Raw genomic sequence first — 53,748 nt, 5'->3', positions numbered from 1 at the left:
TCCGCGGGGAGCAGGGCACCGGGAAGTCGAAGGGCGCGGCGATGGTGATCGGCATCGTCGACCCGTCCGGGGCGCCGAAGCGGACTGCGCCGCGCGACATCAAGTCGTGGGCGACGCAGGCGTTCAATTCCTGGGCCCTGTGCCTCGACAACGTCTCGATCATCCCCGATTGGCTGTCGGATGCCCTGTGCCGGGCGGTGACCGGCGACGGCATCGTCGACCGCGCGCTGTACACCGACGACGACGTCGTCGTGCTGGAGTTCCGGCGCGTGCTGGCCATGACGACGATCGACGCCGGCGCGCTCGCAGGTGACCTCGCCGAGCGGCTGCTGACGATCGAGCTGAACCTCATCCCGGACCACAAGCGGCGCGAGGAAGCCGAGTTGGACGCGGCCTACGCCGAAGCGCACCCGTCGATCCTGGCGTCGCTGTTCGACCTACTCGCCCAGGTGCTCAAAGTGCTGCCCGAAGTGCAGCTCGCCGAGCGGCCGCGCATGGCCGACTTCGCGCGCATCCTCGCCGCAGTCGACCAGGTGCAGGGCTGGAACACCCTTGGCAGTTACCGGGCGAGCGCTCGCGACGCGGTCGCCGACGTCCTCGACGGCGAGCCGTTCGCGCAAGCCGTCGTCGCCCTGGTCGACGCGGCCGGGCCCAACGGGGTGAAGCTGACCGCTCAGCAGCTCCTCGACAGCGTCCAGACACCCGACAAGCTGCCGAAGAAGTGGCCGAAGGACTCCACCCGCGCGGCCGGCCAGCTCAAGCGCTTGGCGCCCGCTCTGCGCACGATCGGCATCGAGGTCGACGACAGCGAGCGGCAGCCGCGCGGCAACCGGTCGCGGCTCTACCGGCTCACGGCCTCAGAGAGTAGGCGCAAGACAGCACCCGCAGCACCCACAGCACCCGCAACCGGCGATGACCAGCACGAACGCGCGGGTGCTGAGGACGGCGGCAGCACCCGCGACAGCACCCGCAGCACCCGCGGCGGGCGCTCTGCGGGTGCTGCGGGTGCTACGGCGGGTGCTGCGAAAAGCACAGCACCCGCAGACGACACCCTGCTTGACCTGCCCGAATCCCAGTCTGCGGGCGCTACGGGCGCTGCGGGTGCTGGATTGCACCCACTCTCTGTTTCCGCGCTCTGCGCGGCGTGCGGCCTTCCCATGGCGCCCCTGACACCCGACCAGACCACACACCCCGGCTGCGACGACACAGCCTGACCACAGGAAGGACCACCATGACCACCGACACCAGCACCGAGCGCGACCCGCTCGACATAGCCCTCGACGCCATCCCCGCGTTCCGCACCATCCAGGCCGCCAACGACGCCGTACAGCAGCGCATCACCGCGCTCCGCTCCGGCGGCGGCGCCCCGCCTGTCGACCTCGGCCGGGAGGTGCTCGACGCGCTCACCGCCGGCGAGCCGGTGCCCGCCGACCTCGGCCGCCGCGCGTGGGAGGCACAGCAGGCCGCGGAGTTCCAGAAGGCTGAGCTGCTGGTCCTCCAGGGCACCGAGGCACGGCTGAAGAACAAGGGCGAACTCGCCGTGCGCGCCGGCGCCGACGACGCGCTGCGCGCCCTGCGCCCGGTCCTCGACGAGCTGCTCGACACCGCCCGGCCCCTGGCGGCCGCTCTGCGCGGCGTGCACGACGCGCAGAGCGCCATCGACCGCGGACCGAAGGCGGTCGCGGCCTGGTCCGGCTTCAACAAGCTCGTCGGGCGGTACGCCAGCATCCGCAGTGCGCAGTACAAGATCACCCGGGCCTCGGTCCCCGGCCCGGCCATCACCATCGGGCGCGAGCACCTCGACTTCGCCGCGGTGTTCCCGGTGTGGTCGGAGATCGCGAACGTCACCGAGGTGTGGCCCGAGTGGCAGCCCGGCCGCAGCGACGGCAAGACCGTCCCGCCGTGGCCGGTGCTCTCCCCGCACAAGCCGTTCGAGGTGCGGCACGACCGCGAGTGGTTCCTGTGGGTGCTCACCCATCCGCGGGTGCGGCTGTGGCTGCCCACTCTTGGCGAGCTGCGGAAGGCGTACGCCGACCAGCGCGACGACGCCCGGCAGCGCGGCGGCAAGCCCGCAAAGAGGGTCACCGGCGAGCGGCTCAGGCGCCCGGTGCGCGTCAAGGGCGGCGACGGATCGGAGTGGAACGAGTACCAGGACGCGGCAACGGCCGCCAAGTAGGAAGGCAGGAAGGCATGACCGACCAGCGGAAGCGCCGGCGCCCCGTCGACGGGAAGGCGCTGTACCGGCAGCTCATCGGCCCACTGTCCACCGACACGGACGCCGACGAGTTCGCCGCCATGGAGGACACCCGCGCCAACCGCGCCCGGCTCGCGCACATCGCGCAGCGCGGCGGCGAGCGCGGCCGGGCTGCCCGCGCCCAGCTCGCGAAGTGGGAGGCCGCCGACGGCGACGGCAACCGCGACCCGCTCGACGACCGGCAGGTGACCAGCGGCCGGCGCCGGGCGGCGAACCCGTTCGACGACCCGCCCGCGGCGTAGCCGAACACCGGAGCGCCCCGCCCGCCACCACGGCGAGCGGGGCGCTTCCGCGTCTGCTGGTGTCACGGATACGGCGCGCTGACCAGGACCGACGCGGACGGCGCGACACGCCGACGCGCTCAGTGCCCGTCTGCCGAAACCGACGTCGAATCACTCTCGGCACCCGGTGAACGAGCGCCTGCGGGGCCGTCGAAGGGCGGCAAGAGGGCACGGGCGCCGAAATCCCCAGACCCGTACAGAACCTCAGCCGCAGCACCTCCCGGGGCGCAGACCGGGGGGGAGGGGGGAGTCACCCCCCACCCCGGGTCGCAGACGACGAGACGCCCCGCCCGGTCGGTCCGGGATGCGGCTTCGGTGCCTCACACGATCAGGCGCGTCCATGTCTGGGAGCGTCCGAAGCGGGTGCGCCACGTCACGATCACCGCGTAGTCCTCGGGGCTCTCCATGTCGGGCAGGGCCAGGATGCGAATCACTTCTCCAGGTGCCACTACATCGGCATGGGCCTCGGCGTCGACGTCGGCCGGATCGGAAGCCGAGCCAGCTCGTATGCGCACCTGATGGGCGTCAGCGGACCCGACGTTGATGACGTAGGGGATCTTCCCCTTCTCGCCACGCAGGTCCCAAGCAACTGACGAACGGTCACGCCACCACACTGCAACCGAGGATGCGGCGGCGATGATCGCGGCGGCCGATCCGATCCAGGTTGCCCAGTCTCCTGCCTCCATGGCCGGCACCCTAGCGTTCACAAGTCGCCACGCACCCATGGCGACAAGGAAACCCCCGCCCAGACGGTTCTGGGCGGGGGCCTTCTGCACCCCCCTACCGGTACTACCGCGCAGGTCAGGGGCCTCTACCGGCCCCACTACTCCGGTAGCGGGCCCCCGCTACATCGGGGGCCTCGGTAGCGGGGCGGTCGGAGGGGGTCAGGTAGCGGGATCGGTAGCGGGTCCCCCCTCTACCGGCCGCCGGTCGAGGAGGATCTCGGCGGGCACGGCGGCCTCGATGTCGCGGCGCTGGTAGCCGGACCGGTTCACTCCGTTGATCTTCACCTGCTTGGTGTCGCGGGTGACGCCGGCGGCCTCCAGCTCGGCGGCCAGCCGCTCGGCGTCCCAGTCGCCGTAGGTGTCCTCGTCCAGGTTGGCCAGCCGGGCGAGCAGGTCGACGGTGTGCATCCGCGGCGTGTGCTGCATGACCTCCAGCACGTCGGAGACGACCGCGGGCACGGTGAAGCCGGCCTCGTCGGCGGCGGCCTGCACGTCGCCAGCCGCGTCCCCGGTGAGCTGCTGGTGCTGCACGCGCAGCTCCCGGCCGCGCCGGCACAGCTCGGCGAACGCCGGGCCGTCGATGAAGTCGGCCAGCACCGTCACGAACGACGCCGGGCCGGTGACCAGCACCCCGGTGCCCTTGTGCTCCTCGGAGAGCACCGAGGCGTCCGCGCCCTGGGCGGCCTTGCCCTTGCCCAGCACCATGTCCGAAGAGGTCTGGTCGACCACCTGGGTGCAGTACCGCAGGGTGATGATCTCCCGCAGCTTGGTCGGCACGCTGTCCGCGTCCGGCCGCTGGGAGGCGAAGTTGCAGATGAACCCGGCGGCCGGGCCGCGCCGGGCGATGCGGCACAGGTCGTTGATGACCTGCTCCCGGTCGTCGCGGTCCATGGCGGTGAAGTACTCCTGTAGCTCGTCGATGGTGACGAAGATGACCGGCAGGTTGTACTTCTCCACCAGCGCCGGCGTCAGCTTGCCCTCGGGGCAGATGGACACCGGCAGTTCGCGCAGCAGCACGAAGCGGCGCTCCATCTCGGCGAGGAGTTCCTTCAGCATGGCCTTGAGGGCCTCAACGGCGTCGTCCTCGGCGCCCATGACCAGGCGGTGTGCCACGGCCCGCATCGGCTTCCAGTCGGCGCCGCCCTTGCCGTCGGCGACGTAGTGCCGCACGAAAGGGTCCAGCAGCCCGGCCGCGGTCATGAGCCGTTGGGTGAAGGTCTTGCCGCGCCGGGGCAGGCCGCCGAAGAACAGCGACTGCCACATCACCGGCACGTTGATGCGGGTGCCGCGGGCGTCGCGGCCGAACGGGATCGGCTCCCAGATGGAGAACCGCTCCAGCTTCAGCAGCGGCGAGTTGTTCTCCGGCGGGCCGTCCAGCAGGTACGGGTCGTCGTCGGCCACCCACATGGACACCCGGCCGGCGTGGCCGCCGCCCGAGGCGCGCACCCGGGAGAGAATCACCTGGATCTCGTCGACCCCGAGTTCGGCGGCGATGGCGGTGCGCTTGGCCAGCACGTCGGCGGCCGTCTTCCCCCCGCCGCGGGGCAGGTCGAAGATGACCGACCAGCCGCGCCCGTCGCGCACCGGGCCCATCACGCAGTGCACCGTCGGCGGCTTCTCGTCGCCCCGGGCGGTGTTCTTCAGCAGCCCGACGGCGCGCAGCGCGTCGTTGACCTGGGCGGCGGACATGTCCACCTTCAGCGGCGGGGTGGGGTGGTCGAGGAGCTGGGCGTCGTCGCCGCGCCCGAGGAGCGCGAGCGGGCCGAGCACGGCGGCGGCCATGGCGGCTTGCAGCAGCGGGTCGGCCCATGCGATGCCCGCCGCCGCGAGCGCCACGGCGGTGGCGGCGGCGCCGAACCGCCAGCGGCGGGCGAGGGTGCGTTCCCGGTGCAGCAGCGCGTACCGCACCGCCAGGTCGACGTCCTCGGGCTTGTCCTTGAGCTGGGCGCGCAGGGCCTTGACGGCGGCGGTGCGGTCGGCGGCGGACAGCACCGGCCACAGGCCGCGGGTGCCGCGCCATGCGCCCTTGGTGGCCAGGTAGGCGAGGCGGAAGGCGTACTTGGGCAGGCGCAGCGCGTGGTAGCCGGTGTGCCAGGCGCACAGCCGCCCGAGCGCGGTCGCGTTCGCGGTGAGCGACTGCCAGGACCGGGCCCACACCGGCAGCAGCGGCGCGTCGGGCACGGTCAGCCAGTCGGCGAGCGGGTTGTCGGGCCGGTCGACGGCCTCCACCGTCGGGCGTTCCTCGGCCTGGGCGGCGCGCTCGGCGTCGGTGTCGAACTTGAGCAGGGACACCTTCGGTTGGGCGTGGCCGTTGACGGCGGCCGGCGGGGTGATCGTGGCGTCGGTCATGATGGTCCTTCCTGGGGTCCTGTGGGCCGTCAGGGGCCCGGGGCGGCCGGTTGGCTGGCAGGCTCGACGGCCGCCCCGGGGCGTTGCTACGGCCGCTGCTTCGCGGCCTTCTCCTCGCGGGCGCGGGCGCCGTCGAGGATCCGGTCGACCTTGCGCTGAAGGTCGGACAGGTCGACGGCGTCGCCGGCGATGTTCCGCTTGCACATCCGCGCGACCAGCACCGTCACCCGGGCCTTCTCGGCGGCGGTCAGCCTCGGCTCATGGGCCATGAGATGGGGCTCCTTCCTGGTCAGTTGGGCGCCGTGCAGACGGCGCAGATGTGGAATGCGTCGGTCGATTCGTGGCAGCGGTCGACGCAGCTACGGCAGGCGCCGGAGTCGCCGTATTCGGCGCGGCCGTCCCATCGCTTGTCGGTGGGGTCGAACGGGCGGTGGCACTGCTTGCACGTGCTGCGTGGCTGGTCGTTGGTCTCCTCGACCATGCGGTGTCCTTCCTGGTCAGCGGGTGGTGCGGCGTACCGCGGCTTCGATCCGCTGCCGCTCCTCGGGCGAGGCGAGGGCCAGGCCGTGGGCGAACTCGCGGGCGGCTTCGGCGTGGTCGCCGTTGCGGTGGGCGGCATCCGACCGTTCGAAGGCCGCCGCGGTGCCGGGGTTGAAGTGGGAGTAGTCGCGCATGGGGGGTGGCTTCTCTCCGCTGTGGTCAGCCGCGGTTGCGGGCGGCGGTGATGTCGTCGTCGGTGGCGCCCTCGCGCTGGGCCTGGGCGACGACGGCGCGGGCGTCGAGGACGGCGCGGGTCTTCTCCTCGTCGGTGGCGTCGGGCCTGCCGAGAGTGGCGGCGGCGTGGTCGACGACGTTGGCGGCGGCGCGCGCGGCGGCGGCGGGGCTGCGGAAGATGCCCATGGTGGGGTCCTCTCGTGTCGGTGGGCCGGGGCTGTCCCGGCTCCCCGCCCGGCCCGCCCGTGGTGGCACGGGCCGGACAGGGAACCGTCAGCCGCGCCGTTCCTCGCGCTCCCGCTGGATGTCCTGCCAGACCGACCGCAGCACCAGCAGACAGACGGTCAGGGCGACGGCGGAGACGGCCACCGCCACCGCGGAGACGGCGACGGCGAGCAGGAAGACGGACCCGCCGACCCCGGCCGCGACCCACTTCCCGGCGCTACCGGACTGCCGCACCGGGGCGGGCGCCTGGTGCCGGCACGTCTGCTGTGCCTGGGCGGCCTGCATGGCGGCCAGCACCAGCGCGTACTGGTCGGACTGCCGGGCGGCCTCCACCGCGTCCTGGGCGGCCTTCTCGATCTCGCTCATGACCGGTTCTCCTTCACGATCTCCCGGCGCAGCTCGGTGGCCTCGCGGCGGGACAGTCCGAACTCCTCGCGCAGCCGGTCGATGGTCACCGGGCGGCCGGTCGACCTGACCACCTCCCGGTGCAGCTTCCGGGCCTGTTTCCGCAGTTCGGCGGGGGTGAGGGTGACCACCTCGGTGACCACCTGGCGGTGCTCCTCGGCGGCCACCGAAGCGGTCACCGGGGCGGGCACGTCGGCGGTCGTCTCGGGCGGCCACACGATGGGCCGGAACTCCAGCGCGGCGACCGGCGGCATGACCACCTCGGGCCGCTCCTCGGGCTTGCGGTCGGACGGCACCCACCGCTGGTTCCAGTCGTCGAACGTGTAGGTCTGCCGCTCCTGTGCGGGCTCCTCGTCGGCCCGGTCGACGGCCACCTCGGTGGTCACCTCGGGCTCGTCGGCGGGCGCCTGGTCGACCGGCTCGGGCGCCCGGCGCACCGCCGGATGGTGCAGCACCTTCGCCACCAGATCCGACCCGAAGAAGATCGAGCCGACCGGCAGCGACGTGGCCAGCAGCACCAGCACCCAGTGCGCCGGCGCCCAGTCCGCCATCCGCACCATGCCCTCGGCCCCGTGCAGCGAGGGCACCAGGCCGTGCACGTAGTTGAGCACCAGCGACGCCGCGGTGTACGCCCCGAGGACGCGCAGCGCGAACCGCCGGTCGGGCTCGGGCAGCACCAGGGCGGCCACCAGGGCGAGCGCCATCAGCCCGTCCACCACGAACGGGTAGAGCAGCGCGGCCGTGGCGTCGGCGCCCACCGCCGCGGCGACGTCCTTCAGCGCGTTCCAGGAGACGCGGAACGCCATCGCGACGACGGCGACCAGGCCGACGACGAGCAGCACCTTCGAGAAGCGGTTCACCGGCCCTCACCGCCCTTGGCGCCGGCGTGCCGGTAGCCGGTCGGCGGGTGCTCGGCGAGCCGCTCGCGCAGGTAGGCGGTCTCCCACTCGACTTCGCTCAGCGGCCGGTCGTCGAGGACGTTCCGCAGCGCAACCGCGGTGTGCATGACGCGTTCGGCGAGCACCTCGCCGTACTGCTCGGAGTCGCCGACGGTGGCCGGGTACGGGATGTCGATGGCTTCCAGCACGGCCGCGAGCAGGTCGCGGACCGGGCCGTCCGGGATGCGGTGGCTCATCGGGCACCCCCGCTCTGCTGGGCAGCGGCCCGGCGGGCGGCTTCGGCCGCCGCGGCGGCGGCCTTCGCGGACTCCATGTTGCGGCGGGTCTGTTCGGCCAGCGCGCGGGCGGCGGCGCCCTGGTCGGCGGGCCTGGTCTGGTCGCTCATCGGCCCGCTCCCTCGGCCTCGGCGAGGGCGGCCCGCATGGCGCGCAGGCGCGGCACGAACGCCTCGATGCTGGCGAGCAGCTCGTCGACGGCGGCGACGTCCAGCTCGGCGCCGCTCAGTCCGTCGCTGTAGACGGCGACCGTCGTCCAGGTGTCGGCGTCCTCGTCGCGGTAGAGGTACGCGGCGAGCAGCGCGGCGGCCTGCCCGGGGGCGGTGATGGCGGCGCCGCCCTGGCGGTCGAGGAAGGCGGGAACGTCGGCGGGTGTGCTGCTGGTGCGGGCGCCCGGGATGGGTACCGTGTGCTTCATGGTTCGGACTCCTTGAGTGGAAGGGGTCCGGCCGTAGGCGCCGTTTCGGTGTGCTACCACCGGGCGGCGCCGCCCCGTTCTCGTACACATGCCGTACACATGAGAGCGGGATAAGCCGGGATGACACGAGAGATGGCGGGATGCCAAACTCGCAGGTCAACCGGCATGTGAAGGGTTCAGCGCTGGTAGATCAGTCGCCCTTGATGCTCTTGTAAAGCGAAGGTCGTCGGTTCGAGCCCGACAGGCGGCTCCACGCACGAGCAGGGACGAAGCCCCGGACCATGATCGGTCCGGGGCTTCTGACATCCACGGGCGGTCCGGCCGTACTCGGCAGGGTCCGGCGGCCGGTGAGCGGGACGGCCGTTTCGGCCCGGCGGGCGGCAGCGGACGCGGCCCCGGAGCCGCCGGCCGGAGGGCGAGGCGTCCGGGCGGAGTGCGGGGCATGATGGCCTTTGGCCACGACCACCGGGGGAAACCATGCGCCCACGCGGCACCGCCGTCGCGCTCACCGTCACCGTCCTCCTCGCCACCGCCGCCTGCGGCGGTGGCGGTACGGACGACGCCGGACCGGACGGAGGGAGGCCCACCGGCTCCCCGCACGCCTCGTGGAAGCCCCCCACGATGGGCCCCGGGGACGCCGCCGCGCTGCGGGAGAGGGTAGGCGCGTACGTCGACGCCTACTTCGCGCCGGACGCCGACGCCGGGTACGCGCTGATCTCCGCCCGCTGCAAGGAGGAGATCAGCGAGGCGGTGTTCGCCGAGGGGCTGAAGCGGGCGAAGGACGCGAACGTGGACGGCATCCGGTACGAGCTGGAGCGGTACAGGGTCGGCGAGTTCTCCGGGCAGACGGCGTACGTGACCTACGGGGTGGGCGACGAGCCCCGGTTCGACCACGAGTGGCAGCAGTGGTCCCGCGAGGACGGCGAGTGGTGGTACGACGCCTGCTGATCCGGTGCTCACGATCCGCTGCAACGACGCCGCCGCGCGAGTCCTCGCCGAACGGGGTTTCGCCGAGGCGGACCCGGGAGAGCTGGGCCGCCTCATCGCCGCCCGCGGCCTCGCCCGGGACGACCGGGGAGCCCTCCACGTACCGGGCGTCTCCTTCCGTGTGCCGAGCCTTCCGCCGTGGACCTCACTGACCGACCACGAGGCGCAGCGGAACTGCTGGCACCTCGACGACCACCCGGACGTGCCCGTCGAGGTGGACGACGAGGGCGCGCCCCACGTCGGCCCGGCAGGGCGGCTCTTGATGCTGCGGCAGGGCCTCGCGCTGTCCCGTACGGTCCGCACGCTCGCCCGCGCGCTGCCGGACCGGCCGCCCACCTGCTGCGTCATCGGGGTGAACGAGACGGGCGGCACCTTCCGCTTCCACCAGGTCAGGCCGGGGGAGAGCTGGGTGGCCCGCGAGCTGGACGGGTACGGGTCGGAACCGGTGGTGGTCGTCGAGGACCGGCCCGCCCCGTGACCGCCGCCCGCCGTCGGTGGCCGGTGGCACAGTGGGGGCCGACGGCCGGACGCGGGTGAGGGGAGAGGCGATGGGCGACTTCTTCGAGCGGATCGTGGACCTGGAGGCGACGGAGGAGGAGGCCGGTCCGCTCGCGGAGCGGATGGTCGGCCGGCTGGTCGCCGAAGGGGTGCTCATCCGTGAGAGGTCCCGTGAGGGGGTGTACAGCGCGGGTGCGGACGAGGGGTACCTGCCGGGCCCCGGCTGGGGCCGGGCCGTCCACGGTGGCGCGGAGGCGGGGTGGGCGCCCGGCCCGGTGGCGGTGGTCCTCGGGCGGCGCGACCACATCGCGGGCCAGGGCGAGTACGCGGCGGAGGCGGTGACCTGTCCGCGGTGCGGCACGAGGACGGTGGTCATCGACTACCCGGAGGTTCCCGAGCCGGACGACGAGGTCTGGCGGCCTTTCGAGGAGGCCGTCGCCGTCTGGCGGAGGACGGGCGGGGGAAGCGTCCCCTGCCCCGCCTGCGGGGTGTCGGTGCCGGTCGCCGAGTGGGACTTCGGGGAGGACTTCGCCCTCGGGGCGCTCGCGTTCGAGTTCTGGAACTGGCCGCCGCTCGACGACGGCTTCCGCGCGGAGTTCGGCAGGTGGCTGGGGCATCGCACCGCCCACCACACGGGCAAGTTCTGACACGGGCAGGTTCTGACACGGGCAGGTTCCGACGCGGGCAGGTTCCGACGCGGTCCCGGGGCGGTGAGCGGGCAGTCCCCGCCCGGGCCCGTTCAGAGGACGGTTCCCGCCGTGCCGCTCCGGCCGGGCAGACGCCGCAGGGCCTCCTCGCGGACCTCGGCCAGGGCCCGGCCGCGGTCGGCCGGCGGCGGGGCGAAGAGGCCGCCGGACGCGCGGACGTGCTCCTCCCAGCGGTCCTCCCAGAACTCGACCGTCCAGCCGGGCCAGCGTTCGGCCATGGCGTACGCCCCGGCCTGGACGTCGAGGAGCCACCAGCCCACCCGGCGGCGTTCCGGGTCGATGTGGATGCCCGACTCGGCGGCCCACCGGCAGGCGCGGTGGCGGGGCGCGGACGCGAGGCGGCCGAGGAGGCCGGGGCCCTCGGCGACCGGGTGGTCGCCGAGGTCGGTGATCGCGTGGCAGCGGCCCGTGCCGACGGTGACGGCGCAGACGAGCGGGTCGTCGTCCGCCAGGTCCTCGTCGTCCGGGCCGATGGCCGGGCCGGGGTACACATCGGGGTTCCGGCCGCCGGGGACCTCCGGGGCCGGGGCCGGGCCCGGGTGGGAGCGGAGCTCGGCGGGGCCGCCGTACGCCCAGCGCAGCCGCCAGCCGGGCCAGGCGCGGCGCATCAGCTCCATGAAGGCCGCGCGGTGGCGCATCCGGACGGACGGCCCCTCCCACGCGAAGAAGAGCAGCACTTCGCGGTACGGGTCGATCAGCGCCCCGCCCTCGCAGTGGAGGTCGTCGCGCCAGTGCTCGGCGGCGGGGTGGGAGCGGGCGAACGGCAGGACGGCGCCGGGCCCGGCGAGGAGGTCCAGGTCGATGCCGACGGCCCCGGACCGGGACTCGTACAGGTCGTGGCCGCCGTCCTCGGAGACGACGGCGAACGCCGCCCAGTTGGCCATGGGTGAGGAGGATGTCATCCCGGTGCCGGGGCCGGGAGACCGGGGCTCAGAGGAGTTTCCCGGCCGCCTTGAGGTCGTCGAAGACCAGCCGGGTGGCCGGGGAGACGCGGTCGCGGTCGGTGTGGGTCAGCCAGAGGACCTCCTCGACCTCGGCGGAGGCGGTCGGTGTGCCCTCGTGGTCGCCGGTGTAGCAGGTCATGCGGACCACCGTGCCCTCCGCGCGGCCGTGGGCCTGGGCCTCGTAGACGCCCAGGAGTTCGACGGTCTCCGGGACGAGGTCCACGTCCAGCTCCTCCCGGATCTCGCGGACCAGGGTCTGCACGTCGCTCTCGCCCTCCTCCCGCTTGCCGCCGGGGAGGTAGCAGGTGTCCTTCCCGCGGGAACGGGCGCACAGCACCTTCCCGTTCTCGATCCGCACCCACGCCACCTTGTCGATCGCGACCGCCATCGCCCTGCCCTCACTCGTACGCAATCCGGACAGGAGGGACCCTATCGGTGGAGGGACGACCGGCCGGCGGCCGGCGGTCACAGGCCCGCGTGCCGCAGCAGGAGGGGCAGGTCCTCGTCCCTCACCCGGGTGACGCCCTGGGGGCGGCGGTTGGACAGCGCGTGGAGCGGGACCGGGTTCCGGCAGAGGTTGCGCGTCGCCCCGGCGTCCAGTGTGGCGGGGAACGTCCACGGCTGCCAGGGGTTGCCAGGCGCTTCGCGGGGCTCGCCGTCGATCTCGGCCATCGCGGCGACCTCGCGCACGGGGGAGGCGAAGTACACCCACAGGCGGTCCCCGGCCGCCATGCGGCGCCGGCGCGACAGGCACCAGTTCCGCCGGGGGGACGTCTCGGCGAACCCGAGGTAGCGCTCCTTGACGGAGGGGCCGCCGTCCCCCGCCGCGTCCCCGGGCCTCACGATGAACAGCCAGTCGGCCATGGGCGTCCTCTCCCTTCGCAGCTCCTCCGGGCCCTCCTGGAACCTCCGCGGTTCCCCGTCGCTCCCGCCGTCCTCCGCGCGTCTCCCGTACGTCCTTCCGCTCGTCCTTCCGCGCCTCTTTCCGGAAAGGGTGTCCGCTCCGGGCGGGGGGCACTCCCGGGGCGCGCGCGGGGAGGCCGTGGTCACGGAGGTGGTCCGTCCGTTCGACGCCGTGTGAGTGCGGGCGCGATTCCGGGAACCCGTGTTCCAAGGAGCGCGGACCGCCGTTCGCTCGGAGCACCCGGTGTCCTCCCGCATCCGGTCGCCTACGTCCAGGAGCACGCAGTGAAACGTCGCCGCAGCATGACCGTGATCGCCCTGCTGTCCGTCCTCGCCGCGGTGCCGGCCTGCGGGGGAGGGGGCGGGGGGGACGCCGGGAGCCCCGCCCCGACTGCGGGGGAGTCCCGGAGCGCCGGCCGGCCCGGTGGAACCGCCTCACCCGCCCCGGACGCGACCGGAGGGAGCACCGCCCCGGCCCCCTCCGCGTCCCGGAGTTCCGCACCGCCGTCCGAGGGCGGGGAGGGGGCGGCGGACGACGCCCCCCGGAGCGCCTCCCGGAAGTCGGGGAAGGGCCGGGGGGCGGACGAGACCGAGCTGGCGGTGCTGACGGGGGTCCGGGTGGGCGCCCACGGCGCCTACGACCGGGTCGTCTTCGACTTCCGGGGAGGCGCCCCCGCGTACGTCGCCGAGTACGTGGCCGCGCTGCACCAGGACGGTTCCGGGGAGGAGATCCCCGTCGAGGGCGAGCACCGGCTGATGCTCGTCTTCTCCCGGGCCCGGCCGGAGGATCCGCAGAAGGAGTTCGACACCGGGGACACGACCACCCCCACCGTCCGGGATCTGGCGTTCGTCAGCTACTTCGAGGGCGACGTCCGCTTCGGCATCGGCGTCGACGCCCGCCGCGGCGACGGCCGGCCGGGCTTCCGCGTGACCGCGGTGGAGAACAGGATCGTCGTGGACATCGCACACGCGGCGGCGGGCTGACCCCCCGGACGCGCGGGCGTCAGCCCGCCGCCGGGGCGAACCGGGCGAGGAGGTCGCCGGCGGTGAGGAGGCGGACGTCCGGCCCGGTGCCGGCGTCCAGCGGGCCGGGGAAGAGGCGGTACAGCTCGCCGCTGCCCCACTCGGCCGGGAGGTCGCCGTGGACGAGCGCGGCGAAGCGGCCGTCCCCGGAGAGGACCCCGGCGAGCTCCTCGGTGATCTCCTCCGCGTCCCCGGTGCGCAGGTCGTCGTGGGCGCGCCCCTCCGCGACGCGGGCGGTGAAGGCGCCGGCGTCCTCCTCCGCGCCGCGCCGGTAGCGGGCCAGGGAGAGCCCGTCGGCCGAGCGGACCCACACCTCCGGCGAACCGGCCGCGGCCAGGCGGACGGCGAGGTCCCACACGGTGGCGCGGGCGCCGGGCGCGAAGTGGACGGTCAGGTCGGAGGCGAGCCGGCCCAGCCGCTCGCGGTGGCGGTACACGTTGTGGAGGCCGCCGGAGACCGACAGGTTGGTGTCCGTCCACAGGGCTGTGCGTCCCGCCAGGTCCAGGACCATGGGCATGCACACCCGGGCGGAGCCGGCCAGGTCGAAGCGCTGCCGGACCAGCCTCGGGTCGAACTGCCTTCCCCGGTCGCCCGCCTTCCCTCCGGGGAGGGGCATGACACCGGCGAACGCGTCGGCCAGCTCGTCGAACGGCACGTTGTTGTAGCTGAACACCACCGTCACGGCGTACCGCGCCCCGGCCGCCTCCAGCGCCTCCACGTCCAGGTCGACGAACTCCGTCGCGCCGTCCGGCGGCGGGGCGGAGGTGTGGTCGCCCGAGTGGACGGCGGCGCGGCGGGCGAAGTTGAGGTGGGTGTAGTCGCACAGGCCGACGAAGTTCCACTCGGCGTCGTACAGCGCCACCGACAGGTCCAGGTCGACGCGCTGCCCCTTGTTCTGCATCCAGTGGAGGAACAGCCGCAGCCGCCCGCCGCCGGGCAGCGCCAGGCGGCTGCCGCGCGGCACGGCGACCAGCGCCCTGGCCGTCGTTCGCTCGGCGAACGGCGCCACCAGGTCGGCCAGTCCCGCGTCGAGGACGGACACCCCGCGCGGTTCGCCCGCCGACTCGCGTGCGCGGCGCAGCAGTTCGCCCTCCAGCGCCGTGCACACCGCCTCGGCCGCGGCGCGCGGCACGGGCGGGGCGTGGTCGTCGGCGCCGTGGGCCAGGGCGATCGTGCCGCGCGGGAAGAACACCCGCCGCTCGCCCGCCTCGTGCGGGACGCGCAGCCTCCCCCAGGCGCTCAGCAGCGGGCCCGGGCCGACCCGGCGCAGGGCGGCCGGGAGCCCTTCGGACAGGCCCGGCGGGAGCCCGTCGCCGCCCGTCCACACGCTGTGGACGCGCAGCAGGTGGTGCAGACGGCGCACCAGCTCGCCGGGGCGGCGCAGCAGCAGCGCGGTGGCGCCCGCGGTGTCCCCGCGGGCGAGCAGTTCCTCGGTCTCGGAGACGAACGTCCGCACCGCGAGGCGGACGGCGCCGCCGGGACGGCCCGCGACCAGCCGCGCCCGCCCGTCGAGGCCGTCCGCGGCGTCCAGCAGCCAGCCGGCCTCCTCCGGTCCCAGGTCGGTGCCGCGCACGGCGGCGAACGCCACCGCGGCGCGCGGGAAGCGGTTCCGGTGCTCGAAGGGGTGGAGCACCTCGCCCGCGCGCTTCCACGCCTGGGGCCGGCGCAGCATGTCCTCGGCCACCGTCTCCGGCGGCAGGGCGTCGAGCACGCCGAGGAGTTCGCGGCGCAGCGGGCGAGGCACCGACCGCAGGCGCGGCGGCGTCAGCAGGTCCGGCTCGGCGCCGGAGTGCGCCCACAGCAGCCGCAGGACGTCGGTGGCCGTGTCCAGGCGGGTGCGCAGCGCCTCCTGCGCGGCCGGTGCGGTGTCGGGGCGGTCCAGCAGCGCGGCCAGGACGGCGGCCTTGGTCTCGCGCACCGGGATCTCCTCCGGCAGCCAGTCCAGGCCGGGGTCGGCGTGGGGCAGGACGGCGGCCAGGTCCTCGCGGTCCTGCGGGGACAGCGGGGTGCGGCGGGCCAGCAGGCCGGCCAGCACCAGGCCCGCCCCGTGGCGCGGGCCGGCGCCCTCGCCCAGCCGCAGGGGCCGCAGCGGCGGCGTGTCGTCCGGCGCCCCCGCCTTCCGCCCGTCCTCGGCCTTCTGCTTGTTCTCGGCCTTCCGTCCGCCTTCGGCCTTCCGCTCGTCCTCCGCCTTCCGCTTGTTCTCGGCCTTCCGTCCGTCCGCCGTCCTCCGGCGGCCGAACAGGCGGCGCAGGCGGCGCGGCCCGGGCAGGCGCAGGTAGGGGTCCGCGGGGTCGGCCACCCCGGCGCCGCACACCGGGCAGGGGAAGGTGCAGGCGTCCTCCTCCCCGGCCGCCTGCTCCAGGCACTCGGAGCACACCAGGTGGGCGCACGGCGCGAGCGCGCCGATGTCGCCGGTGCGGCCGCAGGACACGCACGGCTGGTGCGGCTGGCTGAGGAGGAAGGCCAGGATGCGTTCGCTGTAGAGGCTGTGCGCGTGGTCCGGCACGGAGTCGGGGAAGCCGCGGAACAGCGGGGTGTGCTCGCGGTCGGCGCCCAGCAGGGCGTCGATCCGGCCGAGCAGGCGGATGCCGTGTCCGGCCAGGTCGGCCGGGGGCAGGGCGGCGAGCGCGGCGCGCAGCGGTGCCGTCAGGACGTGTCCGCGTGCGGCGAGGTCGGCCTCCAGGGCGGTCAGCCCGGCGGCGTTCACGCGGGGGTCGACGCGTGCGCCGTCCGCCGGCGCGGCGACGTACACCGTGGAGAAGCGCCGCAGCAGCAGCCCTTCCAGGTCGTCCGCCGCCGTGGCGGTCGTGACGCCGGTACGGTCGCCGGCACGCGTGACGGCCATGTGCACACCCCCGTGGAGAAGCGGAAAGGACGCCGCTCGGCGAAAGCGGCGCGGGGGCGGGAAGTGGGCGCGCTCGGGATCTTTTTGCAAAAGAAGAGGAGAAGGAAGCACGCCGCGGAGCCGCCCCCGCGTGAGGATCACCCTAGGCGGTGGGTCCGACAGTCGGCGAACCGTTTTCCCGCGGGTGGCGTCCCGTCAGGACGCCGGCGCCAGGGCGCGGACGCGCTCGACGGCGCGCAGCACCTCGTCGCGGTTCCTCCCGCGCTTGATCCACACGGGCAGGGAGGCCACCGGCGCCCTCCTCGTGCCGATGTCGTACCAGTGGGCCCTCTCGCGCAGCGACGCCCGCACGTACCGCTCGACCAGGTCGAGGTGTCCGGGGTTGCAGGCCCACAGCAGGCCGTGGCGGGTCCGGGTCTGCAACCGCAGCGGCGCGCCGAAGTACGGGTCCCGCGCGGTCCCGCCCGGGCCCCGGCGGAAGTCCGGGCCCCGGCCCCGCCACGTCCGGGACAGGGCGCAGGCGCGGCAGACCAGCCGCCGCGGGGCGAGCGCCGGGTAGAGGGGGTGGCCGGGCTCGTGCGGGATCCCGGTGACGCGGGCGTCCCCTGCGCAGCCCGGGCACACGGCGAGGATCGGGTCGAGGAAGTCGTACTTCGTGTGGCGCCGGTCCCGGAACCGGTGGGCACGGAGCGGGGACGGCGGGCTCATGGGGGCGAGTACGGGGCGCGCGGCCTGCCGCCGGCCACCGGGGTCAGGGGTGGGAGCGCAGCGGCGGGAGGTCCGTCCGCAGGGTGAAGCCGGAGAGGGGGTTGGTCGGAGACTCCGGGGCGTCGTCCGGGACGGTGCCGGAGCCTGCCGCGTCGAAGCCCTCGGGCCATCGCGTGCGGGCGTTCGTCCGAGCCCCCTCCAGCCGGGCCTCTCGCAGGTCCGCGCCGCGCAGATCCGCGCCGCGCAGGTCGGCCTCCCGCAGGTCCGCGCGGTGGAACGAGGCACGGGGCGCACGGGCCCGGCACAGGTCGGCCTCCCGCAGGTCGGCGCCGGTGAAGTCGGCCCCCTCCAGGTCGGCCTCGACCAGCCGCGCACCGCGCAGGTCGGCGTCGACGAGGCGGGCGGACCGGAGGACCGATGTCGCCAGTTCGGCCTGCCGCAGCACGGCCCCGGCCAGCGAGGCGCGCGTCAGGTCGACCTCGAAGACGCTCGCCGCCGCCAGGCACGCCCGGTCGAGGATGACGCCCTGGAGGTTCAGTCCGTCGCAGTCGGCGCGCCTGAGGTCGGTGGCGATGAGGTTGAGCCACTCCGGCTCGCGTCCCTCGCACAGCACGCCCATGCAGGTCAGCGCCGTCTGGGCGTCCGGGGCCCGGGTCTCCAGCGGCGGTACGGAGTTGACCGGCGCGTCCGGCGCGGGAGCGTCGGGCCCGGTGGGCGGCCACCGAAGGCGCGTGCGCAGGAAGGCGGCCATGATGGAGATGACGACCTCACGGTCCCGCTCGGAGTGGTCCGCGACCCGCCACAGGGCGTGGAGGCCCCCGATCCGCACCTCGGGCCTGTCGCTGCCGATCTGCTCCACCGCCAGCCCGAACCGGTCGGTGACCTGCCCTTCGCGGGTGGCGTTCAACCCCTCCTGACCGACCCGCATCTGGCGCCAGGTGACGTACGCGCCCAGGAAGATCGCCACACCGGCGACGGCCTGCAGCAGGGTGGTGCGGACGTCGTTCACCGCGCCGAGGCGGTCCTTCGGTGCGATGCGCGCGCCCGCCAGGTCGTGGTCGACCACGGCCCCCGGCAGGTACAGCACCACGGCCACCAGGAGGGCCGCGCCCGCCACGCCCGCACCCACCGACGACAGGGCGCGCAGCCCGCCCCTCCGCCCCCGACGCTCCCGCATGGCTCCCCTCCGGTGCTCGCAGCGGACCGATCCTACGGAGACCGGACGCGGGGAGCCGGACGTTTCGCGGCACGGCCGCGCCGGGGGAGCGGACGGGGCCGGCCCCGCCGGGGTGCGAACCCCGCCCGAGCCGGTTGGTCCGGCGGGGTCTCAGCCGTCCAGGCGGGCCTTCCAGACCTCCTCGCAGGGCCAGTCGCGCGCCCAGGCGGCGGACACCTCGGGGTAGTCGCGGTGCGCGGGGTGGGGCGCCCGGATCTCGACCAGGTCCTCGACGGTGAAGCCGGCGTCGCGCAGGACGCGGATCATCTCGCCGTGCGGCAGCACGAACTCCACGCGCTCCCCCCGCGCCAGGCGGCCCAGGCCGCCGAAGTGCGGGCGCCGCAGGGCCGCGGTCGCCTGCCCTTCCGGGGAGGCGCAGAGCGCGAACAGGGGCGAGTACCGCATGAACACCAGCCGTCCGCCGGGGGCCAGGAGCCGCGCGGCCTCCGGGATCCAGCGGCGCGGGTCGCACCACAGGGAGGCTCCGTACTCGCTGACGGCCAGGTCGAACGAGCCGTCGGCGCAGGGGACTCGTTCGGCGTCGGCGAGGAGGAGGGGGAAGTCGAGGCCGAACTCCTCCTGCATGGCGCGGGCGGTGGCGAGCTGCCGCTCGGAGAGGTCGACGCCGACGGGGCGGGCGCCGGCCCGCGCGAGCCAGGCGGAGACGTAGGCGGTGCCGCAGCCCAGTTCGATCACGCGCTTCCCGGCCAGGTCGCCGGGGAGGAGGGAGAGTTCGGACTCGGGGGTGGACCACAGGCCCCAGGCCGGTTCGGTGCGCGACCAGTGGGCCCGGGCGAGCGGACCGTGGGAGGCGGCGGCCTCCTCGTCCCAGTAGCGCCGGTTCAGGGGGGTGTGGTCGGTGCGGCCGTCGTTCCCGTCGGAAGGGGTCATGGGGGGCATTGGACCGGCCGGACGCCTTTCCCCGCAACGGATTTCGGCTTGCCGCGCATCTGGTCGGCCGCCCGCGCGGCCGCTAAGTTACCCCCGGTAACTCCACCTGTCCGTCCGATCAGGGAGCGCGCCATGACGACAACGACGTCACCCCACCGCCCCTCCCCGCGCCGCCGCCGTTCCCGGCGGCTCGCCGGCTGCGCCGCCGCCCTCGTGCTGGCCGCCTCGGCCGCGGTGCCCGCGTCGGCGGCCACCCCCGCGGAGGCGGGGGCGAGCGGGCTGAGAGAGGTGCTGTTCGTCGGCAACAACTGGGACGGCACCGCGGACGTCATCGAGTCCCGCGGCGACTACGCCAGGGTGGGCCGTGTCGACGTCGTCCCCGACAAGGCCGAGCGGCTGCGGGAGATCTACCTCAACCCCCTGAAGCTCGCCTTCTACCTGGGCATCCGCGAGACCGTCGGCGAGGGCCACGACCAGTACGTCGACGACATGTACTCCACCCCGGACGGCTCGGCCGTGGTCGTCTCCCGCCCCAGCTTCGCCGACGTGGTCTCGATCGACCTCGCCACGGGGAAGGTCAACTGGCGCTTCCCCGTGTCCGGTTTCCGCTCGGACCACATGGCCGTCTCCCCGGACGGGAAGAGGGTCGCCGTCTCGGCCTCGACGTCCAACACCGTCCACGTCCTGGACATCGTCACGGGCAGGGAGCTGGGCTCGTTCAAGACGGGCGACAAGCCGCACGAGAACGTCTTCACCGACGGCGGCCGGCGCATCTGGAACATGTCCATCGGCGAGGTCAACAACGACCTGGACGCCCCCTGGCTGGACTGGACGAAGGGCGACCGGCGCATCACGGTCGCCGACGCGGAGACCTTCGAGCAGGTGAAGGTCATCGACATGAGGCAGCGGCTGGACGCCTTCGGCCGCAAGGACCTGTCGGACTCGGTGCGGCCCGTCGCCTTCACGCCCGACGAGTCCACGCTCTACTTCCAGGTGTCGTTCTTCAACGGCTTCCTGGAGTACGACGTGGCCGCCGACAGGATCACGCGGCTGAAGGAGCTGCCGAAGAACCCGGAGACGAGCGAGGACCGCACCGACTGGGTCAACGACTCGCGCCACCACGGGATGTCGATGAACCCGCAGGGCACCAAGCTGTGCGTCGCCGGGACGATGGACGACTACGCCACCGTCGTGGACCGCGGGACGCTCCAGGAGGGCCCGCTGGTGACGGTCTCCAAGCCGTACTGGGCGACCGTCAGCGGCGACGGCCGGCACTGCGTGGTCTCCGAGAGCGGCTCCGACCGGGTCACCGCGATCGACTTCGCCACCGGCCGGAAGGTGGCGTCCGTGCCCGTCGGCGACCACCCGCAGCGGGTGCGGCTGGGGCACGTGCCGAGCGGCTGGACGGGCCCCTCGGCGGGCTGATCCGGTGTCCGGCTCCCCGTTCCCCGGGGCCGGGGAGCCGAACTGCCGTTCCGTGTACGGCCCTTGCCGTGCGCCCTTGGCTGCCCCTATGGTCCCGGAAGCGCTCCCACGCCCCCGTGCCGCCACAGGGCACGCCTCGGCACGATTATGAATCGTTTCACTCAGGCTCTTCCCCCACCCCGGGAGCGCGGACCACCCCCCTACAAGGAGCCGCCATGCCCGCTCACAGCACGAAGAGAGCCCGCAGACCGCGCCGCGGGGCGCCCGGTCCGCGCGGGCTCTGCGCGGCCGCGCTGACCGTCCTGCTGGCCGCCGTCTCCCTGGTCGTCCTGCCGCGGCAGGAGGCCGACGCCGCCGTGATCGACACCTCCGCCCACTACCAGCTGGTGTCCCGGCACAGCGGCAAGGCCCTGGAGATCGACGGAGGGTCCACCGCCAACGGCGCCGCCCTCGTCCAGCGCACCCCGCGCGACGTCCCCCACCAGCAGTTCCGCTTCGCCGACGCCGGCGGCGGCCACTACAAGATCGTGGCCCGGCACAGCGGCAAGGTGCTGGACGTGGAGGCCCGGTCCACCGCCGACGGCGCCGACGTCGTGCAGTACACCGACAACGGCGGCGCCAACCAGCAGTTCCGCGTGGCCGACTCCGACGGCGGCCACATCCGGCTGATCAACCGCCACAGCGGCAAGGCCCTGGACGTGTGGGAGCGGTCCACCGCCGACGGCGCCCGGATCTCCCAGTACACCGACAACGGCGGCGCCAACCAGCAGTGGAGCCTGGTGAAGGTGGCCGGCGACGGAGGCTCCGGGGAGCCGCCCGCCGGGAACGCCGTGCAGATGGAGAAGGTCGACCGCGGCCTGATCTCGGTCCGCTCGGGCTCCGGGAACCTGGTGTCCTGGCGGCTGCTGGGCACCGAGAGCCGCGATGTCGCGTTCAACCTCTACCGGGGCGGAACGAAGGTCAACTCCTCGCCGATCACCGGGTCCACCAACTACCTGGACGCCGGCGCCCCCGCCGACGCCTCCTACACCGTCCGCGCCGTGGTCGACGGCGCCGAGCAGGCCGCCTCCGGGGCCTCCCTGCGCTTCACCGGCGGCAACCACCTGGACGTCCCCGTCTCCCCGCCCGGCTCCGGCTACACGGCCGTCGAGGCCGGCCCCGGCGACCTGGACGGCGACGGGCAGCTCGAACTCGTCCTCAAGTGGGACCCGGACAACGCCAAGGACAACTCCCAGTCCGGCACCACCGGCAACGTCTACATCGACGCCTACGAGCTCAGCGGCCAGCGGCTGTGGCGCATCGACCTGGGCCGCAACATCCGCGCCGGAGCGCACTACACCCAGTTCCAGGTCTACGACTACGACGGCGACGGACGGGCCGAGGTCGCCATGAAGACCGCCGACGCCACCCGCGACGGCCGCGGCGCCTACATCGGCAACGCCTCCGCGGACCACCGCAACTCCAGCGGGTACATCCTCACCGGCCCCGAGTACCTCACCATGTTCGACGGGCGCACCGGCGCCGCGCTGGACACCGTCGACTACGAACCGGGGCGCGGCAACGTCTCCTCCTGGGGCGACTCCTACGGCAACCGCGTCGACCGCTTCCTCGCCGGCACCGCCTACCTCGACGGCACCCGGCCCTCGCTGATCATGGCCCGCGGCTACTACACCCGCGCCACCATCGCCGCCTGGGACTTCCGCGACGGGCAGCTCACCCGGCGCTGGCTGTTCGACTCCAACGCCTCCGGCAACGGCGCCGCCGCCGGGCAGGGCAACCACCAGCTCTCCATCGCGGACGTGGACGCCGACGGCCGCCAGGAGATCGTCTACGGTTCGGCCACCGTCGACGACAACGGCACCCTGATGTACGCCACCGGCTTCGGCCACGGCGACGCCCTCCACGTCGGCGATTTCGTGCCCAGCCGTCAGGGCCTGGAGGTCTTCACCATCCACGAGTCCGGCAACCAGCCCGGCTCCGACCTCCACGACGCCCGCACCGGCCAGGTCATCCACCGCACCCCGACCAGCGGCTCCGAGGGTCCGGGGCGCGGCGTGGCCGCCGACATCCACGCCGGCAACCCCGGCGCCGAGTTCTGGGGCTCGGGCCCCAACATGACCCAGCTCCGCGACGCGTCGGGCGGCAACGTCGGACGCAACCCGTCCTCGGCCAACTTCCTCGCCTGGTGGGACGGCGACCCGGTCCGCGAACTCCTCGACGGCACCCGGATCGACAAGTACGGAACCAGCGGTGAGACCCGGCTGCTGACCGGCAGCGGCGTGGCCTCCAGCAACGGCACCAAGTCCACGCCCGTCCTCTCCGGCGACCTGTTCGGCGACTGGCGGGAGGAAGTGATCTGGCGGCACAGCGACAACTCGGCGCTGCGCATCTACGCCACCACGATCCCGACGGACCTGAAGCTGCACACACTGCTGCACGACGCGCAGTACCGGGTGGCGCTGGCCTGGCAGAACACCGCCTACAACCAGCCGCCGCACCCGAGCTTCTTCCTCGGCCAGGGCATGAGCCTCCCGCCCCGGCCCAACGTCTACCTCCGCTGACCGGTCACCGGTCCCTCCTCCGGACCCCGGGGCCGTCCGCGACCGCGCGGGCGGCCCCGGGGCTTTCCGCGGAGCCGGACCGGCAACCGGCCCTACGCGCTCTCGGCGTGCGGGGTGAGGTCCACGCGCAGGTCCAGGGCCAGGGCCTCGGCGAGCCGTGCCAGCACGGGCAGCGTGGGGACCGTGCCCCCCGCCTCGAAACGGGCGATCGCCGACTGCGTCATCCGGGCGCGGCGTCCCACCTCGCTCTGCGACAACCCGAGTTCCAGGCGGCGGCTGCGCACCTTCTCGCCCAGCTCGAACCGGAGCCGCGCCGCCGCGTACTCCCGTTCGATCTCGGCGCTGACCGGTCGCGCCGCGCGGGCCTGGGCAAGACCGGTACGTCCGCTCGTGTCGGTCACAGCTCCTCCTCCACGGTGTGCGCCTCTTCCTGGCACTGCTTGAGGGCCTGCCTCGCACGCTCCACCTCGAGGAACTCCCTCATCCGTGTCTTGGGGAACACGGTGAGCATGACGATCCGCCGTCCGGGAGCGATCCAGTAGGTGATGCGGACCCGCTGCCCTCCACAGTAGAACCGCAACTCCCGCAGTTTGCCGTCCAGCTGCCGCGTGTACGGCTCCCCCAGGTGGACGCCTCTCTCCTCCAGAAGGTCGAGGTGCATCAGGGCCTGCGCCCAGCGCTTGTCGTCCAGATGCTCCAGCCATGAGGCGACCTCGGGCTCGAGCTCAACGGTACCCCAGCTCATAGCACAGAAGCTATATTCCGGCGGGTGCGGGCAGCGCGCCCTTCACGGAGCGCCACTCGACAGTGGTAGATGTGGTGATCACGGTTGACGACTGCCGACCGGCCAGGGCATGAGCCTCCCGCCCCGGCCCAACGTCTGCCTCCGCTGACCGGTCACCGGTCCCTCCTCCGGACCCCGGGGCCGTCCGCGACCGCGCGGGCGGCCCCGGGGCTTTCCGCGGAGCCGGACCGGCGCGGTGGTCGAAACGGCCTCGCGGGCCGGCCCCCTTCTGTGTGAGGCTGACCGGTGCAGCCCCTTCATCCCCCCGGGAGGTCCCATGCAGGAGAACCAGGCCGGTTCCGAGACCGAGACCGAGTTCGAGGCCGAGAACGAGAACGAGAACGAGAACGACCTCAAGCAGAAGTTCAGAGAGGCGCTGGAGCGCAAGAAGCAGACAGGACAGGAGCGCCGGGCGCACGAGGAGAGCCGCTCGAAGGTCGGCGGAATGCGCCGCGAGGCCGGCCGGAAGCGGAACTTCCGGCGCAAGGCGGGCTGACGGCGACCGCGCGCCGCACCCCGTCCGTGTGCGGCGCGCGGAGAGCCAGCTCAGGGCACCAGCACCACCTTGCCCAGCGTGGCGCGGCTCTCCAGGGCGCGGTGGGCGCGGGCCGCGTCCGCCAGCGGGAAGTGGTGGACGAGGGGGACGAGGACGCCCGCTGCGGCCAGCCCCATGGCCTCCTCCTCCAGAACCCGCAGGTTCCCCGGGCCGCCGATCCGGTCGAACATCGGCTTGCCCGTCACCGACCGCGAGGTGATGCCGAGGCGCTCCTGCTCCTCCCTCGACGGCGCGGTCCGCGCCTCGGGGGAGAGCACGGCGGAGGAGTGACCGTAGGACAGGTGGGTGCCGCCGGGCGCGAGGAGCGACAGGGCGGTACGGCCCAGGTGCCCGCCGACCCCCTCGAAGAGGTGGGTGAGGGGCCGGTCGCCGAACTTCTCGCGGACCCGGTCCGCCCAGTCGCCCGCGGTGTAGTCGACGGCGAGGTCCGCGCCCAGCTCCCGCACCGCCGCGGCCTTCTCCGGGCCGCCCGCGGCGCCGACGACGGTGGCGCCGCGGTGCCGGGCGTACTGGACGAGGAGGCTGCCGACCCCCCCGGCCGCCGCGAGGACCAGGACGGTGTCGGCGGGGGAGGGGTCGGCGAAGCGGAGGATGCCCATCGCGGTGCGGCCGGTGCCGATCATGGCGACGGCGTGGTCCTCGCTCACCCGGTGGGGCAGCGCGTGGAGCCGTTCGACGCCGGTGACGGCCAGCTCGGCGTACCCGCCGGGCGCCTGGCCGAGGTGGGCGACGACGCGCCGGCCGAGCCACTGCGGGTCGACGCCCTCGCCGAGCGCGTCGACCGTCCCGGCGACCTCCCGTCCGGGGACGGTGGGCAGCTCGGGCAGGGGGACCGGGCCGAGCGGCCTCCCCTCGCGCAGGGCGACGTCGAGCAGGTGCACCCCGGCCGCCGCGACGGCGATCCGCACCTGTCCGGGGCCGGGCTCGAGGTCCGGGACCCGCTCGTGGCGGAGGTTGTCGGCGTGGCCGAAGGCGTGCAGGCGGATGGCGCGCATGGGCTCTCCCGTGGGCGGCGGCCTGACTGGCGCGCCCACTCTGCGACCTCAAGCCGACTTGAGGTCAAGGACGTCGGGGAAGGGCGCGCAGACAGCGCTCGGCGTGGGCGCGGAGGGCGTCGACGAGTTCGGGCGGCCCGTCGACCAGGGTGAAGTCCAGGTCCACCGAGGTGATCATCCACTGCAGCGTCCAGACGGAGTCCGCGCCGACGCGCAGGAGGCAGCGCCGCTCGTCCACGGCCTCGATCGCGCCGGTGCCGGGCCAGACACGCCCGGCCGCCTCCTTCGCGGACGCGTGCAGCGCGACCGTCGCCCGGTACGGCCAGGCGCGCTGTGACAGCCGACGGGAGAGGTAGGCGGCGACGTCTCCGTCGGGCGGCGGCCGGGGCGTGAACCTCGGCCCGGTCGGTGGGCGCGGGGTCAGCCGGTCCACCCGGAACACGCGCCAGTCGTCACGGTCGAGGTCCCAGGCGACCAGGTACCAGTGCCGGTCGAAGTGCACCAGGCGGTGGGGCTCGACGGAGCGGACCGTGGCGGCGGAGCGCGGGCCGGTGTGGTCGAAGCGGAGGCGCTCGCCGCGCCGGCAGGCGTCGGCGATCACCGTCAACGTGTCCGGCTCCACCTCCGGTACGGACGGCCCGACGCGCAGCACGGCCCGGTGGAGGGAGTCCACCCGGTGGCGCAGGCGGGAGGGGAGCACCTGGCCGAGCTTGGACAGGGCGCGCAGGGCCGCCTCCTCGATGCCCGCGACCGTCCCGTTCGCGGCCGTCCGCAGGGCGATCGCCGCGGCGACCGCCTCGTCGTCGTCGAACAGGAGCGGCGGCAGGGACGCGCCGGCGTCGAGGCGGTAACCGGCGGTCCCCCGAGCGGCGTGCACCGGATAGCCGAGCTCGCGCAGCCGGTCCACGTCACGGCGGACGGTGCGGGACGACACGCCCAGGCGCTCGGCGAGTTCGGCGCCGGTCCACTGCCGGTGCGCCTGGAGGAGCGAGAGCAGCCGCAGCAGCCGGGCGGAGGTCTCCAGCATGTCGCCCAGACTGCCACGGACTTGGGACCGAACCCGTCCTAACCGCTCCCTAACCTCCCGGCCATGGCACACGACACGTCCCGCGAATCCGCCGTCCGCCCCTTCCGCATCGAGGTCCCGCAGCACCGGATCGACGACCTGCACGCCCGACTGGCGAACACCCGCTGGCCGGACGAGCTGCCGGACATCGGTTGGAGCCGCGGGGTCCCGGTCGGCTACCTGAGGGAGCTGGCCGAGCACTGGCGCACCTCGTACGACTGGCGGCGGCAGGAAGCCGCGCTCAACGCGCACCCGCAGTTCCTCACCACCGTCGACGGGCAGAACCTGCACTTCCTCCACGTGCGGTCCCCCGAGCCGGACGCCGTCCCGCTGGTGCTGCTGCACGGCTGGCCCGGCGGTTTCACCGACTTCCTGGACGTCGTCGGACCGCTCTCCGACCCCCGGTCGCACGGTGGGGACCCGGCCGACGCCTTCCACCTGGTCGTCCCGTCACTGCCGGGGTTCGGGTTCTCCACGCCGCTGGCCGGGCCCGGGATGAACGCCGCCCGGATGGCCGAGGTGCTCGACCGGCTGATGGCGCGGCTCGGCTACGAACGGTACGGCGTCCAGGGCTACGACACCGGCTCCTGGGTGGCGCCCGAGATGGGCCGGCGGGCACCCGAGCGCGTCATCGGCATCCACCTCAACGCGATGATCGCCTTCCCCGTGGGAGAGGAGGGCGAGACGGAGGGCCTGAGCGAGGCCGACCAGCGGCGCTGGCGGCGCATGCAGGACTTCAACGACGGCTACCTGCAGTGCAACGCCAAGCGGCCCCAGACGGTGGCGTACGGCCTGCACGACTCGCCGGTGGGTCAACTCGCCTGGATCGTGGAGAAGTTCAAGGAACTCACCTGGCCGGAGGACGGCCTGCCCGAGGACAGCGTCGAACGGGACCGCTTCCTGACCGACGTCTCGCTGTACTGGTTCACCGGCACCGCCGGATCGGCCGCGCAGATCTACTACGAGGAGATGTCCGCGAACACCTGGAGCGACGCGGAGGCCGACGGGGACGGCGGCGAGTGGGACGGCGAAGGGGAGGGGTGGGCTCCCAGGCGCGGCACCGTCCCGACGGGCGTTTTGGTCTCCGCCCACGACGTGACCGTACGGCGGTGGGCCGAGCGCGACCACACCATCACGTCCTGGACCGAACTGGACTCGGGCGGTCACTTCCTGGCCATGGAGGCACCGGAGGTCCTGACCGCCGACGTGCGGAGGTTCTTCCGGAAGCTGCGCTGAGGCCCCCCTCCACGGCCGGGCGCGGGTCCACGCGGACCCGCGCCCGGCGCTTCCGGCTCACACGCGCGGGAAGCGGGCCTGGAGGTCCCAGATCACGGGGTTGTCGCCCAGCTCCTCGTGGATGTCGGTGAGGTCGGCGATCAGGTCGTGGAGGAAGTCGCGGGCCTCGCGGCGCAGCATGCCGTGGTTGAACGTCAGCGGCGGCTCGTGCTCGGGCAGCCAGTCGGCGGTGATGTCCACCCAGCCGAAGCGGCGCGTGAAGTGCAGGTTGTCGGCCGACTCCACGAAGTCCAGCTCGGCGTGTTGGGGACGGGAGGCGCGGCTGCCGAGCGGGTCGCGGTCGAGTCGCTCGACGATGTCGCACAGCGCCCACGCGAAGTCCAGCACCGGCACCGTTCCCCGGGCCGTGGACAGCTCCCGGTCGGTCTCGGTGTCCGCGAGGTAGACGTCGCCGCAGAACAGGTCGTGCCGCAGCGTCCGCACGTCCGCCGTGCGGTAGTCCGTCTGCGGTGGGTCGGGGAAGCGGGAGGAGAGGGCGTAGCCGATGTCGAGCACGGAAGCGATGGTGGCACGCCCGGGGCCCGTGCGCGCCGCCGGGCGTGTCACTCCTGATCGCCGCCGGAGTCTGGCTCAGGGACGAGATGCGCGCCCCGGTGGACGAGGAGTACCGCTCGGTGGACTGCCGCCTGGGACGGCACCGGACGTGCCGGGAGGGGGAGGAGACCGAGCCGCCGTGCGAGGGCGTGACCGTCCTGCGCTGCGCCTGCCCCTGCCACCACCGGGACGACGCCACCTGACCCCCAGGCCGTGGGCGGGAGGTTCGACGGCGGGTGGTTCGTTCTGCCCCTCCGGAGAAGCGAACGAGCCGCCCGCCGGTTCCTCCGTCCAGGAAGATCCAGCGGGTGTTCCGCAGCACGCACGCGCTCAACGGAAAGATTCGACACCGTCGGCGACAAGCCGTACCGGTTTCAGTCCCTCAACGGTGCTTGGATGCCTGAGGTGGTTTGGACGGGAAAATCAACTTCTCCTCGCAGTCGGCCACCTCATAGGCGTGCCCGACAACCCGGAAAGCGAAATCAGAGACCACCTGTCAGAGCCTTTCCCCGATGCACTGCTTTCGCTGAAAATACCCGCCGATGCTATGAGTGCGCAGGGGGGGCGAGTGCGGACTCTTTTCGAACCCGGGGGATTGCTCGGAAATCGGCCCCTGCTTAACCCGCCGCGCTTAAACGCACTCGTTGGAATTTCCGACAGCCCTACTATAAGAAGCGATCAGATGTTTCATTTCGGATGCCTTGGGGGTTCTTTCCGTGTCAATCCGAGCCGATACGAACAACTTCATCCCGGGCATGCGCGGATCCTTGCAACGGACCTCGGCAATCGCTCCTGTCCGCGAGTACATGTAGGGCGACTCCTCTATTACTTTTTCCCCTTCTCCTCCTAGTCCCACTCTGTCGCGCCCGCGCAGCCCTACCACAATGTTGGCGGCCTCGCGTAGTTCGGTCCCCTCTCCATGCCACTCGATGCCAACAGAGAGCACCTGTTCCCCGTCCACCTTCAGGCGGCAGTAACCAAGCGGGCTGTCTTCCCCCGTTGAATCGAAAGACAGGCTCGTGCCGGGAGGAAGGAGAGGATCAAGAACCTCTGGCGGTACCCGGTCCCCGCATAGCGAGTTGGGGACCTCGTACCCCCTTTCCTCCGCCGCCGGCTCCGAGCAGGCACTGGGAATGAACACTACTGTCAGCGCTCCGGCGAGGAGAAAAATTCCTTTTGGATTGAACCTGCCGGCGATGTCCTGTCCGGCCAATGTAGCCATCCTTTCCAAGGCTGACGAGCAGGGAAATGCATTAGAAATGCCTACGGCAAGCTGCTGAGGAGTCGGGTTCCGGGGCCGCGAACCGAGCGACGACGGACACCGACCCCCCTATTCAGGGCGAGAGGGCCCATGCACGGAACTGCTCGCATCGAGGCCCTTCTTGGCCCCGGCAGAACGCACAGGGCGCCCGGCACCGCGATCACACGGTGCCGGGCGCCCTGCGGAGTGCGGCGGGGCCGCCTGGACGGGGCTGTCTCAGACGTTGACGCCGAAGTCCTGGGCGATGCCCGCCAGGCCCGAGGCGTAGCCCTGGCCGACCGCGCGGAACTTCCACTCCGCGCCGTGGCGGTAGAGCTCGCCGAAGACCATGGCGGTCTCGGTGGCGGCGTCCTCGCTCAGGTCGTAGCGGGCGATCTCGGAGCCGCCGGCCTGGTTGATGATGCGGATGTAGGCGTTGCGGACCTGGCCGAAGTTCTGGCTGCGCGACTCGGCGTCGTAGATCGACACCGGGAAGACGATCTTGTCGATGTCCGCGGGCAGCGCGGCGAGGTTGACGTTGATCTGCTCGTCGTCGCCCGCGCCCTCACCGGTGCGGTTGTCACCGGTGTGCACGATCGACTGGTCCGGGGTGGACTTGTTGTTGAAGAAGACGAAGTGCTGGTCCGAGTAGACCTTGCCGTCGGCCTTGACCGCGATGGCGCTGGCGTCCAGGTCGAAGTCGGTGCCGGTGGTCGTACGGACGTCCCAGCCGAGGCCGACCGTCACGGCGGTCAGGCCGGGGGCCTCCTTGGTGAGCGAGACGTTGCCGCCCTTGGACAGGCTTACAGCCATGGGGATGCCCTTCCGTGGTGTTTCTCTGCCGGCCCGGTGTCCGGCCTGTTGTCAGGTTCGTTTTCCTACCCCCTCCAACGCTGACGGACGGGGGTGGGGTTCCACGATCCTTTGCCTTCTTTACCTTCGTTGCCAAGTGACGGGGCCGAGGACCCGGAAAACGCCGTGACTCGGGGCCCGGCGGGCGGGAACATGGACGGCATGTCCGGGCCCTACCTCATCCGTGGCTCGGTCTCCCTGCCGGAGACCGAGCTGAGCTGGCGTTTCTCCCGTTCGTCCGGGCCCGGCGGCCAGCACGTCAACACGTCCGACTCCCGGGTCGAGCTCCGCTTCGACCTCGCCCGCACCGAGGCCCTGCCCCCGGTGTGGAAGGAGCGCGCGCTGGAGCGCCTCGCCGACCGGCTGGTGGACGGCGTGCTGGTCGTCCGGGCCTCCGAGCACCGCTCCCAGTGGCGCAACCGCGAGGCCGCGGCCGTGCGGATGGCCTCGCTGCTGGCGGAGGCGACGGCCCCGCCGCCGCGCCCGCGGAAGAAGAGCAAGATTCCGCGCGGGATCAACGAGCGGCGGCTGCGGGGCAAGAAGCACCGCGCCGAGATCAAGCGGGGCCGCTCCGGGAAGGACTGGGGGTAGGGCGTCCCCCCCCGGGCGCCGGGAAGGCCCCGGGCAACCGTTCGGCCGTCGGTGGCGTCTTGCACATGGTGATCACGGGGATCACGGGGATGCGCTCGCCGGGATGACCACACCCGGGAGGAGCCTCCCGGGCCGAGGCGGACGGGCCCCGAGCCGGGCCGCCGGCCGCGCCGTACGCCGAGGAAGGCAGCCAACACGTGTCGATTCTGGCGGTCCTGTTATCCCTGCTGGGCATGGCCGCGGTGCTCGCCATACCCGTCTGGCTCATCACGGTCGTCGTCAAACTCGTCCTGGTCGCCCTGCCCCGGCGCCGCCCGGACTGGGGCGTGAATCTGTTGCGCTGGGGCTCGGTCATGGCGGCGGTGGCAGCCGCAGACCTCTACCTGATCGGGCTCGGCCTGGTCCGGTTTGCGGCCAGCGAATCCGAGTCCGGCACGGACTCGGCCCCCTCGCCCTCGTGCCGGGACGAGGTGCCGGGCGCGATCGAGAGCATCGCCGGATACGAGCCGTCCTACGTCCCGCTGGGGTTCGACTGCATCCTGGACGACGGCACCACCTACCCGGGCAGCGGCATCTACGCCTGGCTGAACGGGATCGTCCTCGCGTTCGTCGTCGCCGCCATCGCGCTGAGGGTGGCGGGCGGATACGCGGCCGAGCGCCGCGCCCGGAAACAGACCGAGACGTGACCGTTTCTGCGGAAGCCCCCTCGGGAAGCGGTACGGAAAACGAAGCGCCCGCCCCGGTCTCGCACGAGACCGGGGCGGGCGCTTCGGTTCTGCCTGACCGGCGCGGCGGACTCAGGTGCGGCGGCGTTTGGTGAGGAGGAGGGTGGTGGCGGCGATGGCGGCGAGTGCGGCGGCGCCGATGCCGATGGCGGTCCAGGGCGGTCCGCTGCCGGTGTCCTCCTGTGCGGCTTGGCTCTCGGTGGAGTCGGCGGAGGGCTGTTCCTGGTTCTTGGCGTCCTTGGAAGCGGCGTCGGGGGAGGGGGACTTGGAGGCTTCGAGGGAGGCGAAGTACTTGGAGAACAGCGGGCTCTTGTCGGCCGGTCCGGGATCGCCGTCACCGTCGATGAGTACCTGACCGGGCCTGACGACACCGTGGCCCAGGTACATGCTGGGCTCCTCGCCGCGCTCCGACCGCCCGGTCGTTTCGACCATCACGCGGAGGACCTGGTGGTTGGTCCAGTCGGGGTGTTTGGACCAGATCAGGGCGGCGGAGGCGGAGGCGATGGCGGTCGCCACACTCGTACCGCCGGGGTCGCCGGGGGCGGTGAGGGCCAGGTGCGGGCCGTAGTTGGAGAAGTCCGCCACCGTGCCGGTCTTGTCCACAGCTCCCACAGCGACGACGCCGGGCAGGATTGCCGGGTAGGCGTACTTCACCTGGCGGCCGTCATTGCCCGAGCCAGCGAAGACGAGCTTGCCGCGCTCGTTGGCCTCGTTGATCGCATCCTGGAGTTCGGTGCGGGTCTCGTTGTCCACGCCGGTCAAGACCTGCGAGATGTTGATGACCTTGGCGTCACTTCTGGCCGCGTACCGGATCGCCTCGACGAGGTTGTCATGATCGCTAAAGAACCCACCGCCAACGGTGGTACGCAGGGGGAGGATCTTCGCTGCCGGGGCCAGTCCCTGGAGGCCGTTGCCCGCGCCCGAGCCGGCGATCAGGGCCGCCATCTCCGTCCCGTGGCCGTCTTTGTCCTCGCGGGGGTTGGGGCTGTCCGAGGTGAAGCTTTTACCCGGCAGCAGGCGGCCTTCCAGACCGGGGATGGGGTTCACCCCGGAGTCGAGGACGGCGACGGTCACGCCTTCGCCCTTGGTGACTTTCCACAGTTCCGGGGCTTTCATGGCCTCGAGGTACCACTGCTGGTCCGGTCTGATGTCGGCGTGGGCGGGGGGCGCGAGCAGCCCCAGAGGCATGAGCGCGGCTGCCAGCAGGGCGGCCACGGTCAGGGCGCGTCTCTGCGGGGCGAGGGTGTGGGGGCGCATGGAGCAGTGCACTTCCTCGGGGTCAGTCGATGATCGGTGGCACCACGTTCCGCTGCCGCGACGCCCAGGTCTCCTCGTCCTCGGCGAGGTAGTCGGGCCGATCGCTGCCGCGTCGGCGGTTTTCCGGCGGAGGACTCGTGGTGGTCGGTCGTGCTGCCAGGCCAGGGTTGGCCGTACCGCCATGGACCAGCCCGGTACCACCCGGGGTGAAGGCTCGCCCGTGATTGCTGCCTGTGCGCTGGGCTCCCACCGCGCCACCGGGCTGCGATCCCATGGGACCTCCCGTGTACATACCCCTGTTCGCCGAAGTTCCGCCGCCGACGGTCCCGGGAGAACCACCGCCCACAGGCCGTCCCGCAGCGGTGTGGTCTCCGCCGGCGACGGTCCCCTGCGGGATTCCGGCCACAGGGCTCCCCACCTGTCGGGGCATGCCGCCGATGACGCCGTTACTGCTGGGGATCCGTGGCTGAACACTCCCTCCACCGAAGGCCGGTGATCGACCGGTGACGGGAGTGTGGGACGGAGTCTGGCCGACACGCTGGATCGGAGCGGTAGGCGCGATCGGAGCCAGGGATGGGGTCGACGGCCCAGTGGAGGGATGGGAAGGAGCGGGGTTGGCGGTCTGCGGCCGGGCCTCACTGACAGGAGCCGGGGCGACTGAATCGATCGTCATGTGAGTGGGCCGCTCGACCACAGGAGCGGGGCGTTCAGCCACAGGAGAGGGACGGTCGGCGATGGGGGAGGGGGACACCTCCGCCCTGTCCCTGGCAGACACCGTCCTCTCGGCGGAGACGCTCGTCTCCCTGGTTGTTGCCGACCCGCCCGGACCAGCGCTCGGCGTTGTGCTCGATGCGCTCGTGTCGGGGGCGCCGACCAAGTTCTCACCCGGCAGCGGTTTGAACTCCGGTTCCTCCGCGCCCCGGATGCTCTCCCCGGCCGCCCGGTAGTACGACGACAGCCGGTTCAGCTGGTTGATCGCCTCCTGGCGCTTGGCCTCTTCCTCCTTCTGGCGGGCCTTGTCCTTCTCCGGGTCGGCGTAGCACATCCCCTCCGGCTCCGGGATGGCCGCCTTGACCTCGGTCAGGGCCTGGCCCGCGTCCACCATGTGCCGCCCCAGTGTGCGGGCGTACATGGCGAACCGCATGGTCTCCAGCGCGAACTGCTGCCCCCACTCGCGGAAGGCGTCGGCGCCTTGGCCCTCCCACTTCACGCGGTCGATGTACGTGCGCAGCTCGTCCCCGATCTTGTCCATGTCGGAGCCGGCCTTGTTGAGCGCGTCGCCGCGGGACGTGAGCGCCTTGGGGTTGGCGTTCGCGACCATAGCGTTGAGCGCCGCGAGCGATTTGCCCTCGAACTCTCCTCCGGCCATTTCTGCCCTCCCCTTTAACGGAATTCCGAGTCCAGGTCGTCGGACTTGTCGGTGTCCTTGGCGTCGACGTTCCTGCCTGTCTGCTGATCGCCGTGCCGGGACTCGTGGTACTCCTCCACCCGCGTCCGGATGGAGTGGAAGCGCTGCCTGTGCTCGGCCTCGATGTTCTCGTAGCCCTTGTCCACGATCTGGGTGGCGATGCCCAGCGCCTCCAGCTGTTCGCCGAACAGCCGGGAGAGGGTCTTCAGCCGCTCGTGGGCCTTCTCGTACTGGGAGGACAGGTCCTCCGCCGCGCTGAAGCCCGTGCCGTACGCGTCCGGGGTGATGTCCTGATTGCTGATCTGCTTGTGGGACGCAGGCGACGACTCCAGCTCGTCGATGATGTCGTCGATGCGCCTCTTGAAGTCGGCAAGGGTCTCGGCCTCGTACGCGAGATCCTTGCCGCCGCCGATGCCAGGACGATCCGTCACGCCGTGCCCCCGTCCCCCGGTTGACTGTCACGTTGTGCCATGGACGTGCCACGTCAGTGTAATGGGGGAACGCTTTCGCTCGCTCGGTGGTGTCGATTCGGGCAGTCGGGTGTCGCGGCCGGGGGGCGTGGTTAGGCCAGACGGTGGTAGCGGCCGCGGAAGTACGCCAGCGGGCCGCCCTCGGCGCCCGGCAGGGACGTGGCCAGCACCCGGCCGATCACCAGGGTGTGGTCCCCGGCGCTCACCCGCTGCTCGGTGCGGCACTCCACCGTCGCCAGGGCGCCGCCCACCAGGGGCGCGCCGGACGCCTCGCCGCGTGTGCAGGGCATGTCCTGGAAGAGGAGCCGGTCGCTGACGCGGCCGCGCATGGAGAAGCGTCCGGCGATGTGCCGCTGGGTCTCGGTGAGGATGGACACGGCCCACAGCGGCTGCCTCTCCAGCAGTTCGTCCATCCGGGAGTCCTCGCGCACGCTCACCAGGACCAGCGGCGGGTCCAGGGAGACGGAGAGGAAGGAGGTGGCGGTCATCCCGACGTCCTCGCCGCGCGGTCCCTCCTCGGGGTCGTGCGCCGTCACCAGTACCACACCCCCGGCCAGTCGGGACATGGCGGCGCGGAATTCGTCCTCGGTCACCCCTTCAGGATGGGGGAGCCCGGCGGGCCGGGGCGAAACGGGGGCGTTCTGGGACATCTGCTGCTGCGGTGTCTGGTGCACACTCCGCACGCTAAACGCTGTCGGCCGGACGTGCATCGGTCCCCGGGACCAGTCCGGACCTAGGTACATTGGCTGAACGATCCCGCAGGTCAGGGGCGGGATTTGCGTTCGGCACGGGTGTGAAGCAGGGTGAGGGTGTCCCACGCACCGCAGTCGTGTGCCCACGCTCCGTTGTGACTTGAGTCACACAAGGCATCAATTGCTGACCCTGTGTACCGGCTGGGCAGCTCACTGTGATTCAGTGGCTTGACGACAGGTGAACGTTTAAACCCGGATCATCTGGAGTTGCTCACTCACGTCTTCAGGGGGAGGGCGATGGAAGCCGAGTCGGAGCCGTACGTGCGCCTCGCCACCCTGCGCAAACTCCACCAGTCCATGGCGGAGCTCAACACCGGGCGCAGCCTGGCGGACACCCTGCAGACCGTGGCCGACGGGATCGTGAAGGGGCTGGACTTCGGGTTGGCCGCGGTCAACCTCGTCCAGCCCGACGGGGACCTCGTGGTGGCCGCCGTCGCGGGCAGCGAGGGCGCCGAGGCCATGATGGCGGGCCGTACGGGCTCGCGGGCGGCCTGGGAGCGCCGCCTGGCCATGGGGGAGCGCTGGGGGGAGCTGCGCTTCATCCCGTACAACGAGGCGTGGGTCCTGCTCGACGACGACGTGCCGCAGTGGCACACCGCCGGCCCGGCCCCCCGGTACCCCGACGAGTGGCACCCGATGGACATCCTCCTGGCGCCGATGTACTCCGCCGACGGCGATCTGCTGGGTGTGATCTCCGTCGACAAACCGCGCAGCGGACGGCGCCCCGGTGCGTGGGGGCGCGAAGCGCTCCAGATGTACGCCTTCCAGGCGGGGATCGCGATCAGCAACGCCCGTTTGCGGGCGAACATGCAACGCGCGCTGGTCCGGCTGGAGCGCGAGCAGCAGGCGCTGCGGGCGAGCGAGGAGAGTTTCCGGCAGGCGTTCGAATACGCGCCCAGCGGCATGGCCATCACCGAGCTGGGCGGCGACCAGCACGGCCGGCTGGTGCGCACCAACGACGCGCTGTGCCGCCTGCTGGGCCGCCCGGCGTCGGCGCTGCGGCGCTACAGCTTCTCCGACCTCGTCCACCCCGAGGACCTGACCACCCTGCTGCGGACCTCCGCCGAGGGCGGCCGGGCCGAGCTGCGGCTGGCGCGGCGCGACGGGTCCTACGTGTGGGTGTCCCTGCGCAACTCCGTGGTGGCCGACGCGGCGGACGGGCCGCGCTGCCTGCTCACCCACGTCGAGGACATCGAGGAGCGCAAGCGGCACGAGCTCCAGCTCGCCCACCGGGCCAGCCACGACTCGCTCACGGGCCTGCCCAACAGCGCCGAGCTCCGCGCCCGGCTGAGCGCCCGGCTGTGCGACAAGCCCGCGCCGGTGTCCGACGCGGCGCAGATGGGGCCGGACGGGGGCGCGTACGGCGCCTACGGCCTGGACGACTTCGCCGGGCTCGGGACGGAGGCGGTGGCCGGCTACGACCACCACGTGCACACCGTGCCGCCCTCCGGCGACAACCCCTCGGAGAAGGGGCTCGCGGTCCTCTTCTGCGACCTCGACGGCTTCAAGTCGATCAACGACCGCTTCGGTCACCACTGCGGCGACGCCGTGCTGATCGAGGTCGCCCGCCGCCTGTCGAGCGGGGTGCGCGACAACGACACCGTCGCCCGTCTGGGTGGGGACGAGTTCGTGGTGCTGGCGGACGGGCTGGGCCGCGAGGACGCCGCCGACCTGGCCGTACGGCTGCGCAACGCGATCATCCCGCCCATCCGCGTGGAGGGCCGCGCGGTGCGGGTGGGGGCCAGCTTCGGGATCAGCTGGGCCGGGTGCGGGATGACCGCCGACGAGGTCCTGCAATCCGCCGACCAGCGGATGTACGTCGAGAAGCGGGCACGGGCGAAGGCGCACCGCCGGGCCGGGTGAGGGCCGGGCGGGCCGGGCGGCCCCGGAGGGGGTGGAACGGGATCCGCGTCACGGCGTCCTTTAAGCCGAAAGAGGTAGGCTGCGCCGGGCAGGCACCTGTAGTAGAGGAGCGCACGGAATGACCGCCGGTAACAACGGCTCGGGCACGCCGGACAACGACGACCCGTTCGCCTACCTCTACCGCTCCGAGGACGGCACGGGCGGTGGCGCGAGCGGTACGGCGACACAGCAGCCCGGTGTCCCCCGCACGTCGTACAACCAGGTCCGCCCCGTCGGCGAGCGCCGGTACGGCGGGCAGCAGGCACGGCAGCCGCAGCAGCCCCCGCAGCCGCCGGGGCATCCGAGCACCCACTACGCGGCCCCCGAGACCGTGCCCGGCGGCCGTGCCGCCGTCCGGCAGGGCGCTCCCGCCGGCCGGGGCAGGGCCGCGGCGCGCGGCGGCCGCAACCACAAAGGCCTGCTGATCGGCGCCATCGCGGTCGTCGCGGCCGTGGTCATCGGCGTGGGCTCGGCGATCTTCTTCAGCAGCGGGGACGACGCGCCCGGAAACCAGGCGGGCGGCTCCCCGGCGCCCACCGCCGAGGCCGGCGGGGGCGGAAACGCGGACGGGGACGGCGGACAGGACAAGGACAAGGACGAGGACGCCGAGAAGACGGGCTCCCTGCCCAAGGAGGACGCGGCCAGCCTCCGCCCGGAGGGCGGCGCGACCGTGGCCAAGGAGATCCAGGGGTCCCGGGCCAGGAGCGGCGCCTACGTCGCGGGCCTCGACAAGCCCGGCGCCTCGGTGAACTGGGTCTTCGACGTCCCCGAGGGCGGCAAGTACACGCTGTTCGTCGGCTACGGCGTGCCCGGCAAGGACGCGAACTCCACCCTCACCGTGAACGGCAAGCCCCAGGGCCAGCCGCTCAACATGCAGAACTTCGCCCGGGCCGAAGAGGGCCAGTGGGACAAGGGCTGGACGCGGACCTTCGCCTGGATCGAGCTGAACAAGGGCACCAATACGGTCAGCATCTCCTGCGAGGAGGGCAACCAGTGCGGCTTCGTCCTGGACCAGGTGTGGCTGAAGGAGGGCCACGTCAAGAGCTGACCGCCGGGGGCTGACAGCCGCCGGGGGCCGGCCGCCGGGAGTCGGTGGCCGGGGCCGGCGGCTCCCGTCCTTCTCAGGGGCCGATCGCCTTCAGGAAGGCCGCGACCGTCTCCGCCATGGCCTCGCGCGCCGGGCGCAGGTACTTCCGGGGGTCCACCGTGCGGACGTCCCCCTCCAGGAAGGCGCGGACGGCGCCGGTGAAGGCGGCGTTGAGCGCGGTCCCCACGTTGATCTTGGTCATGCCGGCCTCGACGGCCCGGCGCAGCTCCCCGTCCGGCACGCCGGACGAGCCGTGGAGCACCAGCGGGACGGGAACGGTCCGGCGCAGCTCGCCGATGAGGCCGTGGTCGAGGACGGCGGTGCGCTCGGTCATCGCGTGGGAGCTGCCGACGGCGACGGCGAGCGCGTCCACGCCGGTGGCGGCGGTGTACTCGGCGGCCTCGGCGGGATCGGTCCGCGCCCCCGGGGCGTGGGCGTCCAGGACGGTGCGGCCGGGGTCGCCGGGCTTGCCGCCGACCCGGCCCAGTTCGGCCTCCACCCACATCCCGTGCCCGTGGCCGAAGCGCACGGCCCGCGCGGTGGCCTCGACGTTCTCGGCGTAGGGCAGCTTCGAGGCGTCGAACATCACCGAGCCGAACCCCGCCGAGGGGGCCTGGCGCAGCAGATCGAAGCTCTCCACGTGGTCCAGGTGGAGGGCCAGCGGAGCGGCGGAGGACCGCGCCACGGCCGTCGCCGCTGCGGCGACGGGGGCGAGCCGTCCGCCGTGGAACCGCACCGCGTTCTGGGAGATCTGGAGGATCGCGGGGACGCCCGCGGTCTCCGCCCCGGCGGCGATCGCCTCGGCGTGCTCCAGGGTGATGACGTTGAACGCCGCGACACCGCGGCCGGAGGCGTACGCGGCCGTGACGAGGTCCGCGGTGCCGACCAGTGGCATGGCTGCTCCGTTCCCGTGCGCTCGGTTCCCGTGTGCTCCCTGCCCCGCGCCCCGTCCCCGTGTGCTTCCGCGCCCCCGCCTCCACGCGCCCGGCGCGGGGCGGTCACCCCACCGCGGACGCCGCCGCCGCTCTCTGCCGGGTGACGGTCACCGCGGGCAGCAGCTCCTCGTAGACCGCCCGGTCGAACTCGCCCGCCGTCTCGGCCCGTACGGTCGCCGCGGCCAGGGCGGTGGCGCGCACCAGCCGGTCCGGCCAGGACAGCCCCTCGGCGAGGCCGGAGAGCAGCGCGGCGACCACGGAGTCGCCCGCGCCGGTCGGGTTGCCGGCCATCCGCCGGGGCGGGGTGACGCGCCAGGCGCCGTCCGGGGTGAGCGCGAGCAGCCCGTCCGCGCCCAGGGACGCCACGACGGCGTGCGCCCCGCGCCGCTGGGCCAGCCGCGCGGCGTGCAGCGGCTCGGTGCTGCCGGTGATCCCGGCCAGCTCCTCGGCGTTGGGCTTGACGACGTCCGGCCGGGCGGCGAGACCGCGCCGCAGCGGCTCCCCGTCGGTGTCCAGCACGACGGGCACGCCCGCGGTGCGCGCCGTGCGCACCAGCGTGCCGTACGCGCCGACGGGCACGCCGGGCGGCAGGCTCCCGCACAGGGCGACGGCGTCGGCGCCGGCGAGGAGTTCGCCGTAGACGTCCAGGAAGCGCTCCCACTCGGCCGGGGATATCTGCGGTCCCGGCTCGTTGAACAGCGTGGCCCCGGCGCCGGGGCCGCCCGACTCCTCCACGACGCTCACGGTGCGGCGGGTGGTGCCGCCGGTGGTCACGAGCGCGTCCCCGACGGGTCCGGGCTCGGTCACCTCCGTCAGCAGCTCCCGCACCCTCTCGCCCGTCGGGCCGCCCGCGAACCCGGTCACCAGCGTCTCGTGGCCCAGCGCGGCCAGTACCCGGGCCACGTTCAGGCCCTTGCCGCCCGGGCGCTCGGCGACCTCCCGGACACGGTGGGAGGCGCGGGGCTCCAGACGGGGAACGCGGTAGGTGACGTCCAGGGCCGCGTTGAGCGTGACGGTCAGGATCATCCGGTTTCCGCCTCCCACCGGCGAGTGTGTGAACATTCCGCAGACCTACGGTGACGTAGGCTCGCCGACCGCGCGAGCGATCATGCCAAAGAGGAGGCGGTTGTCCCAGGTGTCCGGAGCAACCGCCTTCACCCGATGGGCGGAACGTCCGGTGACGATCAGCCCATATCGGGGCGGACCACCCACTCGCCCCTGCGCATGACCCCCGCCAGCCGGTACCGGTCGTCCAGCACCACCAGGTCCGCGTCCTTCCCCGCCTCGATCGACCCCACCCGGTCGGCGAGGCCCAGCAGCCGCGCCGGATTCGTCGACAGGGCCATGACAGCCTCGTGGATCGGCAGGCCGTCCACCGTCACCGCGCGCCGCAGCACGGTGTCCAGGGTGAGCGTGGACCCCGCGATCGAGCCGCCCTCCACCAGCCGGGCGACCCCGCCGGTGACCTCCACCTGGAGCGGCCCCAGCGGATAGACGCCGTCCCCCATCCCGGCCGCCCCCATGGCGTCGGTGACGAACGCCACCCGCCCCGCACCCGCCCGGGCGAAGGCCAGCTCCAGCACGGCGGGGTGGAGGTGCGTGCCGTCGTTGATCAGCTCGACCGTGACCCGGTCGTCCTCCAGCAGCGCCGCCACCGGGCCGGGCGTGCGGTGCAGCAGCGACGGCATCGCGTTGAACAGGTGGGTGGCGACCGTCGCGCCCGCCTCGACGGCCTTCAGCGTCTCCTCGTACGTGGCGTCCGTGTGGCCGACGGCCGCGATCACCCCGTGGTCGGCGAGCAGCCGCACGGAGTCCAGGCCGCCGGGCAGCTCCGGCGCGAGCGTCACCATCCGCGCCGTGCCGCGCGCCGCGTCCAGCAGCTTGCGGACGTCCGCCGGATCAGGGTCGCGCAGCAGGTCGGGGTCGTGGGCGCCGCAGCGGCTGCGAGCGATGAACGGCCCCTCGAAGTGGACGCCCGCCAGGTCGCCCTGCTCGACCAGCTCGGACAGGACGCCGGCCTGCCGGGCGAGGTCGTCCAGGTGGCCGGTGACGGTGGAGGCGACCATCGTCGTCGTGCCGTGCGCCCGGTGGGTGGCGACGACCTCCAGCGCCTCCTCGGCCGAACCAGAGGAGAAGGAGGCCCCGCCGCCGCCGTGCACGTGCATGTCGACGAAGCCCGGCACGATCCAGTACCCGGTCAGGTCGAGCGTGCCGGCCTCGCCGGGGACGTCGGCGGCGATCCGGCCGTCCTCGACGGTCACCCGGCCGCCCTCGGCCACCCCGTCCGGCAGGACCACCCTGGCGCCGGTCAGCACCGTGCGCCGCGCCCCCTTCGTCTGCGCCGTCTTCGGCTCGGTCATCGCTCTAAACCTCCGCGGAGAGTAGGTCCCAGGCGAGGAGCCCCGCGCCCAGGCACCCGGCGGCGTCCCCGAGGGCCGCCGGAACGATCGTGGGGAGCTGCTGGAAGGTGACCCTGGCGCGCACCGCCTCGCGCAGCGGGCCGAGGAGCGTCCCGCCCGCCTCGGCGAGCCCGCCGCCGACGATCAGCACCCGCGGGTCGAGCAGGGTCAGGGCCGTGACCAGGCCCTCGGCGAGCGCGTCCACCGCCTCCCGCCAGACGGCCGCCGCCCGCGGATCGCCGGCCTCCACGGCCGCGGCGGCATCGGCCGCCGTCGCCCCCGGGCGTCCGCACGCCGCCGCCCAGGCCCGCCCCACGGCGGCGGCGGAGGCGAACAGCTCCAGGCAGCCGCGCCGGCCGCAGCCGCACTCGGGACCGCCGGGGCGCACGGTGACGTGGCCGATCTCGCCCGCACCGCCGTGGGCGCCGGGCTCCACCCGGCCGTCGATGCCGATGGCGCCGGCGATGCCCGTGCCCAGGGCCACGAAGAGGAAGCGGTCCACGCCCGCGCCCGCCCCGATCCGCCCCTCGGCGAGCCCGCCGGTGCGCACGTCGTGCCCCAGGGCGATCGGGGTGGCGGGCGCGTCCAGCCGCTTGGCGAGCAGCTCCCGCAGGGGGACGTCCCGCCAGCCGAGGTTGGCGGAGTAGACGGCCGTCCCCTCCGCCTCGTCGACGATCCCGGGGACGGCGACCCCCACGGCGGCGGGCGGCACGCCGTAGCGGTCGACCCCGGCCTCCCACAGCTCCTCGGCGAACGCGAGCACGGTGCCGACCACGGCGTCCGGCCCGGCCTCCCGGCCGGTGGGCCGCCGCGCCTGGTGCAGCAGCGAGTGGTCGGCGCCGACGAGGGCGGCCTTGATCCCGGTGCCGCCCACGTCGAGCGCGACGACGTACGCGGCGGTGCCGTTCGCGGCGGTGGCGTTGTCCCGAGCAGTCACGGGGACAGTGTCGCGTGACTGCCATGAAAGGTCTAGTCCACTCTTCGATCTACGTCTCGCTCCGGTGTCCGCCCGTCCGGTGTTCCGGCCCGGCTCCCGCCGCCTTTGGTAGCGTCGCCCACCGGCGGAGGGGGGAGACATGAGACGTTCGTGGCGACGGAAACGAGTCCTGGCCCTCGTGGCGTGCGCGGTCGTCACCGCCGTCACCGCCACCGTCCTCGTCAGGGCGGAGTCGGCCGAACGCGCCGAGCGGCGCGCCGAGGTCCTGAGCGCCAACCGCGCCCGGGCGGAGAAGGCGTGCGCCGGCCTGCTGCCCGTCGGCCACCTCGCGGAGTTCCTGCCCGACGACTCCGCCGTCCGGACGGCGCAGTACGGCACGCTCCTCGACCCCGGCCAGGAGAGCCGGGCGCTGGTCGACTGCCGGCTCGGCTGGAACGACGGCGAGCAGGTCCAGGTGCGCGTGGCGCCCTGGTCCCCCCGTGACGAAGAGCCCGACGGCGAGTACCCCGAACCCTTCCCCTACCGGTTGCCGGACGGCTTCTCGGGCGGAATGAGCGAGGGAGGCTGGGACGCCGTGCTGCGCATCGCCTGCCCGAAGGCCCCTCCCGGACGGTTCCGCCTGGGCACGGACCTGAAGGTGTCGGTCGGTATGCCCGTGGACGAAGAGGACGACGGCCTGCCGGTCGCCGACTGGGCCGTACGCATCGCCGACTGGGTGAGCGAGCGCCGGGGATGCGGCACCGAGCCGCTCGGCCGGCTGGAACGGGCCCCACGAGCCGGCGGCGAGGAGACCGAACCGGAGGACCCGGCCACGCCCCGCCCGAGGGGCACCGGCCTGTGCGCCTGGCTGGACCCCGAGGCCATGGGCCACCCCAGACGGACAGAGGACGAGGTGGGGAAGTGGGACGTGTCGGGAGACGCGGCTTTCGACACTGCCCGGGGGGAGTGCCGCGCCGTCTTCGACGGCCACCGCCGCCCGAAGGAGATCAAGGGCATCAGCGCGATCAGCGCCTCCGGTGTCACGGCGCGCTGGTTCTACCAGGGCGGCGAGCTCCACCAATACGGCGACGAGCCCCGCAGCGGCGGACCGGAGCTGGAGAACGACCCGGAGGACTGGGTTCCGGCCTCCCGGGGGGAGTTCGCGCCGGCACCGCTGCGCGGGGCCCTGCCGTCCCTGGCCCTGTGGGCGGAGTCCGTGTGCGACGGCGGACAGACGTTCCACCGGGTCGCCATCACACCCGAGCTCGGGTACCTGCTGGAAGAGGTCCGCGGGGACGAACCGGAGTACGGGTCCGGTACGAAGCTGGACAGGAAGGCGCGCGAGGAGCTGTCGAGGGAGGTCAGGGCCGTGCTCGACCGCTACCTCAAGGCCTCCGGCGGCTGGCCCGCGCGGGCGGGCTGCCGGAACACGACGATCCTGGGGGAGGTCGAGGAATGGCGCATCGCCGTCGGCGGATGACCGTGGCCGGGGCGGTCCTTGGCGCGCTGCTCCTGCTCTCCGGAGGGTGGCTCTGGCTCAGGGGGGACGGCGGCGGGCAGGCGGCCGGCGACCCGCTGAGCAGCGCGTGCGACGGCGTGCTCCCCGAACGCGAGACCCGGGCGGTACTCGGAGCCGGCCCGTGGAAGAGGGACCCGGAAGCCGAACGCGGCGGGGGCGGCCTCGAACGCGTGGACGAGGCGCTGAACGTCGCATGCCGCCTCGGCCACGGAGCGTCCGAGAAGAGCCTCGACCACAACAGACCCTCGATCGAGGTGAGCGTCAACGGCGCCCCCGAGACGCGGAAGGTCGAGGGACGGAAGGCGTTCTACAAGGGGCTCTACCCGGGAGTCGGTGCGGAGGCCCCCGCGCCCCTGGCGGACGGCTGGACCGGCTTCTTCTCCCTGACCGGCCGTTCCCCGGAGGACGAGGGCACCGCCGCCGTGTTCCTGGAGTGCGCCGGGGGACGCCGTGACCTGTTGGTCACCGTCCGGGCGCAGAAGACCGGCACCTTCGACGACCCCGACCGCCGGATCGCCGTCGTGCGCCTGACCACGGCCACGGCCCGTGCCGCCGCCGAACGCTGGGGCTGCGAGGCGCGGTTCGGCGGACGGATCGGCGCGGTGCCGCTGCCGGTCGCCGAGGACGAGGACGTCCCCATCGGCGAGGCGGACGGGACGTGCGAGGGAGTGCCGGCCCGGGGCCGTACCTTCGCACGGGCCTGGGAGAACGCGCGGGGCGGTGCTCCGCGGGAGGAGTGCGTCGTCGGCAACAGCGGCGGCACCCGGCTCCACGTGCTGCGGGCCTTCTACGGCCCGTACGCGGAGCACGTGTGGGACGACTGGCGCCGCAACTACGCGTACGCCGACACACCCTCCGAGCAGTCGCCGTACGGAGTGCTGCCCGGAGGAGTCCTCTGGACCGCCGCCGACTGCCCGACCCCGTTCGACGGCGCGACCGCCCTGTTCACCGCCGGCCCCTTGAACAGGGGCTGGGGCGGCCTGACCGAGGAGGAGAAGGCGTACGGACGGGCTGCGCTGAAGGCGTTCGCCGAGGCGTCGGCGAAGCACCACGGCTGCTCCGCCCCGGCCACCCCCTGACCACCTGCCGTCCCGGGCGGCTCCGCCGCGTCAGCGCAGGATCACGCTGCGGGTGAGGTTGCGGGGCCGGTCCGGGTCCGCGCCGGCGGCCTCCGCCAGGGCGACGGCCAGGCGCTGGGCGCGGATCAGGTCGGCCATGGGGTCGAGCGCGCGCTCGCCGGTGGCCGCGCAGTCGGACTCGGCGATCAGGGCGCCGCCCACCTTGGCGACGTCGCCGGAGAGGCCCTCCGGCAGGGAGCCCAGCAGCCAGGCCACCCGGCCCGGGCCGGTGACGGCGATGGGGCCGTGGCGGTACTCCATCGCCGGGTACGCCTCCGTCCACGCCCCGGCCGCCTCGCGCATCTTCAGCGCCGCCTCCAGGGCCAGCCCGTACGTCCAGCCGCGGCCCAGGAACGTCCACTGCTCGGCGGTGAGCGCCGACTCCGGCAGCGGCTGGGTGACGGCCAGTTCCGCGTCGACCGCGGCCCGCTCCACCGGCTTCACCCCGGCCGGCGGCTCGCCGTGCCGCTCCAGGGCGGCGCGGAGCAGCGCCAGGGCGGAGGTGGCGAAGCGGGTCTGGACGACGGACTCCTCGTCGGCCCAGTCCAGCACGGCCACGTGGTCGGCCGCCTCCACGACGGGGGTGTCCGGGGCGGCGGTCAGGGCGGTGGCCGGGACGCGGCCCCGCAATTCGTCCAGCAGGCGGAGCACCTCGGAGGTGGTGCCGGACCGGGTGATCGCCACGACGCGGTCGTACGCGCGTCCCACCGGGAACTCCGAGGCGGCGAAGGCGTCCGTCTCGCCCTGCCCGGCCGCCTCGCGCAGCGCCGCGTACGCCTGGGCCATGAACCAGGACGTGCCGCAGCCGGTCACCGCCACCCGTTCGCCGGGGCGCGGCAGTACGCCGGCGGCGTCCGCCGCCGCTTCGGCCGCCCGCCGCCACGCGCCCGGCTGGGTGGCGATCTCGGCGGCGGTGCGGGACTGCTCTGCGGCGGCCATGCGAAGGCTCCTTGGGACGAGGACGAGGACGGGGTCGGGGTCGGCGGGCGGCCGGCGGGTGTTCTGCGCCGGGGGTACAGGGACGTGGATAGCAGCCGCGGCCCGGGGGATGAAGAACCGTTGCCGAAGCGATACGCGGCGTGGCGCGGGGCGGGGTACAAGCCCCGGGGCGGCCCGGCGAGGCCGGGAGGCGGTGTCCGAGCGCGGCAGTAGGTTGGAGAGGTGAGCACCGGAAGCGAGCGGTCGAACGAGGGCGGCCTGTCCGAGGAGGACAAGGCCGTGCTCGCCATCGAGCGGCGCGGCTGGCCGAGTCCCGGCGCGAAGGAGCGGGCGATCCGCGAACGCCTGGGCCTCTCGCCCACGCGCTACTACCAGCTCCTCAACGCCCTCCTGGACGACCCGCGCGCCCTCGTCCACGACCCGGTCACGGTCAACCGCCTCAGGCGCCGCCGGGACGCCCGGCGCGATCTACGCGGGTAGCGAGTGCGGAAGAGGCAGCGGGGACGGGTGCGGAGCGGGCGGAGATAGGGCGGCCGTGGCTGGGTAGTGTGCCGGGCATGGGCAGCCACTCCTCTCATCCCCTTTCCGAGCAGCTCCCCGAACCGACCACCCCCGCCGGGCGCGACGGCCTCGCCGCGCTGCTGGCCGACCCCGGACGGGCCGTGGTCGCCCTCGACTTCGACGGGACGATCGCCCCGATCGTCCCCGACCCCGACCGGGCCCGCGCCCACCCCGACGCCGTGCCCGTCCTGGCCCGGCTGGCGCCCGTGCTGCGGGCGGTGGTGATCGTCACCGGCCGCCCGGCCGAGGTGGCGGCGCGCTACGGCGGCTTCGCCGGGGCGGAGGGACTGGAGCATCTGGTGGTGCTCGGCGCGTACGGCGCCGAGCGCTGGGACGCCGCGACGGGCGAGGTCACCGCCCCGCCGCCGCCCCCCGGTGTGGAGGCCGTCCGGGCCGAGCTGCCCGGCGTCCTGGAGAAGGCGGGGGCCCCGGAGGGCACCTGGACCGAGGACAAGGGCCGGGCCGTCGCCGTCCACACCCGCCGCGCCGCCGATCCGCAGGGCGCCTTCGAGCTGCTGCGCGAGCCCCTGACCGAGCTGGCGGGAAAGCACGGCCTGGCCGTCGAGCCCGGCCGGTTCGTCCTGGAACTGCGGCCCCCGGGCATGGACAAGGGCGCGGCCCTGACGGACTTCCTCCACGAGACGGACGCCGGCTCGGTCCTCTACGGCGGCGACGACCTGGGCGACCTCGCCGCGTACGACGCGGTGGACCGGCTGCGCGGCCGGGGCCTGCCCGGGCTGCTGGTGTGCAGCGGCAGCGAGGAGGTCACGGCGCTGGCCGAGCGGGCGGATCTGGTCGTGGACGGGCCCGGCGGGGTCGTCGGCCTGCTGGGGAGGCTGGCGGACGCCCTGGCGGCCTGACCGGCGGACGCGCCCCCGGGGTGCGGCGGGCGCGGCTCGCGCCCCCCGGGGTGCGGCGGGCGCGGCTCGCGCCCGCCGCACCCCGGTCAGCTCCGCAGGGCGTCGAGCTGGCCGGTGAACCAGGCCGTGGGCGGCAGGGCGGTGGCCGCGGCGGCGAGCCGCTTGGTGCGTTCGGCGCGCTCGCCCGCTTCCATGGACAGCGCCCGGTGGAGGGCGTCGGCGGTGGCGCCGATGTCGTAGGGGTTGACGGTGATCGCGTCCTCGGCCAGCTCGGCGAAGGCCCCGGCCTCGCGGGAGAGGACCAGCGCGCAGCCGTGGTCGGAGACCACCGGGATCTCCTTGGCGACCAGGTTCATGCCGTCCCGGATGGGGTTGACCAGGGCGACGTCGGCCAGCCGGTACGCCGCCAGCGAGCGCGCGAAGTCGTCCTTGACGTGGAGGACGACCGGCGTCCAGTCCTCCGTGCCGTACGCCGCGTTGATCTGCTCGGCGACGCGGGAGACCTCCGCGGTGTAGTCGCGGTAGACGGCCAGGTCCTGCCGGGAGGGGTAGGCGAAGGCGACGTGGACGACCCGGTCGTGCCACTCGGGGTGGTCGTCCAGCAGCCGGCGGTAGGCGTGGAGGCCGCGGACGATGTTCTTGGACAGCTCGGTGCGGTCCACCCGGACGATCGTCCTGCGGGCGTTGCCGTCCCGGTCGAGGCCGATCTGCTCGCGCAGCGCGGCCATCCGCTCGTCCACGTCCGGGCGCCGGGAGCGCTCGCGCAGGAAGTCCGCGTCGGCGCCGAGGCCGTGGACGCCCACCCGCGTCGTGCGGCCCTCGTGCGTCACCACCATCTCGCCGTCGTCGCCCACGGCGACCTCCGCGCCGAGCAGCTTCACGCAGCACTCGGTGAACGCGTTGGCCCAGCGCTGGGTGAGGAAGGCGGCGCGGTCGGCGCCGAGGATGCCGCGCAGCACCTCGGCGGCCACCCCGCCGTCCGGGTCGTCCGGCAGCATCCGGAAGTAGTCCGGCGGCGCCCAGGGGGTGTGGGAGAAGTGCCCGATCCGCAGGTCGGGGCGCCGCTCGCGCAGCATGCCGGGGACGAGGGTGAGGTGGTAGTCCTGCACCAGGACGGCCGCGCCCTCGGCGGCCTCCTCGGCGAGGGCGTCGGCGAACGCCGCGTTGTACGCCTCGTAGGAGCGCCACTGCCGGTCGAAAGCGGTGTCGAAGGCGGGCTCCAGCGGCGTCTGGTAGAGCATGTGGTGGACGAACCACAGCACGGAGTTGGCGATGCCGTTGTAGGCGTCCGAGAAGACCTCCGGCGGTATGTCCAGCATCCGCACCGTCTGGCCGCCGGTGTCGGCCGGGTCGAGCCGGCCCTCCGTGCGCCGGACGGCCTCGCGGTCGCCGTCGCCCAGTGCCGCGCACACCCACACGGCGTCGCCCTTGACGGCCGACAGGCCGGAGACCAGCCCGCCGCCGCCGCGTTTGGCGGTCAGGTCGCCTCCCTCGCCGACCGAGTAGGAGACGGGCCCGCGGTTGGACGCGACGAGTACCTGGTGCCGAGTGACCATGCCCCGAACCTAGCCGCTGTCCGTACCGCGCAAACGTGCGGTTCTCGTCACACGGCGCTCACGGACGGTCGGACGGGCCGATTCGGTCCGGTGGCCGCGCGGACGGGGCCGAACGCCCCGGAAGCCGTCCGGAACCGTCCGGGAAGGACGCGGGAGAGCACGGAAGGACGCGGGGGGACGCCGGGGGACGTGCGAGCGCCCCGGCACGTGCCGGGGGACCGGCGCGCGCCGGGGCGGGCGGCCCCTTTCCGGTCCTTCAGGCGGCGCGGCGCCGGGTGTACTCCGGGACCGTGCACATCGGCGGGCGCTCCTCGGTGTCCACCGGGTGGGTGCGGGGGACGAAGCCCCCTTCGGGGGTGCGCTCGAACTGGGTCAGTTCCGGGCGTATGAGCGGGCCGCGCGCCAGCCGTACGTGGGCCGTGCGGTAGATGGCGGCGGCCATCCGGCCCAGGGCCAGCCCGTCCTGGTTGCGGTGCTTGCGCACGCCCACGTCGACCTGGCCGAGCGCGTCGAGCCCGACGGTGCGCAGCGCGTCCACCAGCAGGCCCAGTTCGACGCCGTAGCCGACGGGGAAGCTGAGCCGCTCCAGCAGGGAGCGCCGGGCGGCGTACTCCCCGCCCAGGGGCTGGACGACGCCCGCGAGCTGTGGCCAGTACAGGTTGAGCAGGGGGCGCGCGACCAGCTCGGTGACCCGGCCGCCGCCCACCCGGCTGTCGCCGATGGCGCGGTCGTACATCGCCTTGACCATCGCCACGTCGGGATCGGTCAGCAGGGGGCCGACGATGCCCGAGACGAAGACCGGGTCGAAGTCCCGCAGGTCCGCGTCGACGAAGCAGACGATCTCCCCGCTGGTGACCAGCAGCGACCGCCACAGCACCTCGCCCTTGCCGGGCAGGGTGGGCAGCCGGGGCAGGATCTCGTCCCGGTGCACCACCTTCGCGCCCGCGGCCGCGGCGACCGCGGAGGTGCGGTCGGTGGAGCCGGAGTCCACCACGATCAGCTCGTCGACCAGGGGTGTCTCCTCGGTCATCAGCTCGCTGCGGATGGCGGCGACGATGTCGCCGACCGTCGCCTCCTCGTTGAGTGCCGGAAGCACCACGCTCACACTGCCCGCCGGCCCGGCCGCCCGCTTCGCGGCCAGCAGCCGGGGCAGCGGGCGGTCGACAGCGCTCCAGGAGCGTCGTTCCAGCCAGTGGTCGACCTCATCCAGCACGTGTCGCCTCCCTAGTCCTCGGCGTCCCGGGTGTCCCCGGCGTCCCAGGCATTCTGGGGGAGCGGGGTTTCCCGAACGTTTTCGGCGTTGGTCGTGATCGGGTCGTGATCGGGTCGCGGTCGGGCCGGGCGGGGTCGGGTCCGCCCGCCGCCTGCCGCCGGTGCCGTGTTCCCGGGCCTCCGCTCCCGGAACCTGTGCGCCGCGTCCCGCGCGGCTCGTATGCGGTTCGTCTCGCGGTTCGGACGGCCGACCTGAATGCCGGAGGTGTCGGTTACAGTCTTGGGCAGCGCATGGGAGTTTCGCATCTCGGGACACCGGCGTGCACAAACGCCCCGGTCAGGGTAATGGCCGGGTGCCATAGAGCTCATCCAGAGGGGCAGAGGGAACGGCCCGTTGAAGCCCCGGCAACCCTCCCGCCGGCACTCGTTCACAACAGTCCGAGGCCACGGTGGGGAAGGTGCCAATTCCGGCCCGGACGAGGGACGTCCGGGGAAGATGAGGAGAAAGGGCCTCGCCATCCATGGCTGTGCAGACTGTTGCAAGCAGCACCGATATCTCGCTCGGTCCCGCCGTTGCGCTCTCCTGTCGCGAATGCGGTGAGCGCTTCCCCCTCGGACCGGTCTTCGCCTGTGAGGCGTGTTTCGGGCCGCTGGAGATCGCGTACGAGCTGCCCGCGGGAGACCCGGAGGGCCTGCGCAGGCGGATCGAGGCCGGACCGAACAGCATCTGGCGCTACGCCCCGCTGCTGCCCGTGCCGGCCGACGTGGCGGACAAGCCCAACATGAACCCGGGCTTCACCAGGCTGGTCAAGGCCGACAACCTCGCCCGCGAGCTGGGCGTCACCGGCGGCCTGTACGTCAAGGACGACTCCGGCAACCCGACGCACTCCTTCAAGGACCGGGTGGTCGCCATCGCCGTCGAGGCCGCCCGCGCCTTCGGCTTCACCACCCTCTCGTGCTCCTCCACCGGCAACCTGGCCGGCGCGGTCGGCGCCGCCGCCGCCCGGGCGGGGCTGCGCTCCTGCGTCTTCATCCCGCACGACCTGGAGCAGGGCAAGGTCGTGATGGCCGCGGTCTACGGTGGCGACCTGGTCGGCATCGAGGGCACCTACGACGACGTGAACCGCTTCTGCTCCGAGCTGATCGGCGATCCCGCGGGCGAGGGCTGGGGGTTCGTCAACGTCAACCTCCGCCCCTACTACGCGGAGGGCTCCAAGACCCTGGCGTACGAGATCTGCGAGCAGCTCGGCTGGAGGCTGCCGGACCAGCTCGTCATCCCGATCGCCTCCGGCTCCCAGCTGACCAAGATCGACAAGGGGCTGCGCGAGCTGATCGCGCTGGGTCTGGTCGAGGACAGGCCGTACCGGATCTTCGGCGCCCAGGCCGAGGGCTGCTCGCCGGTGTCGCGGGCCTTCAAGGAGGGCCACGACGTGGTGCGCCCGGTGCGGCCGGACACCATCGCCAAGTCCCTGGCCATCGGCAACCCGGCCGACGGCCCGTACGTCCTGGACATCGCCCGCCGCACCGGCGGCGCCGTGGAGGACGTGAACGACGAGCAGGTCGTCGAGGCGATCAAGCTGCTGGCCCGCACCGAGGGCGTCTTCGCGGAGACCGCGGGCGGCGTGACCGTCGGCGTGACGAAGAAGCTGATCGAGCAGGGCGTGCTCGACCCGTCCCTGACCACCGTCGTCCTCAACACCGGCGACGGCCTGAAGACCCTGGACGCGGTGGCGCCGACCACCGGACCGTCCGCGATCATCCGTCCCAACCTGGACTCCTTCCGAGAGGCTGGCCTGGCATGAGTGTCTCCGTCCGTATCCCGACGATCCTGCGCACGTACACCGGGGGCCGGGCCGAGGTGACGGCCGAGGGCGCGACGCTGGCCGAGGTCCTGGCGGACCTGGACAAGAACCACCAGGGCATATCCGCCCGGGTGCTGGACGACTCCGGCAAGCTGCGCCGCTTCGTGAACGTCTACGTCAACGACGACGACGTCCGCTTCTCCGAGGGCCTCCAGACGCCGACCCCGGACGGTGCGAACGTCTCGATCATCCCGGCCGTCGCGGGCGGCTGCTGACGGCCGCCGCCCACCGCCGGCGGCCTCCTCCGAGGGCGCGTACAGGCGGCCCCGCCTCCCGGCGGAACAGACCGGGAGGCGGGGCCGCCGGCGTGCGCGCCCCCTGCGGACCTCCGCTCCCCGGGCGATGAGCGGAATTGTCAATTCCGCCCTCTCGGGAACGGTAGAGTGAGCGTGCCTCCCCCCGAATGTGCGCCCCGGCGCCCACAAGAACGCGACAACTTGCGCCCAAATTCGCTGCGGCAATTGTCGTGTTGGTCCGCTATGCCCGGCCCGGGTTGCCCCACTTTCCTGTCGTTCATGTGTTTTTCGGTAATCCGACGTGACCGGAATTCTCATCCGGAAGACCTGTTGCGGAGGGCGTCTGCCCGGATACATTCGGCCGCGGTCGACGCGTTCCGGCGCACACCCCCTCTCGCCGGGGGGTGAGATCTGACCCGGGTCCGCGGAGTGTGGACTCGTGCAAGGGCCAGCAATAGGGGAGTTAGGAATGGCTCAAGGCACCGTCAAGTGGTTCAACGCGGAGAAGGGGTACGGCTTCATCGCGGTCGACGGTGGTGCGGACGTGTTCGTCCACTACAGCGCGATCCAGATGGACGGCTACCGCACCCTTGAGGAAGGACAGCGAGTCGAGTTCGAGATCTCGCAGGGTCAGAAGGGTCCGCAGGCGGACATGGTCCGCGTGACGGCCTGAAGCGCCGGCCACTCGCACCAGAACAGCAGTAGACGGCACAGGAGGGCCCGCGCCCCGTACGGGGCGCGGGCCCTCCGTCGTGTCCCCGGCCGGCCCCGCGGCGGCGTCCCGCTCCTCTCCGCGCCCCGTCCGCACGGGCGCGCGGAGGCTTCGGAGGCCGGACGCGCTTGCACTCGGAGGGGTCGAGTGCTAAT

General features: G+C 73.3%; 59 protein-coding genes and 1 riboswitch (1 of these 60 only partly in view). Of the genes, 23 read left to right on the top strand and 36 right to left on the bottom strand.

What is annotated here, in order from left to right; translation table 11 throughout:
- The 3 genes in view from ABD358_RS03700 to ABD358_RS03690 are tightly spaced (at most 17 nt apart) and all read left to right on the top strand, a layout consistent with a single transcriptional unit that may run on beyond the window.
- Positions 1-1,214 carry the 3' portion of an ATP-binding protein gene (locus ABD358_RS03700; protein WP_344629346.1) on the top strand. The gene continues 631 nt to the left of window position 1, outside the view, so only the last 1,214 of its 1,845 coding nucleotides appear in the window; its start codon lies off the left edge, out of view; its stop codon occupies positions 1,212-1,214.
- Positions 1,215-1,231: 17 nt separating this feature from the next.
- Positions 1,232-2,176 carry a hypothetical protein gene (locus ABD358_RS03695; protein ID WP_344629345.1) on the top strand — a complete coding sequence of 315 codons (945 nt, stop codon included), beginning with the start codon at positions 1,232-1,234 and terminating at the stop codon, positions 2,174-2,176.
- 14 nt (positions 2,177-2,190) lie between these two features.
- On the top strand, positions 2,191-2,496 hold the full coding sequence (locus ABD358_RS03690; protein WP_344629344.1) for a hypothetical protein: 306 nt from the start codon (positions 2,191-2,193) through the stop codon (positions 2,494-2,496).
- Between the two features lie 359 nt (positions 2,497-2,855).
- On the opposite strand, the gene ABD358_RS03685 is transcribed toward ABD358_RS03690, so the two are convergent.
- The 11 genes from ABD358_RS03685 to ABD358_RS03635 form a co-directional block, all read right to left on the bottom strand.
- Positions 2,856-3,221: a hypothetical protein gene (locus ABD358_RS03685; RefSeq protein ID WP_344629343.1), complete on the bottom strand. Its 366-nt coding sequence runs from the start codon at positions 3,219-3,221 to the stop codon at positions 2,856-2,858.
- Between the two features lie 198 nt (positions 3,222-3,419).
- Positions 3,420-5,609, bottom strand: a complete 2,190-nt coding sequence (locus ABD358_RS03680; RefSeq protein WP_344629342.1) for an FtsK/SpoIIIE domain-containing protein — start codon at positions 5,607-5,609, stop codon at positions 3,420-3,422.
- Between the two features lie 86 nt (positions 5,610-5,695).
- Complete coding sequence (locus tag ABD358_RS03675) at positions 5,696-5,878, bottom strand: DUF6257 family protein (RefSeq protein ID WP_344629341.1); 183 nt, start codon at positions 5,876-5,878, stop codon at positions 5,696-5,698.
- 20 nt (positions 5,879-5,898) lie between these two features.
- A complete protein-coding gene (locus ABD358_RS03670; protein ID WP_344629340.1) occupies positions 5,899-6,090 on the bottom strand; it encodes a hypothetical protein in 192 nt (63 codons plus the stop codon).
- Between the two features lie 16 nt (positions 6,091-6,106).
- Positions 6,107-6,283 carry a hypothetical protein gene (locus ABD358_RS03665; protein WP_344629339.1) on the bottom strand — a complete coding sequence of 59 codons (177 nt, stop codon included), beginning with the start codon at positions 6,281-6,283 and terminating at the stop codon, positions 6,107-6,109.
- 25 nt (positions 6,284-6,308) lie between these two features.
- Positions 6,309-6,509, bottom strand: a complete 201-nt coding sequence (locus tag ABD358_RS03660; protein ID WP_344629338.1) for a hypothetical protein — start codon at positions 6,507-6,509, stop codon at positions 6,309-6,311.
- 87 nt (positions 6,510-6,596) lie between these two features.
- Complete coding sequence (locus tag ABD358_RS03655; protein ID WP_344629337.1) at positions 6,597-6,914, bottom strand: hypothetical protein; 318 nt, start codon at positions 6,912-6,914, stop codon at positions 6,597-6,599.
- Positions 6,911-7,813 (bottom strand): DUF2637 domain-containing protein, encoded by a 903-nt coding sequence (locus ABD358_RS03650; protein WP_344629336.1) that lies wholly within the window; start codon positions 7,811-7,813, stop codon positions 6,911-6,913. The genes ABD358_RS03655 and ABD358_RS03650 overlap by 4 nt, the downstream gene beginning before the upstream one ends.
- A complete protein-coding gene (locus tag ABD358_RS03645; RefSeq protein ID WP_344629335.1) occupies positions 7,810-8,088 on the bottom strand; it encodes a hypothetical protein in 279 nt (92 codons plus the stop codon). Before ABD358_RS03645 ends, ABD358_RS03650 begins: the two co-directional genes overlap by 4 nt.
- On the bottom strand, positions 8,085-8,237 hold the full coding sequence (locus tag ABD358_RS03640; protein ID WP_344629334.1) for a hypothetical protein: 153 nt from the start codon (positions 8,235-8,237) through the stop codon (positions 8,085-8,087). The genes ABD358_RS03645 and ABD358_RS03640 overlap by 4 nt, the downstream gene beginning before the upstream one ends.
- Complete coding sequence (locus ABD358_RS03635) at positions 8,234-8,545, bottom strand: hypothetical protein (protein ID WP_344629333.1); 312 nt, start codon at positions 8,543-8,545, stop codon at positions 8,234-8,236. Before ABD358_RS03635 ends, ABD358_RS03640 begins: the two co-directional genes overlap by 4 nt.
- Before the next feature lie 477 nt (positions 8,546-9,022).
- Here ABD358_RS03635 and ABD358_RS03630 point away from each other — a divergent pair, with 477 nt between their 5' ends.
- From ABD358_RS03630 to ABD358_RS03620, 3 genes are all read left to right on the top strand, one after another.
- Entirely contained in the window at positions 9,023-9,493 is a 471-nt protein-coding gene (locus ABD358_RS03630; protein WP_344629332.1) for a hypothetical protein, read from the top strand.
- 4 nt (positions 9,494-9,497) lie between these two features.
- Positions 9,498-10,010: a hypothetical protein gene (locus ABD358_RS03625; RefSeq protein ID WP_344629331.1), complete on the top strand. Its 513-nt coding sequence runs from the start codon at positions 9,498-9,500 to the stop codon at positions 10,008-10,010.
- Between the two features lie 70 nt (positions 10,011-10,080).
- Complete coding sequence (locus ABD358_RS03620) at positions 10,081-10,677, top strand: hypothetical protein (protein ID WP_344629330.1); 597 nt, start codon at positions 10,081-10,083, stop codon at positions 10,675-10,677.
- Positions 10,678-10,769: 92 nt separating this feature from the next.
- On the opposite strand, the gene ABD358_RS03615 is transcribed toward ABD358_RS03620, so the two are convergent.
- The 3 genes from ABD358_RS03615 to ABD358_RS03605 form a co-directional block, all read right to left on the bottom strand.
- The gene (locus ABD358_RS03615) at positions 10,770-11,621 is read right to left on the bottom strand and encodes a hypothetical protein (protein ID WP_344629329.1); all 852 of its coding nucleotides are present in this window, start codon (positions 11,619-11,621) and stop codon (positions 10,770-10,772) included.
- Positions 11,622-11,667: 46 nt separating this feature from the next.
- On the bottom strand, positions 11,668-12,069 hold the full coding sequence (locus tag ABD358_RS03610) for an NUDIX hydrolase (RefSeq protein WP_344629328.1): 402 nt from the start codon (positions 12,067-12,069) through the stop codon (positions 11,668-11,670).
- Positions 12,070-12,146: 77 nt separating this feature from the next.
- Positions 12,147-12,545, bottom strand: a complete 399-nt coding sequence (locus ABD358_RS03605) for a hypothetical protein (RefSeq protein ID WP_344629327.1) — start codon at positions 12,543-12,545, stop codon at positions 12,147-12,149.
- A gap of 324 nt (positions 12,546-12,869) precedes the next feature.
- Here ABD358_RS03605 and ABD358_RS03600 point away from each other — a divergent pair, with 324 nt between their 5' ends.
- A complete protein-coding gene (locus ABD358_RS03600; protein ID WP_344629326.1) occupies positions 12,870-13,568 on the top strand; it encodes an AMIN-like domain-containing (lipo)protein in 699 nt (232 codons plus the stop codon).
- A 19-nt stretch (positions 13,569-13,587) separates the two neighbouring features.
- On the opposite strand, the gene ABD358_RS03595 is transcribed toward ABD358_RS03600, so the two are convergent.
- From ABD358_RS03595 to ABD358_RS03580, 4 genes are all read right to left on the bottom strand, one after another.
- Positions 13,588-16,452, bottom strand: coding sequence for an MXAN_6230/SCO0854 family RING domain-containing protein (locus ABD358_RS03595; RefSeq protein ID WP_344629325.1), 2,865 nt, complete (start codon positions 16,450-16,452; stop codon positions 13,588-13,590).
- Positions 16,453-16,647: 195 nt separating this feature from the next.
- Positions 16,648-17,160, bottom strand: coding sequence for a hypothetical protein (locus ABD358_RS03590; protein WP_344629324.1), 513 nt, complete (start codon positions 17,158-17,160; stop codon positions 16,648-16,650).
- Between the two features lie 43 nt (positions 17,161-17,203).
- Entirely contained in the window at positions 17,204-18,337 is a 1,134-nt protein-coding gene (locus ABD358_RS03585; RefSeq protein ID WP_344629323.1) for a pentapeptide repeat-containing protein, read from the bottom strand.
- Between the two features lie 150 nt (positions 18,338-18,487).
- Positions 18,488-19,267: a class I SAM-dependent methyltransferase gene (locus tag ABD358_RS03580; RefSeq protein WP_344629322.1), complete on the bottom strand. Its 780-nt coding sequence runs from the start codon at positions 19,265-19,267 to the stop codon at positions 18,488-18,490.
- 132 nt (positions 19,268-19,399) lie between these two features.
- Here ABD358_RS03580 and ABD358_RS03575 point away from each other — a divergent pair, with 132 nt between their 5' ends.
- Both ABD358_RS03575 and ABD358_RS03570 read left to right on the top strand, forming a co-directional pair.
- On the top strand, positions 19,400-20,692 hold the full coding sequence (locus ABD358_RS03575; protein ID WP_344629321.1) for a YncE family protein: 1,293 nt from the start codon (positions 19,400-19,402) through the stop codon (positions 20,690-20,692).
- Between the two features lie 215 nt (positions 20,693-20,907).
- The gene (locus tag ABD358_RS03570; protein WP_344629320.1) at positions 20,908-23,253 is read left to right on the top strand and encodes a rhamnogalacturonan lyase family protein; all 2,346 of its coding nucleotides are present in this window, start codon (positions 20,908-20,910) and stop codon (positions 23,251-23,253) included.
- Positions 23,254-23,345: 92 nt separating this feature from the next.
- Here ABD358_RS03570 and ABD358_RS03565 read toward each other — a convergent pair whose 3' ends face one another.
- Together ABD358_RS03565 and ABD358_RS03560 are read right to left on the bottom strand one after the other, a co-directional pair.
- Complete coding sequence (locus ABD358_RS03565) at positions 23,346-23,654, bottom strand: helix-turn-helix domain-containing protein (protein WP_344629319.1); 309 nt, start codon at positions 23,652-23,654, stop codon at positions 23,346-23,348.
- Positions 23,651-23,998 carry a type II toxin-antitoxin system RelE/ParE family toxin gene (locus ABD358_RS03560; protein ID WP_344629318.1) on the bottom strand — a complete coding sequence of 116 codons (348 nt, stop codon included), beginning with the start codon at positions 23,996-23,998 and terminating at the stop codon, positions 23,651-23,653. The genes ABD358_RS03565 and ABD358_RS03560 overlap by 4 nt, the downstream gene beginning before the upstream one ends.
- Positions 23,999-24,314: 316 nt before the next feature.
- Here ABD358_RS03560 and ABD358_RS03555 point away from each other — a divergent pair, with 316 nt between their 5' ends.
- Positions 24,315-24,533: a DUF5302 domain-containing protein gene (locus ABD358_RS03555; protein WP_344629317.1), complete on the top strand. Its 219-nt coding sequence runs from the start codon at positions 24,315-24,317 to the stop codon at positions 24,531-24,533.
- A gap of 50 nt (positions 24,534-24,583) precedes the next feature.
- Here the strand turns inward: ABD358_RS03555 and ABD358_RS03550 are convergent, their stop codons facing one another.
- Together ABD358_RS03550 and ABD358_RS03545 are read right to left on the bottom strand one after the other, a co-directional pair.
- Positions 24,584-25,588, bottom strand: a complete 1,005-nt coding sequence (locus tag ABD358_RS03550; protein ID WP_344629316.1) for a zinc-binding dehydrogenase — start codon at positions 25,586-25,588, stop codon at positions 24,584-24,586.
- Between the two features lie 64 nt (positions 25,589-25,652).
- Positions 25,653-26,615 carry a helix-turn-helix transcriptional regulator gene (locus tag ABD358_RS03545; RefSeq protein WP_344629315.1) on the bottom strand — a complete coding sequence of 321 codons (963 nt, stop codon included), beginning with the start codon at positions 26,613-26,615 and terminating at the stop codon, positions 25,653-25,655.
- A 63-nt stretch (positions 26,616-26,678) separates the two neighbouring features.
- On the opposite strand from ABD358_RS03545, the gene ABD358_RS03540 reads away from it, so the two are divergent.
- On the top strand, positions 26,679-27,890 hold the full coding sequence (locus ABD358_RS03540) for an epoxide hydrolase family protein (protein WP_344629314.1): 1,212 nt from the start codon (positions 26,679-26,681) through the stop codon (positions 27,888-27,890).
- A 57-nt stretch (positions 27,891-27,947) separates the two neighbouring features.
- On the opposite strand, the gene ABD358_RS03535 is transcribed toward ABD358_RS03540, so the two are convergent.
- Positions 27,948-28,445, bottom strand: a complete 498-nt coding sequence (locus tag ABD358_RS03535) for a hypothetical protein (protein WP_344629313.1) — start codon at positions 28,443-28,445, stop codon at positions 27,948-27,950.
- 44 nt (positions 28,446-28,489) lie between these two features.
- Between ABD358_RS03535 and ABD358_RS03530 the strand changes: the two genes are divergently transcribed.
- Positions 28,490-28,687, top strand: coding sequence for a hypothetical protein (locus ABD358_RS03530; RefSeq protein WP_344629312.1), 198 nt, complete (start codon positions 28,490-28,492; stop codon positions 28,685-28,687).
- Between the two features lie 428 nt (positions 28,688-29,115).
- Here ABD358_RS03530 and ABD358_RS03525 read toward each other — a convergent pair whose 3' ends face one another.
- Both ABD358_RS03525 and ABD358_RS03520 read right to left on the bottom strand, forming a co-directional pair.
- On the bottom strand, positions 29,116-29,697 hold the full coding sequence (locus ABD358_RS03525; RefSeq protein ID WP_344629311.1) for a hypothetical protein: 582 nt from the start codon (positions 29,695-29,697) through the stop codon (positions 29,116-29,118).
- A gap of 264 nt (positions 29,698-29,961) precedes the next feature.
- On the bottom strand, positions 29,962-30,537 hold the full coding sequence (locus ABD358_RS03520; RefSeq protein ID WP_344629310.1) for a TerD family protein: 576 nt from the start codon (positions 30,535-30,537) through the stop codon (positions 29,962-29,964).
- A 192-nt stretch (positions 30,538-30,729) separates the two neighbouring features.
- Here ABD358_RS03520 and arfB point away from each other — a divergent pair, with 192 nt between their 5' ends.
- Together arfB and ABD358_RS03510 are read left to right on the top strand one after the other, a co-directional pair.
- The gene (gene arfB, locus ABD358_RS03515; RefSeq protein WP_344629309.1) at positions 30,730-31,167 is read left to right on the top strand and encodes an alternative ribosome rescue aminoacyl-tRNA hydrolase ArfB; all 438 of its coding nucleotides are present in this window, start codon (positions 30,730-30,732) and stop codon (positions 31,165-31,167) included.
- 197 nt (positions 31,168-31,364) lie between these two features.
- A complete protein-coding gene (locus ABD358_RS03510) occupies positions 31,365-31,853 on the top strand; it encodes a hypothetical protein (RefSeq protein ID WP_344629308.1) in 489 nt (162 codons plus the stop codon).
- Between the two features lie 111 nt (positions 31,854-31,964).
- Here the strand turns inward: ABD358_RS03510 and ABD358_RS03505 are convergent, their stop codons facing one another.
- From ABD358_RS03505 to ABD358_RS03490, 4 genes are all read right to left on the bottom strand, one after another.
- Complete coding sequence (locus tag ABD358_RS03505) at positions 31,965-33,149, bottom strand: S8 family serine peptidase (RefSeq protein WP_344629307.1); 1,185 nt, start codon at positions 33,147-33,149, stop codon at positions 31,965-31,967.
- A 22-nt stretch (positions 33,150-33,171) separates the two neighbouring features.
- Complete coding sequence (locus ABD358_RS03500; protein WP_344629306.1) at positions 33,172-34,518, bottom strand: hypothetical protein; 1,347 nt, start codon at positions 34,516-34,518, stop codon at positions 33,172-33,174.
- Positions 34,519-34,532: 14 nt separating this feature from the next.
- A complete protein-coding gene (locus ABD358_RS03495; RefSeq protein WP_344629305.1) occupies positions 34,533-34,988 on the bottom strand; it encodes a hypothetical protein in 456 nt (151 codons plus the stop codon).
- Between the two features lie 131 nt (positions 34,989-35,119).
- A complete protein-coding gene (locus tag ABD358_RS03490; RefSeq protein ID WP_344629449.1) occupies positions 35,120-35,677 on the bottom strand; it encodes a flavin reductase family protein in 558 nt (185 codons plus the stop codon).
- A 339-nt stretch (positions 35,678-36,016) separates the two neighbouring features.
- Between ABD358_RS03490 and cdgB the strand changes: the two genes are divergently transcribed.
- Together cdgB and ABD358_RS03480 are read left to right on the top strand one after the other, a co-directional pair.
- Entirely contained in the window at positions 36,017-37,642 is a 1,626-nt protein-coding gene (gene cdgB / locus ABD358_RS03485; protein ID WP_344629304.1) for a diguanylate cyclase CdgB, read from the top strand.
- 118 nt (positions 37,643-37,760) lie between these two features.
- On the top strand, positions 37,761-38,729 hold the full coding sequence (locus ABD358_RS03480) for a carbohydrate-binding protein (RefSeq protein ID WP_344629303.1): 969 nt from the start codon (positions 37,761-37,763) through the stop codon (positions 38,727-38,729).
- A gap of 73 nt (positions 38,730-38,802) precedes the next feature.
- Here the strand turns inward: ABD358_RS03480 and ABD358_RS03475 are convergent, their stop codons facing one another.
- The 4 genes from ABD358_RS03475 to ABD358_RS03460 all read right to left on the bottom strand — a co-directional run bounded on the left by ABD358_RS03475 (position 38,803) and on the right by ABD358_RS03460 (position 43,039).
- Positions 38,803-39,663, bottom strand: a complete 861-nt coding sequence (locus ABD358_RS03475) for a class II fructose-bisphosphate aldolase (protein ID WP_344629302.1) — start codon at positions 39,661-39,663, stop codon at positions 38,803-38,805.
- A gap of 103 nt (positions 39,664-39,766) precedes the next feature.
- Complete coding sequence (locus ABD358_RS03470) at positions 39,767-40,729, bottom strand: 1-phosphofructokinase family hexose kinase (RefSeq protein ID WP_344629301.1); 963 nt, start codon at positions 40,727-40,729, stop codon at positions 39,767-39,769.
- Between the two features lie 158 nt (positions 40,730-40,887).
- The gene (nagA, locus tag ABD358_RS03465; protein WP_344629300.1) at positions 40,888-42,063 is read right to left on the bottom strand and encodes an N-acetylglucosamine-6-phosphate deacetylase; all 1,176 of its coding nucleotides are present in this window, start codon (positions 42,061-42,063) and stop codon (positions 40,888-40,890) included.
- Between the two features lie 4 nt (positions 42,064-42,067).
- Positions 42,068-43,039: an ROK family protein gene (locus ABD358_RS03460; protein ID WP_344629299.1), complete on the bottom strand. Its 972-nt coding sequence runs from the start codon at positions 43,037-43,039 to the stop codon at positions 42,068-42,070.
- 139 nt (positions 43,040-43,178) lie between these two features.
- Here ABD358_RS03460 and ABD358_RS03455 point away from each other — a divergent pair, with 139 nt between their 5' ends.
- Positions 43,179-44,498, top strand: a complete 1,320-nt coding sequence (locus tag ABD358_RS03455) for a hypothetical protein (RefSeq protein ID WP_344629298.1) — start codon at positions 43,179-43,181, stop codon at positions 44,496-44,498.
- On the top strand, positions 44,474-45,616 hold the full coding sequence (locus ABD358_RS03450; protein ID WP_344629297.1) for a hypothetical protein: 1,143 nt from the start codon (positions 44,474-44,476) through the stop codon (positions 45,614-45,616). The genes ABD358_RS03455 and ABD358_RS03450 overlap by 25 nt, the downstream gene beginning before the upstream one ends.
- A gap of 30 nt (positions 45,617-45,646) precedes the next feature.
- Here ABD358_RS03450 and ABD358_RS03445 read toward each other — a convergent pair whose 3' ends face one another.
- Positions 45,647-46,594, bottom strand: coding sequence for an SIS domain-containing protein (locus tag ABD358_RS03445; RefSeq protein ID WP_344629296.1), 948 nt, complete (start codon positions 46,592-46,594; stop codon positions 45,647-45,649).
- Positions 46,595-46,816: 222 nt separating this feature from the next.
- On the opposite strand from ABD358_RS03445, the gene ABD358_RS03440 reads away from it, so the two are divergent.
- Both ABD358_RS03440 and otsB read left to right on the top strand, forming a co-directional pair.
- On the top strand, positions 46,817-47,074 hold the full coding sequence (locus ABD358_RS03440; RefSeq protein ID WP_344629295.1) for a DUF3263 domain-containing protein: 258 nt from the start codon (positions 46,817-46,819) through the stop codon (positions 47,072-47,074).
- Positions 47,075-47,151: 77 nt separating this feature from the next.
- A complete protein-coding gene (gene otsB / locus ABD358_RS03435) occupies positions 47,152-48,015 on the top strand; it encodes a trehalose-phosphatase (RefSeq protein ID WP_344629294.1) in 864 nt (287 codons plus the stop codon).
- Positions 48,016-48,101: 86 nt separating this feature from the next.
- On the opposite strand, the gene ABD358_RS03430 is transcribed toward otsB, so the two are convergent.
- Together ABD358_RS03430 and ABD358_RS03425 are read right to left on the bottom strand one after the other, a co-directional pair.
- The gene (locus ABD358_RS03430) at positions 48,102-49,571 is read right to left on the bottom strand and encodes an alpha,alpha-trehalose-phosphate synthase (UDP-forming) (RefSeq protein ID WP_344629293.1); all 1,470 of its coding nucleotides are present in this window, start codon (positions 49,569-49,571) and stop codon (positions 48,102-48,104) included.
- Between the two features lie 256 nt (positions 49,572-49,827).
- Entirely contained in the window at positions 49,828-50,784 is a 957-nt protein-coding gene (locus ABD358_RS03425) for a glucosyl-3-phosphoglycerate synthase (protein ID WP_344629292.1), read from the bottom strand.
- A 361-nt stretch (positions 50,785-51,145) separates the two neighbouring features.
- Positions 51,146-51,286: riboswitch (SAM riboswitch) on the top strand.
- An 18-nt stretch (positions 51,287-51,304) separates the two neighbouring features.
- On the opposite strand from ABD358_RS03425, the gene thrC reads away from it, so the two are divergent.
- From thrC to ABD358_RS03410, 3 genes are all read left to right on the top strand, one after another.
- Positions 51,305-52,585 carry a threonine synthase gene (gene thrC / locus ABD358_RS03420; protein WP_344629291.1) on the top strand — a complete coding sequence of 427 codons (1,281 nt, stop codon included), beginning with the start codon at positions 51,305-51,307 and terminating at the stop codon, positions 52,583-52,585.
- Positions 52,582-52,860: a MoaD/ThiS family protein gene (locus ABD358_RS03415; RefSeq protein ID WP_344629290.1), complete on the top strand. Its 279-nt coding sequence runs from the start codon at positions 52,582-52,584 to the stop codon at positions 52,858-52,860. Before thrC ends, ABD358_RS03415 begins: the two co-directional genes overlap by 4 nt.
- 490 nt (positions 52,861-53,350) lie before the next feature.
- A complete protein-coding gene (locus ABD358_RS03410) occupies positions 53,351-53,554 on the top strand; it encodes a cold-shock protein (RefSeq protein WP_004986573.1) in 204 nt (67 codons plus the stop codon).
- Positions 53,555-53,748 lie beyond the last annotated feature (194 nt).

It is taken from the genome of Streptomyces glaucosporus (assembly GCF_039533345.1).
Taxonomy (GTDB): Bacteria; Actinomycetota; Actinomycetes; order Streptomycetales; family Streptomycetaceae; genus Streptomyces; species Streptomyces glaucosporus.
This window is presented reverse-complemented; position numbering and strand designations above follow the sequence as displayed.

Excerpts from the sequence above, each read along its gene's own strand:
- ABD358_RS03695 (WP_344629345.1), top strand. The coding sequence starts at position 1,232 with ATGACCACCGACACCAGCACCGAGCGCGACCCGCTCGACATAGCCCTC.
- ABD358_RS03690 (WP_344629344.1), top strand. The coding sequence starts at position 2,191 with ATGACCGACCAGCGGAAGCGCCGGCGCCCCGTCGACGGGAAGGCGCTG.
- ABD358_RS03685 (WP_344629343.1), bottom strand. The coding sequence starts at position 3,221 with ATGGAGGCAGGAGACTGGGCAACCTGGATCGGATCGGCCGCCGCGATC.
- ABD358_RS03680 (WP_344629342.1), bottom strand. The coding sequence starts at position 5,609 with ATGACCGACGCCACGATCACCCCGCCGGCCGCCGTCAACGGCCACGCC.
- ABD358_RS03675 (WP_344629341.1), bottom strand. The coding sequence starts at position 5,878 with ATGGCCCATGAGCCGAGGCTGACCGCCGCCGAGAAGGCCCGGGTGACG.
- ABD358_RS03670 (WP_344629340.1), bottom strand. The coding sequence starts at position 6,090 with ATGGTCGAGGAGACCAACGACCAGCCACGCAGCACGTGCAAGCAGTGC.
- ABD358_RS03665 (WP_344629339.1), bottom strand. The coding sequence starts at position 6,283 with ATGCGCGACTACTCCCACTTCAACCCCGGCACCGCGGCGGCCTTCGAA.
- ABD358_RS03660 (WP_344629338.1), bottom strand. The coding sequence starts at position 6,509 with ATGGGCATCTTCCGCAGCCCCGCCGCCGCCGCGCGCGCCGCCGCCAAC.
- ABD358_RS03655 (WP_344629337.1), bottom strand. The coding sequence starts at position 6,914 with ATGAGCGAGATCGAGAAGGCCGCCCAGGACGCGGTGGAGGCCGCCCGG.
- ABD358_RS03645 (WP_344629335.1), bottom strand. The coding sequence starts at position 8,088 with ATGAGCCACCGCATCCCGGACGGCCCGGTCCGCGACCTGCTCGCGGCC.
- ABD358_RS03640 (WP_344629334.1), bottom strand. The coding sequence starts at position 8,237 with ATGAGCGACCAGACCAGGCCCGCCGACCAGGGCGCCGCCGCCCGCGCG.
- ABD358_RS03635 (WP_344629333.1), bottom strand. The coding sequence starts at position 8,545 with ATGAAGCACACGGTACCCATCCCGGGCGCCCGCACCAGCAGCACACCC.
- ABD358_RS03630 (WP_344629332.1), top strand. The coding sequence starts at position 9,023 with ATGCGCCCACGCGGCACCGCCGTCGCGCTCACCGTCACCGTCCTCCTC.
- ABD358_RS03620 (WP_344629330.1), top strand. The coding sequence starts at position 10,081 with ATGGGCGACTTCTTCGAGCGGATCGTGGACCTGGAGGCGACGGAGGAG.
- ABD358_RS03615 (WP_344629329.1), bottom strand. The coding sequence starts at position 11,621 with ATGGCCAACTGGGCGGCGTTCGCCGTCGTCTCCGAGGACGGCGGCCAC.
- ABD358_RS03610 (WP_344629328.1), bottom strand. The coding sequence starts at position 12,069 with ATGGCGGTCGCGATCGACAAGGTGGCGTGGGTGCGGATCGAGAACGGG.
- ABD358_RS03605 (WP_344629327.1), bottom strand. The coding sequence starts at position 12,545 with ATGGCCGACTGGCTGTTCATCGTGAGGCCCGGGGACGCGGCGGGGGAC.
- ABD358_RS03595 (WP_344629325.1), bottom strand. The coding sequence starts at position 16,452 with ATGGCCGTCACGCGTGCCGGCGACCGTACCGGCGTCACGACCGCCACG.
- ABD358_RS03590 (WP_344629324.1), bottom strand. The coding sequence starts at position 17,160 with ATGAGCCCGCCGTCCCCGCTCCGTGCCCACCGGTTCCGGGACCGGCGC.
- ABD358_RS03585 (WP_344629323.1), bottom strand. The coding sequence starts at position 18,337 with ATGCGGGAGCGTCGGGGGCGGAGGGGCGGGCTGCGCGCCCTGTCGTCG.
- ABD358_RS03580 (WP_344629322.1), bottom strand. The coding sequence starts at position 19,267 with ATGACCCCTTCCGACGGGAACGACGGCCGCACCGACCACACCCCCCTG.
- ABD358_RS03575 (WP_344629321.1), top strand. The coding sequence starts at position 19,400 with ATGACGACAACGACGTCACCCCACCGCCCCTCCCCGCGCCGCCGCCGT.
- ABD358_RS03570 (WP_344629320.1), top strand. The coding sequence starts at position 20,908 with ATGCCCGCTCACAGCACGAAGAGAGCCCGCAGACCGCGCCGCGGGGCG.
- ABD358_RS03560 (WP_344629318.1), bottom strand. The coding sequence starts at position 23,998 with ATGAGCTGGGGTACCGTTGAGCTCGAGCCCGAGGTCGCCTCATGGCTG.
- ABD358_RS03555 (WP_344629317.1), top strand. The coding sequence starts at position 24,315 with ATGCAGGAGAACCAGGCCGGTTCCGAGACCGAGACCGAGTTCGAGGCC.
- ABD358_RS03550 (WP_344629316.1), bottom strand. The coding sequence starts at position 25,588 with ATGCGCGCCATCCGCCTGCACGCCTTCGGCCACGCCGACAACCTCCGC.
- ABD358_RS03545 (WP_344629315.1), bottom strand. The coding sequence starts at position 26,615 with ATGCTGGAGACCTCCGCCCGGCTGCTGCGGCTGCTCTCGCTCCTCCAG.
- ABD358_RS03540 (WP_344629314.1), top strand. The coding sequence starts at position 26,679 with ATGGCACACGACACGTCCCGCGAATCCGCCGTCCGCCCCTTCCGCATC.
- ABD358_RS03520 (WP_344629310.1), bottom strand. The coding sequence starts at position 30,537 with ATGGCTGTAAGCCTGTCCAAGGGCGGCAACGTCTCGCTCACCAAGGAG.
- arfB (WP_344629309.1), top strand. The coding sequence starts at position 30,730 with ATGGACGGCATGTCCGGGCCCTACCTCATCCGTGGCTCGGTCTCCCTG.
- ABD358_RS03505 (WP_344629307.1), bottom strand. The coding sequence starts at position 33,149 with ATGCGCCCCCACACCCTCGCCCCGCAGAGACGCGCCCTGACCGTGGCC.
- ABD358_RS03500 (WP_344629306.1), bottom strand. The coding sequence starts at position 34,518 with ATGGCCGGAGGAGAGTTCGAGGGCAAATCGCTCGCGGCGCTCAACGCT.
- ABD358_RS03490 (WP_344629449.1), bottom strand. The coding sequence starts at position 35,677 with ATGTCCCAGAACGCCCCCGTTTCGCCCCGGCCCGCCGGGCTCCCCCAT.
- cdgB (WP_344629304.1), top strand. The coding sequence starts at position 36,017 with ATGGAAGCCGAGTCGGAGCCGTACGTGCGCCTCGCCACCCTGCGCAAA.
- ABD358_RS03480 (WP_344629303.1), top strand. The coding sequence starts at position 37,761 with ATGACCGCCGGTAACAACGGCTCGGGCACGCCGGACAACGACGACCCG.
- ABD358_RS03475 (WP_344629302.1), bottom strand. The coding sequence starts at position 39,663 with ATGCCACTGGTCGGCACCGCGGACCTCGTCACGGCCGCGTACGCCTCC.
- ABD358_RS03470 (WP_344629301.1), bottom strand. The coding sequence starts at position 40,729 with ATGATCCTGACCGTCACGCTCAACGCGGCCCTGGACGTCACCTACCGC.
- nagA (WP_344629300.1), bottom strand. The coding sequence starts at position 42,063 with ATGACCGAGCCGAAGACGGCGCAGACGAAGGGGGCGCGGCGCACGGTG.
- ABD358_RS03455 (WP_344629298.1), top strand. The coding sequence starts at position 43,179 with ATGAGACGTTCGTGGCGACGGAAACGAGTCCTGGCCCTCGTGGCGTGC.
- ABD358_RS03450 (WP_344629297.1), top strand. The coding sequence starts at position 44,474 with ATGGCGCATCGCCGTCGGCGGATGACCGTGGCCGGGGCGGTCCTTGGC.
- ABD358_RS03445 (WP_344629296.1), bottom strand. The coding sequence starts at position 46,594 with ATGGCCGCCGCAGAGCAGTCCCGCACCGCCGCCGAGATCGCCACCCAG.
- otsB (WP_344629294.1), top strand. The coding sequence starts at position 47,152 with ATGGGCAGCCACTCCTCTCATCCCCTTTCCGAGCAGCTCCCCGAACCG.
- ABD358_RS03430 (WP_344629293.1), bottom strand. The coding sequence starts at position 49,571 with ATGGTCACTCGGCACCAGGTACTCGTCGCGTCCAACCGCGGGCCCGTC.
- thrC (WP_344629291.1), top strand. The coding sequence starts at position 51,305 with ATGGCTGTGCAGACTGTTGCAAGCAGCACCGATATCTCGCTCGGTCCC.
- ABD358_RS03415 (WP_344629290.1), top strand. The coding sequence starts at position 52,582 with ATGAGTGTCTCCGTCCGTATCCCGACGATCCTGCGCACGTACACCGGG.
- ABD358_RS03410 (WP_004986573.1), top strand. The coding sequence starts at position 53,351 with ATGGCTCAAGGCACCGTCAAGTGGTTCAACGCGGAGAAGGGGTACGGC.